The 57,671-nt window shown below is 67.5% G+C and carries 48 protein-coding genes and 6 pseudogenes (1 of these 54 running past the window's edge); 31 read left to right on the top strand and 23 right to left on the bottom strand.

The window, feature by feature from the left end:
• The 3 genes in view from BHU15_RS06240 to BHU15_RS06230 are tightly spaced (at most 3 nt apart) and all read left to right on the top strand, a layout consistent with a single transcriptional unit that may run on beyond the window.
• Positions 1 to 285: the 3' portion of an ABC transporter substrate-binding protein gene (locus BHU15_RS06240; RefSeq protein WP_079127939.1), read on the top strand. Its footprint begins 1,074 nt before the window's first position; 285 of the gene's 1,359 nt are visible here — the last part of the coding sequence; its start codon lies beyond the left edge, outside the window; the stop codon is at positions 283 to 285.
• Between the two features lie 3 nt (positions 286 to 288).
• A complete protein-coding gene (locus BHU15_RS06235) occupies positions 289 to 1,203 on the top strand; it encodes a carbohydrate ABC transporter permease (protein ID WP_069626249.1) in 915 nt (304 codons plus the stop codon).
• Entirely contained in the window at positions 1,200 to 2,108 is a 909-nt protein-coding gene (locus tag BHU15_RS06230; RefSeq protein ID WP_069626248.1) for a carbohydrate ABC transporter permease, read from the top strand. The genes BHU15_RS06235 and BHU15_RS06230 overlap by 4 nt, the downstream gene beginning before the upstream one ends.
• A 13-nt stretch (positions 2,109 to 2,121) precedes the next feature.
• On the opposite strand, the gene BHU15_RS39080 is transcribed toward BHU15_RS06230, so the two are convergent.
• Entirely contained in the window at positions 2,122 to 2,298 is a 177-nt protein-coding gene (locus tag BHU15_RS39080) for a DUF8839 family protein (protein WP_107422795.1), read from the bottom strand.
• A gap of 660 nt (positions 2,299 to 2,958) precedes the next feature.
• Between BHU15_RS39080 and BHU15_RS06225 the strand changes: the two are divergent.
• The 3 genes and pseudogenes from BHU15_RS06225 to BHU15_RS06215 all read left to right on the top strand — a co-directional run.
• A pseudogene (locus BHU15_RS06225) lies at positions 2,959 to 3,375 on the top strand (ATP-binding protein); the annotation flags it as partial.
• A 106-nt stretch (positions 3,376 to 3,481) separates the two neighbouring features.
• Positions 3,482 to 4,216 carry a transposase gene (locus tag BHU15_RS06220; RefSeq protein ID WP_218028046.1) on the top strand — a complete coding sequence of 245 codons (735 nt, stop codon included), beginning with the start codon at positions 3,482 to 3,484 and terminating at the stop codon, positions 4,214 to 4,216.
• Between the two features lie 70 nt (positions 4,217 to 4,286).
• A complete protein-coding gene (locus BHU15_RS06215) occupies positions 4,287 to 5,081 on the top strand; it encodes a carbon-nitrogen hydrolase family protein (RefSeq protein WP_069626247.1) in 795 nt (264 codons plus the stop codon).
• 208 nt (positions 5,082 to 5,289) lie between these two features.
• On the opposite strand, the gene BHU15_RS06210 is transcribed toward BHU15_RS06215, so the two are convergent.
• Complete coding sequence (locus tag BHU15_RS06210) at positions 5,290 to 6,738, bottom strand: hypothetical protein (protein WP_255293038.1); 1,449 nt, start codon at positions 6,736 to 6,738, stop codon at positions 5,290 to 5,292.
• Between the two features lie 350 nt (positions 6,739 to 7,088).
• On the opposite strand from BHU15_RS06210, the gene BHU15_RS06205 reads away from it, so the two are divergent.
• A complete protein-coding gene (locus tag BHU15_RS06205) occupies positions 7,089 to 7,805 on the top strand; it encodes a DUF4839 domain-containing protein (protein WP_069626246.1) in 717 nt (238 codons plus the stop codon).
• A gap of 121 nt (positions 7,806 to 7,926) precedes the next feature.
• On the top strand, positions 7,927 to 8,535 hold the full coding sequence (locus tag BHU15_RS06200; protein ID WP_174566064.1) for a DUF8548 family protein: 609 nt from the start codon (positions 7,927 to 7,929) through the stop codon (positions 8,533 to 8,535).
• Positions 8,536 to 9,285: 750 nt separating this feature from the next.
• Here the strand turns inward: BHU15_RS06200 and BHU15_RS06195 are convergent.
• The gene (locus BHU15_RS06195) at positions 9,286 to 9,987 is read right to left on the bottom strand and encodes a hypothetical protein (RefSeq protein WP_255293037.1); all 702 of its coding nucleotides are present in this window, start codon (positions 9,985 to 9,987) and stop codon (positions 9,286 to 9,288) included.
• Between the two features lie 948 nt (positions 9,988 to 10,935).
• Here BHU15_RS06195 and BHU15_RS06190 point away from each other — a divergent pair.
• Positions 10,936 to 11,601, top strand: coding sequence for an HNH endonuclease family protein (locus tag BHU15_RS06190; RefSeq protein WP_069626295.1), 666 nt, complete (start codon positions 10,936 to 10,938; stop codon positions 11,599 to 11,601).
• Here BHU15_RS06190 and BHU15_RS41125 read toward each other — a convergent pair.
• Positions 11,583 to 11,828: a DUF6207 family protein gene (locus BHU15_RS41125; protein ID WP_069626244.1), complete on the bottom strand. Its 246-nt coding sequence runs from the start codon at positions 11,826 to 11,828 to the stop codon at positions 11,583 to 11,585. The two genes, BHU15_RS06190 and BHU15_RS41125, sit on opposite strands and share 19 nt — an antisense overlap.
• Before the next feature lie 254 nt (positions 11,829 to 12,082).
• Here BHU15_RS41125 and BHU15_RS06180 point away from each other — a divergent pair, with 254 nt between their 5' ends.
• The 3 genes and pseudogenes from BHU15_RS06180 to BHU15_RS42095 form a co-directional block, all read left to right on the top strand.
• Positions 12,083 to 12,724 carry an HNH endonuclease family protein gene (locus tag BHU15_RS06180; RefSeq protein WP_107422794.1) on the top strand — a complete coding sequence of 214 codons (642 nt, stop codon included), beginning with the start codon at positions 12,083 to 12,085 and terminating at the stop codon, positions 12,722 to 12,724.
• Positions 12,725 to 12,982: 258 nt separating this feature from the next.
• Complete coding sequence (locus tag BHU15_RS06175; RefSeq protein ID WP_141726778.1) at positions 12,983 to 13,378, top strand: hypothetical protein; 396 nt, start codon at positions 12,983 to 12,985, stop codon at positions 13,376 to 13,378.
• 389 nt (positions 13,379 to 13,767) lie between these two features.
• Positions 13,768 to 14,205, top strand: a pseudogene (locus BHU15_RS42095) (hypothetical protein); the annotation flags it as partial.
• A gap of 35 nt (positions 14,206 to 14,240) precedes the next feature.
• Here the strand turns inward: BHU15_RS42095 and BHU15_RS41115 are convergent.
• The 3 genes and pseudogenes from BHU15_RS41115 to BHU15_RS06160 form a co-directional block, all read right to left on the bottom strand.
• A complete protein-coding gene (locus BHU15_RS41115) occupies positions 14,241 to 14,906 on the bottom strand; it encodes a hypothetical protein (protein ID WP_069626241.1) in 666 nt (221 codons plus the stop codon).
• A 549-nt stretch (positions 14,907 to 15,455) separates the two neighbouring features.
• Entirely contained in the window at positions 15,456 to 16,277 is an 822-nt protein-coding gene (locus tag BHU15_RS06165; RefSeq protein ID WP_069626240.1) for a DUF6415 family natural product biosynthesis protein, read from the bottom strand.
• A gap of 44 nt (positions 16,278 to 16,321) precedes the next feature.
• Positions 16,322 to 17,115, bottom strand: a pseudogene (locus BHU15_RS06160) (SAM-dependent methyltransferase).
• 377 nt (positions 17,116 to 17,492) lie between these two features.
• Here BHU15_RS06160 and BHU15_RS06155 point away from each other — a divergent pair.
• Complete coding sequence (locus tag BHU15_RS06155; protein WP_069626239.1) at positions 17,493 to 18,788, top strand: tetratricopeptide repeat protein; 1,296 nt, start codon at positions 17,493 to 17,495, stop codon at positions 18,786 to 18,788.
• 1 nt (position 18,789) lies between these two features.
• Here the strand turns inward: BHU15_RS06155 and BHU15_RS06150 are convergent, their stop codons facing one another.
• The 8 genes and pseudogenes from BHU15_RS06150 to BHU15_RS06105 all read right to left on the bottom strand — a co-directional run bounded on the left by BHU15_RS06150 (position 18,790) and on the right by BHU15_RS06105 (position 26,456).
• Complete coding sequence (locus BHU15_RS06150) at positions 18,790 to 19,821, bottom strand: NAD-dependent epimerase/dehydratase family protein (protein ID WP_171908325.1); 1,032 nt, start codon at positions 19,819 to 19,821, stop codon at positions 18,790 to 18,792.
• A gap of 238 nt (positions 19,822 to 20,059) precedes the next feature.
• On the bottom strand, positions 20,060 to 20,722 hold the full coding sequence (locus BHU15_RS06145) for an HAD family hydrolase (RefSeq protein WP_069626238.1): 663 nt from the start codon (positions 20,720 to 20,722) through the stop codon (positions 20,060 to 20,062).
• 310 nt (positions 20,723 to 21,032) lie between these two features.
• A pseudogene (locus BHU15_RS06135) lies at positions 21,033 to 22,196 on the bottom strand (NsdA family TPR-like regulatory protein); the annotation flags it as partial.
• 58 nt (positions 22,197 to 22,254) lie between these two features.
• Positions 22,255 to 22,440, bottom strand: a complete 186-nt coding sequence (locus BHU15_RS06130; RefSeq protein ID WP_069626236.1) for a hypothetical protein — start codon at positions 22,438 to 22,440, stop codon at positions 22,255 to 22,257.
• A gap of 105 nt (positions 22,441 to 22,545) precedes the next feature.
• The gene (locus BHU15_RS06125; RefSeq protein WP_069626235.1) at positions 22,546 to 23,220 is read right to left on the bottom strand and encodes a hypothetical protein; all 675 of its coding nucleotides are present in this window, start codon (positions 23,218 to 23,220) and stop codon (positions 22,546 to 22,548) included.
• A complete protein-coding gene (locus tag BHU15_RS06120) occupies positions 23,217 to 23,840 on the bottom strand; it encodes a sigma-70 family RNA polymerase sigma factor (protein ID WP_255293036.1) in 624 nt (207 codons plus the stop codon). Before BHU15_RS06120 ends, BHU15_RS06125 begins: the two co-directional genes overlap by 4 nt.
• Positions 23,841 to 24,415: 575 nt before the next feature.
• Positions 24,416 to 25,432, bottom strand: coding sequence for an NAD(P)H-dependent glycerol-3-phosphate dehydrogenase (locus BHU15_RS06115; RefSeq protein ID WP_079127937.1), 1,017 nt, complete (start codon positions 25,430 to 25,432; stop codon positions 24,416 to 24,418).
• A 625-nt stretch (positions 25,433 to 26,057) separates the two neighbouring features.
• Positions 26,058 to 26,456 (bottom strand): hypothetical protein, encoded by a 399-nt coding sequence (locus BHU15_RS06105; RefSeq protein WP_141726777.1) that lies wholly within the window; start codon positions 26,454 to 26,456, stop codon positions 26,058 to 26,060.
• A gap of 66 nt (positions 26,457 to 26,522) precedes the next feature.
• Here BHU15_RS06105 and BHU15_RS06100 point away from each other — a divergent pair, with 66 nt between their 5' ends.
• Genes BHU15_RS06100 through BHU15_RS38065 form a run of 4 tightly spaced genes read left to right on the top strand, consistent with a single transcriptional unit; the run spans position 26,523 to position 33,985 of the window.
• Positions 26,523 to 27,740: an RBBP9/YdeN family alpha/beta hydrolase gene (locus BHU15_RS06100; RefSeq protein WP_069626231.1), complete on the top strand. Its 1,218-nt coding sequence runs from the start codon at positions 26,523 to 26,525 to the stop codon at positions 27,738 to 27,740.
• A complete protein-coding gene (locus tag BHU15_RS06095; protein WP_069626230.1) occupies positions 27,737 to 29,698 on the top strand; it encodes a VMAP-C domain-containing protein in 1,962 nt (653 codons plus the stop codon). Before BHU15_RS06100 ends, BHU15_RS06095 begins: the two co-directional genes overlap by 4 nt.
• Complete coding sequence (locus tag BHU15_RS06090) at positions 29,695 to 30,729, top strand: AAA family ATPase (protein WP_069626229.1); 1,035 nt, start codon at positions 29,695 to 29,697, stop codon at positions 30,727 to 30,729. The genes BHU15_RS06095 and BHU15_RS06090 overlap by 4 nt, the downstream gene beginning before the upstream one ends.
• Before the next feature lie 10 nt (positions 30,730 to 30,739).
• On the top strand, positions 30,740 to 33,985 hold the full coding sequence (locus BHU15_RS38065) for an SAV_2336 N-terminal domain-related protein (protein ID WP_079127936.1): 3,246 nt from the start codon (positions 30,740 to 30,742) through the stop codon (positions 33,983 to 33,985).
• Positions 33,986 to 35,150: 1,165 nt separating this feature from the next.
• Here BHU15_RS38065 and BHU15_RS40005 read toward each other — a convergent pair.
• Positions 35,151 to 35,303: a hypothetical protein gene (locus BHU15_RS40005; protein ID WP_171908324.1), complete on the bottom strand. Its 153-nt coding sequence runs from the start codon at positions 35,301 to 35,303 to the stop codon at positions 35,151 to 35,153.
• Between the two features lie 206 nt (positions 35,304 to 35,509).
• Positions 35,510 to 36,202 (bottom strand): HNH endonuclease family protein, encoded by a 693-nt coding sequence (locus tag BHU15_RS06075; RefSeq protein WP_069626226.1) that lies wholly within the window; start codon positions 36,200 to 36,202, stop codon positions 35,510 to 35,512.
• Positions 36,203 to 36,822: 620 nt separating this feature from the next.
• Between BHU15_RS06075 and BHU15_RS40000 the strand changes: the two genes are divergently transcribed.
• From BHU15_RS40000 to BHU15_RS06060, 4 genes are all read left to right on the top strand, one after another.
• Positions 36,823 to 36,984 (top strand): hypothetical protein, encoded by a 162-nt coding sequence (locus BHU15_RS40000; RefSeq protein ID WP_171908323.1) that lies wholly within the window; start codon positions 36,823 to 36,825, stop codon positions 36,982 to 36,984.
• Positions 36,981 to 37,568, top strand: a complete 588-nt coding sequence (locus BHU15_RS06070) for an RNA polymerase sigma factor (protein WP_255293035.1) — start codon at positions 36,981 to 36,983, stop codon at positions 37,566 to 37,568. Before BHU15_RS40000 ends, BHU15_RS06070 begins: the two co-directional genes overlap by 4 nt.
• Positions 37,552 to 38,415 carry a hypothetical protein gene (locus BHU15_RS06065; RefSeq protein WP_069626225.1) on the top strand — a complete coding sequence of 288 codons (864 nt, stop codon included), beginning with the start codon at positions 37,552 to 37,554 and terminating at the stop codon, positions 38,413 to 38,415. Before BHU15_RS06070 ends, BHU15_RS06065 begins: the two co-directional genes overlap by 17 nt.
• 446 nt (positions 38,416 to 38,861) lie before the next feature.
• Entirely contained in the window at positions 38,862 to 42,566 is a 3,705-nt protein-coding gene (locus BHU15_RS06060; RefSeq protein ID WP_255293034.1) for a DNRLRE domain-containing protein, read from the top strand.
• An 86-nt stretch (positions 42,567 to 42,652) separates the two neighbouring features.
• Here BHU15_RS06060 and BHU15_RS06055 read toward each other — a convergent pair whose 3' ends face one another.
• Entirely contained in the window at positions 42,653 to 43,165 is a 513-nt protein-coding gene (locus BHU15_RS06055) for a hypothetical protein (RefSeq protein WP_069626224.1), read from the bottom strand.
• A gap of 446 nt (positions 43,166 to 43,611) precedes the next feature.
• On the opposite strand from BHU15_RS06055, the gene BHU15_RS06050 reads away from it, so the two are divergent.
• From BHU15_RS06050 to BHU15_RS06030, 5 genes are all read left to right on the top strand, one after another.
• Positions 43,612 to 43,869 (top strand): hypothetical protein, encoded by a 258-nt coding sequence (locus BHU15_RS06050; RefSeq protein WP_023543899.1) that lies wholly within the window; start codon positions 43,612 to 43,614, stop codon positions 43,867 to 43,869.
• The gene (locus tag BHU15_RS06045; protein ID WP_171908322.1) at positions 43,866 to 44,246 is read left to right on the top strand and encodes a PIN domain-containing protein; all 381 of its coding nucleotides are present in this window, start codon (positions 43,866 to 43,868) and stop codon (positions 44,244 to 44,246) included. Before BHU15_RS06050 ends, BHU15_RS06045 begins: the two co-directional genes overlap by 4 nt.
• A gap of 811 nt (positions 44,247 to 45,057) precedes the next feature.
• Positions 45,058 to 48,420, top strand: coding sequence for an RHS repeat-associated core domain-containing protein (locus BHU15_RS06035; protein WP_079127935.1), 3,363 nt, complete (start codon positions 45,058 to 45,060; stop codon positions 48,418 to 48,420).
• Between the two features lie 77 nt (positions 48,421 to 48,497).
• On the top strand, positions 48,498 to 48,707 hold the full coding sequence (locus BHU15_RS38055) for a hypothetical protein (protein ID WP_079127934.1): 210 nt from the start codon (positions 48,498 to 48,500) through the stop codon (positions 48,705 to 48,707).
• Positions 48,708 to 49,191: 484 nt separating this feature from the next.
• Positions 49,192 to 49,410, top strand: a complete 219-nt coding sequence (locus tag BHU15_RS06030) for a hypothetical protein (protein ID WP_069626221.1) — start codon at positions 49,192 to 49,194, stop codon at positions 49,408 to 49,410.
• Between the two features lie 16 nt (positions 49,411 to 49,426).
• Here BHU15_RS06030 and BHU15_RS41110 read toward each other — a convergent pair whose 3' ends face one another.
• Both BHU15_RS41110 and BHU15_RS41105 read right to left on the bottom strand, forming a co-directional pair.
• Positions 49,427 to 50,920, bottom strand: coding sequence for a hypothetical protein (locus BHU15_RS41110; RefSeq protein ID WP_255293033.1), 1,494 nt, complete (start codon positions 50,918 to 50,920; stop codon positions 49,427 to 49,429).
• Positions 50,917 to 52,101, bottom strand: a complete 1,185-nt coding sequence (locus tag BHU15_RS41105; protein ID WP_255293032.1) for a hypothetical protein — start codon at positions 52,099 to 52,101, stop codon at positions 50,917 to 50,919. The genes BHU15_RS41110 and BHU15_RS41105 overlap by 4 nt, the downstream gene beginning before the upstream one ends.
• Before the next feature lie 1,146 nt (positions 52,102 to 53,247).
• Here BHU15_RS41105 and BHU15_RS06020 point away from each other — a divergent pair.
• Positions 53,248 to 53,538 carry a hypothetical protein gene (locus BHU15_RS06020; RefSeq protein ID WP_069626220.1) on the top strand — a complete coding sequence of 97 codons (291 nt, stop codon included), beginning with the start codon at positions 53,248 to 53,250 and terminating at the stop codon, positions 53,536 to 53,538.
• On the opposite strand, the gene BHU15_RS06015 is transcribed toward BHU15_RS06020, so the two are convergent.
• From BHU15_RS06015 to BHU15_RS06010, 3 genes and pseudogenes are all read right to left on the bottom strand, one after another.
• Entirely contained in the window at positions 53,499 to 54,797 is a 1,299-nt protein-coding gene (locus BHU15_RS06015; protein ID WP_255293031.1) for a zeta toxin family protein, read from the bottom strand. The two genes, BHU15_RS06020 and BHU15_RS06015, sit on opposite strands and share 40 nt — an antisense overlap.
• Before the next feature lie 34 nt (positions 54,798 to 54,831).
• A pseudogene (locus BHU15_RS41100) lies at positions 54,832 to 55,233 on the bottom strand (zeta toxin family protein); the annotation flags it as partial.
• A gap of 44 nt (positions 55,234 to 55,277) precedes the next feature.
• Positions 55,278 to 55,538: a hypothetical protein gene (locus tag BHU15_RS06010; RefSeq protein ID WP_069626219.1), complete on the bottom strand. Its 261-nt coding sequence runs from the start codon at positions 55,536 to 55,538 to the stop codon at positions 55,278 to 55,280.
• Positions 55,539 to 55,619: 81 nt separating this feature from the next.
• Here BHU15_RS06010 and BHU15_RS06005 point away from each other — a divergent pair, with 81 nt between their 5' ends.
• From BHU15_RS06005 to BHU15_RS05995, 4 genes and pseudogenes are all read left to right on the top strand, one after another.
• On the top strand, positions 55,620 to 56,447 hold the full coding sequence (locus BHU15_RS06005) for a hypothetical protein (RefSeq protein WP_069626218.1): 828 nt from the start codon (positions 55,620 to 55,622) through the stop codon (positions 56,445 to 56,447).
• Between the two features lie 183 nt (positions 56,448 to 56,630).
• Positions 56,631 to 56,861, top strand: a complete 231-nt coding sequence (locus BHU15_RS39675) for a hypothetical protein (RefSeq protein ID WP_141726776.1) — start codon at positions 56,631 to 56,633, stop codon at positions 56,859 to 56,861.
• Positions 56,858 to 57,433, top strand: a complete 576-nt coding sequence (locus BHU15_RS06000) for an RNA polymerase sigma factor (protein WP_141726775.1) — start codon at positions 56,858 to 56,860, stop codon at positions 57,431 to 57,433. The genes BHU15_RS39675 and BHU15_RS06000 overlap by 4 nt, the downstream gene beginning before the upstream one ends.
• A pseudogene (locus BHU15_RS05995) lies at positions 57,433 to 57,671 on the top strand (hypothetical protein); the annotation flags it as partial. The gene BHU15_RS06000 and the pseudogene BHU15_RS05995, both read left to right, overlap by 1 nt.

Raw genomic sequence — 57,671 nt, 5'->3', positions numbered from 1 at the left:
AAGGCCGAGGACGTCTATCTGGCGGGCGACCCCAACAACGTCGCGGTCAGCGAGGACGCCGACACCGCCGCGTACACGCCTCTTCAGAAGAAGGCGGTGGACCTGATCGCGGGCTCGAAGCAGATATCGCAGTTCATGGACCGCGACACGCGGCCCGACTTCGCCTCGACGGTGATGATCCAGGCCATCCAGAGCTTCATCAACGAACCGGACGACATCGACGGACTGGTCAACGGGATCGAACGGCAGAAGAAGACACTCTTCGCCTCCGACGCCGGCAGCTGATCCGTGTCCCTCCTCACGACACGCCGCACCCGGCGGCGCGGCCCGCGGCGTTTCTCCGCACGGGACCGCGCCGTCCTCGGGGTGCTGCTGGGCATCCCCCTGCTGCTCGATCTCGTCATCGTGTGGGGCCCCACCCTCGCCTCGGTCGCGCTGTCCTTCACCGGCTGGGACGGCATCAGCGACATCGAGTGGGTGGGCACGGAGAATTACGCGAACCTGTTCACCAACTACCCGCAGTTCTGGCCCGCCGTCCGGCACAACCTGCTGTGGCTGGGCTTCCTCGGTCTCGTCGCCACCCCGTTCGGGCTGCTGCTCGCCGTACTCATCGACCGCGGGGTGCGCTTCGGCCGCTTCTACCAGTCGACGATCTACCTGCCCGTCGTGCTCTCGCTCGCCGTCGTCGGCTTCATCGCCCAACTCGTCTTCTCCCGCGACCAGGGCGCGCTCAACGCGATCCTCGGCGACACGGAGAGCCCCACCGACTGGCTCGGCGATCCGGACCTCAACATCTGGATGGTGCTGCTGGCCGCGGCCTGGCGGCACACCGGCTATGTGATGATCCTCTATCTGGCGGGCCTCAAGGCCGTCGACGCCTCTCTCAAGGAGGCGGCGGCCATCGACGGGGCAAGCGAGACTCAGACATTCTTCCGCGTCGTCCTTCCCACCCTGCGCCCGGTGAACGTCATCGTCGGCGTCATCACGGTGATCGAGGGCCTGCGCGCCTTCGACATCGTCTACGCCGTCAACAAGGGCAGGAACGGCCTCGAACTGCTCTCGGTGCTCGTCACGGACAACATCATCGGAGAGGCGAGCCGTATCGGCTTCGGATCGGCGATCGCCGTCGTCCTGCTCGTCGTCTCGATGGGCTTCGTCGTGACCTATCTGGTCCAGGAGATCCGAGGGGAGAAGAACCGATGAGCAGCCACGCCGACACCGTCGCGCCCCCGTCCGCGCCCGCCCGCCGACGCCGCGTCACCCCCGGCCGTCTCGGCGTGCACGCCTTCCTGATGGGGGTCTCGCTCGCGTTCCTCGCGCCGCTGCTGCTGGCCGTGTACGCCTCCCTCAGGCCGTACGACGAGACCGCCGAGCGTGGCTACTTCTCGCTGCCCGACACGCTCTCCTTCGACTACTACCGGCAGGCGTTCACCGATTCCGGGATGACGAAGTACTTCGTCAACACCCTGCTCATCGCCGTACCCGGTGTGCTGCTCGCGCTCTTCCTCGCCTCGTTCGTCGCCTTCGCCGTGGCGCGGCTGAGGATGCGCGGATCGATCGTGCTGCTGATGCTGTTCACGGCGGGCAACCTGCTGCCGCAACAGGTCATCATCACGCCGCTGTACGTACTGTTCAACCGCATCCCGCTGCCGTACTGGATGTCCGACTCGATGACGCTGTACGACTCGTACTGGGCCGTCGTCGCCGTCCAGGTCGGCTTCCAGATGGGCTTCTGCGTCTTCGTCCTGGCCAATTTCATGCGCACGCTGCCCATCGAGATCCTGGAGGCGGCGATCGTCGACGGCGCGAGCGTCTGGGCGCAGTACTGGCGGATCACCCTGCCGCTGTGCCGGCCGGCTCTCGCGGCCCTCGGCACACTCCAGTTCACCTGGATGTACAACGACTTCCTGTGGGCGCTGGTCTTCATCTCCGACGGCGACAAACTGCCCGTGACCTCGGCCCTCAACAATCTGCGGGGGCAGTTCTTCACCGACTACAACCTGCTGGCCGCGGGCTCCGTCATCGTGGCCCTGCCGACGATCATCGTGTTCCTGCTGCTCCAGCGGCACTTCATCGCCGGCCTCACCCTGGGATCCAGCAAGGGCTGAGCGCCGTGCTTCGTCAGGAGGCCTGTTCTCTGGACTGCCGCGGCACCACCACCAGGAAGACGTCCGACTCCAGATCCATCACCACCTCGGCGGGGGTGCCCTCCCTGCGCCGCGCCCGTGCGAACTCCTCGGCGCGCCAGCTTCCGCGCGGGTCCCCGGCGGGAAATCTCTCCAGTACGTCCCGGTGCATCGCGTACCCCCTCGTCCCGTCCCGCTCCCGATATCCCGCTCCAACGACCCTCTGTCCGGAAGTGTTACGGCTCCGGCTGAAAACGCCCCATGGGACAGGACGCGCCACCGCCTCCGTAAGAGGTGGCGAACAGGCCACGGACCGGCAACAGCGGGGTGTCGACGGGGCAGCCGGAATCGGCCACGTGTTTCCACTGCCGGGTGTTGCGGGCAATCCACATGGGGCTACGGAAGAGGGGGAAACCGTGATCGTCTGGATTAACGGTGTGACCCAGAAAGTCGCTGGTCAGCGGCTTATCTGCTGAACTCCGCCGTGAGAATCTAGCTCTAGTTAGCGTTAGTTGGCTTTAGTTAGCCCTCATGGGCAAGGTCTTTCTCCCATTCGTCTCCCATGGGGGCAAGGGCCCCGCGCTAACGGACACTGTTGGCGAATATGGGGGGGCAAGCATGCCGTTGGCCTTCGTGACCGTTGGGGTCGTGAAGGCCAACGTTGTGTTTGGAAGGAGGGCGCCGATGTCATTGCGCGCTGGGAAGATCGACGGGCTGTCGGCGAGTACGGGCCCGGGGCCCGGTTTGCCGACCCTGTTAGTAGCGACGGGCGGCGTTGGTGACCCGGCCGGCCGCCGGGTCGGGGTCGAAGGTTCCGGCGAGGGTGAGCCCGGCCATCGCCCTGGCCGTCGCGGCCTGCCGGGCCGGCTACTCGATCTACTTCACCAGCCTCGACGACATGGTCCGCAACCTCAAAACCGCCGAGGCAGCCGGACGGCTGAGCAACAAGCTCGGCACCTACCGACGGCCGAGCGTCCTCGTGGTCGACGAAGTCGGCTACCAACCCCTGGAGCGAGCGGAGGCGAACCTGGTCTTCCAGGTGATCTCCAAGCGCTACGAAAAGGGCTCGATCATCCTCACCTCGAACAAGACCTTCAGCGAGTGGGGCCAAGTCTTCGGCGAGGAAGTCCTCGCCACCGCAATCCTCGACCGCCTTCTCCACCACTGCGATGTCGTCCCCATCAACGGCCCCAGCTACCGGCTGAAGAACCGTCTCAAGGCCATCGAGCGGGAGACCGAAGTCGCCTGACACCTCTGCACGTTCAAGCGTACGCAGCTATGCACTTCAACTCGTACGCCGACAGCAGGCCGCCGAGCACGGTGAGGGCGTCCCCGCAGTCCGCACCGCGGGGCACATGCTGCCCGGCCTGGTCCTGGACCTCGACGCCATGCTGATCACCTGCCACTCCGAGAAACAGCAGGCCGCACCCACCTACAAGGGCGGCTTCGGCTTCCATCCGCTGCTGTGCTTCCTGGCCAATACCGGCGAGGCACTGTCGGGCCGGCTGCGGCCCGGGAACGCCGGCGCCAACACCGCGAGCGACCACGTCACGGTGCTTGACCAGGCACTCGCCCAGATCCCCGATACCCACCGGCACGGCACCAGCATCCTCGTCCGCGCCGACAGCGCCGGATCAGCAAAAACCTTCCTCGGCCACATTCGAGACCTGCGCAAACGAGGAATCCGTACCTTCTTCTCGGTCGGATACGCCGTCACCGAGCCGGTCCGCCGCGCCATCCGGGCCATGCTCGACCGCCTGTGGCATCCCGCCCTGGACCAGGACGGGACACTGCGAGACGGCGCCGACGTCGCCGAGCTGACCGGGATGGTCGACCTGGACGGCTACCCGAGCGGCACCCGCATCATCGTGCGCCGGGAGAGGCCGCACCCCGGAGCCCAGCTGTCCCTGTTCGGCCAGGACGAGGGCCTGCGACATCAGGTGTTCCTCACCGACACCTCATATCCCGGTGGTGGGTCTGCCCAGTTCCTGGCGGTCCGTCACCGCGGCCATGCATGCGTCAGCTCGCCACCGAACTGCCCGCCGCTGTCCTCGCCCGCACTCTCGGCATCGACATCACCGTCGCCGTGAAGTGGCAGCGAGCCGCTGCCGGAGACTGGGCGGCATACGCAGCCGAGATCAGCCGCCGGAAGAAGGATTCATGAAGGCATCGCTCACGGTCGCACAGTTCCCCATCACCTGGGACATCAAGCGGAATGTGGAGTGGATCTCCGAGATCTTGGCCGAAGCCCGGCCCGACGACATCGTCGTCCTGCCCGAGGGCGCACTGTCAGGCTACGGGTCTGACCTCTCCGTCCTTGGCGACCTCGACACTCTGGCCCTGGCGCACGCCACAGACCGTGTCGCCGACCTGGCGCAGCGGAAAGCGGTCCATCTTTTCTGCGGCACGTTGCTCTTTGATCAGGGAGTCTGGAGCAACGCCGCCGTCTGCTTTTCACCCAACGGCGCGAGGTTGATCTACCGGAAGATCAACCTGGCGATGAACGAACGCGGCCGACTGGAAGCGGGGACCGACCTCTCCACCCTTGCCATCCCGATGGCCGGCGGGCATGTCAGCCTCGGTGTCCAGATCTGCCGGGAGATCCGCTTCCCCGAGCAATGGCAGCACCTTGCCAGCAGCGGAGCACAAGCGTTCATTTATCTCACCCACGCCGCAAATACAGCCGAGCCAGCTGGGGTATGGAGAAGCCACCTCATCAGCCGCGCAGCGGAGAACCAGCGGTTCGTCCTTGCGGCGAACGTTGCGGACCCTCACCAGCACTGCCCCAGCATGATCATCTCGCCGCGAGGAGAGGTCCTGGCCGAGGTGACCTCCGGCGACACCGCCGTCATCAGATCCACCATCGATCTTGACCAGTCCGGTAATTGGTACCTCGGCCAGCGGCGGCAAGACCTGCTGAGGCTGTCCTACGAAGGACAGGGCAGATCAATGTAAACGGTGCAAAACACGGCTGCCCACAGGCAGGCATTCGGAGGGTTCCAATACCCGAGCCCACCATTACACCTGCAGCCGGACGTGCACAAGGCCGTCCTCGGGGCCTGGGAGCGTATGGAAACCCCGCTCACGATCGCCGCATAAACGTTCTTTCGCCCCTGTCCTGTTGGCAGGGGCGGAGCCGGTTGCGTGCCGAATGCGGTTGTGATCACGAGTTCGGGTCGGTCGGCTGTTCCTGGGGGAGCACCCAGCGGCCGTCAGCGTCGAACGGCCACGGGTAGGCGTAGGCATCGACCTTTGCAAGCTCGCGAAGAACCTCCCGCCTGGCCGGGGGATTTGGCGGAGTAACAAGCGCGTGGGGCAGCGGGTCGAGCCGTGCGGCATACGCCTCCGCCCACTGCAGCCATTCCGCCTCGCCGGCCGGAAGCGGAGCGTTGCCGGTTCGAGCGCGGGCTGCCTGGCAGAAGGCGCGGATCTCGGCAGCCTGATTCCACGCACTCATCTGTTCGGCGAGTACCTTCGCGCGCTGCTGATCGATCTGCTGCTCACGTGCCTGTGCGATAGCCGCGTACCATCGGCGCCGCCGCTCGGCTTCGAGGAGTTTCTGCTCCCGGTCCCGGCGTTCGCCTTCAGCAGCGAGATGTTCGAGGTCCTGTAGGAGGTGTCCCAGGCGCGACTCCAGCGTCCAGCGGGCCCCGTCGCTGTGCGCATACGAGTGCTGGTACCAGCTCCTGGCGGGTGCACCGAGGGCGAGGCGTCCGTTGAACTCCTCGTCGTACTTGGGGAGCCGGATCCAGGGATTGCGCTCCTTTTGGCGTACCTCCTTCGGAGTCGGCTCGTGAGGGACTTTGGTCGTCCGTTCCGTGAGGACGAGGGGAAAGGCTCGGCCCCGGATCACGATCGCCAGTGTGTGTAGGGCCTCGCCGCGTTGGAGGTCGGTCTGAGGCTCAGCTGTGTAGCCGCGGTTCTCGGCTTCGGTCAGTAGCGCGTGCATGATCCGTAGGGCGCGGTCGGCAAGCGGACGCGACACATGCAATGGGATGGCCTCCGCTCTGCCGCGGGTGTCGACCGTGCCCTGGGAGCGGCCCATGGCTTTACGCGTCACACGGACGAGAGGGTGAGGCCGATCCAGAACTTCCGGCACGTCGATGCTCGGCACCGGAGGAGACTGCCTAGCCTTCTCGGCCTCTTCGTTGACCAAGGTGAAGACACAGTCGCCACGTTGGCGACCGTTCCACCGCACCTTGTGACCTCCCGGAACGTGCCCGTGGTGGAGTGCGTCGTAAAAGGCGGCCCGCCACCGTCCCCGGGTCCGAGGCGCCGGATCAGCAACCGTGATCGTCCCTGATGCCGACTGCAGACGGGAGACCAGTTCAGCCCCGCCGGCCGGGGCGAGCGCAGCTTGAGCACTGTCACCCGCCAGCCGCTCCTTCTCCGCCTGGACCTGCCGGGGATGCTTGCCGTGCTTGAGGTAGTAGCGGCCGTCCGCAGTCACCACGGCGACGTGACCACTGCCGCGCCAGGTCCTCTTAATCAGCCCTCGCTGCTCCAGCGCCCAGGCGACCTGTGTACGGCCGGGTGGAACGTGCACCGCATCGGAGACTGCCGCGAGCTCGCGCAGCAAGTCGGCCTGCGGCGCAGACACTGCGTACTTCACCACTCCGGCTCCACTCGAGGGTGCAGATGGGATTGTCAAGGTAGAGGGAAGGGAGGCGACGGAGGTGTGTTGGCCCCTCATACGGGTGGTGCCAAGGCTGAACTCGACCACGGCCGACGGCACCTGGTGTAAAGCCCTGCCGATCCTCCACAGGACAGATCTGCCCGGAATTTGCTGTTTGACATCGTCTTGGTGCCCTGCATCCGCAACCGAGACGCGCTGCTCAGGCGCGGCAGCGAACGACCGGTCGAGCAGGAGAGCAGGGGCCGAAGGCGACGCTCGTCTCTAGCGGAGTCATCTATGCTCGCGCCCAGTTGGTATGACCGGTTCGCTTCAGGGGGGAGAGCCGCATGGTCGATGAGATCAAGTACGAGTACAAGGTCGTGCAGACGGTTCGGGGCACCGACGGTTTGGTGATCTCGAAGATGCAGAAGGAGGGATGGGAGCTCGTGGAACAGCTCCCAGGCAGACTTCGCACCACCCTCAACTTCCGTCGGGCGAAGAGGCCACTTCCTTGGCGTCTGATCGGGGCGGGGGCTGCCGTCCTCGTGGTCTTGGCCGCCATCATCGGCACGGGCGTTGCGCTCGGCGACGGCGACGAGGAGAAGGGCGCGTCAGTCAGTTCGCCCGCCGCCAGTGAGAAGTCTTCCGCTACGCCGCCCGTAGACGAGCCGACCACCGCTGAGGTGATCACGGCGCAGAACAGTCCCGAGTTCGCCACGTTGTTGAAGGCGGATCCGTGTGGCGAAGCGAACGTGAACTTCGCCACCAAGCACGCGGGGCAGATGGTCGCCTTCGACGGGTCAGTCAGGCACATGGCGGCCCACGCGGATGACCAGACCCGCTACGACTTCCTTCTCGGCCCGGGCGACAAGGGGCCGCAGACGACGGATGGCCCGAACTTCAAGTACGAGGACGTCAACACCGGCAACCTCCACCTGACCGGCAGGGAGGTCCCTGCCACCATTGCAGTTGGCGACAAGTTCCGCTTCATCGCCGAGGTGATCGAGTTCAACACGGTCCAGTGCCTATTCCGCCTCGCCCCGGTCTCGACGGAGACCCGGTAGCCGAGATGCCCAGCCTTCCCATCGTGGATGAGCTTCCCGATGGAACGGCCCCCTGCTCCATCCATTCGAGAGTTTTGAACTTTCCCACCAGCTTGCCAGACGGCAGCGTCATCCTTGACTCATGCTCGCATCCAGCCCTACCCAGCGGCTCGCCGACCACGTTCGACATTCCCTTGGCAGCGGACCGTTTCTCCAGCCCGGCGGATGGATCCACATGGGGGCTGTCATCTGCGACGTCAGCTTCCAGCCTCGGTGCAACTACGAGAGGACTCTCCGACCGCGGCTCCTCCATCTGCAACTGAGCTGGGCTGATGCAAGAACAGTCCGCGGCTTCCAGCGCCGGCTCGTCACGGAAGACCTTGCCGTGGCCATGAAGTTCAACCACGCACAGAAGGTCGCGACGGCTCACGCCATCACCGACCTACTCGCTGCCGACGGGGTCGATACCCGCGAGGACCTTCACACCTGGCTCGATCATCAGGCCAATCGCGCCGCTCTGCGCACGGTGAAGGGAGTGGGGCCGAAGAGCATCGACTACATAGGCAATCTCGTCGGCCGTTCGCACATCGCCGTTGACGTACATGTGCGCGCCTTCGCCGTGGATGCTGGTGTTCCGGACCTCCCATACGACCAGTTGCGCGTCGTGTATGAGGAAGCCGCCGCGCTTCTCGGGCACGACAAAGGCGGGCTGGAGCATGCCGTTTGGCGGCATAAGTCGAAGGCCACGTAGCCATCCAGCGGGCCGGGTCGTTGTGGGTGCGGGTACTGCACGCTGATCGCTAGTCGATGATACGCGGCCGAGATCGCGGACCATGTCTCCGGTCTTCTCCTCCCACCAGCTAGCGAAGATCCTGCGGCGGCACCATCGAGGCCAGGCGGAACCGTCCTGTGGCCGGGGAAAATAACCGTGGTCCCGTGCATCGGGTCACCTGTTCGATTCGTTATGCAGGTGGAGTCGCGACCGACCTGCCCGTTCCCGGCATGCAAGGGCACCAGCGAGTAGTCGAGCCGGACGCCGTGGACGGGCGTTCAGTCGAGTGGACTGGACGCCCGTTCCGGTCATGGGGTCGGGGCGAATGCCAGCAGCGGAATCCGTGGGTCGTGCTCCGAGGCTCGACGTCGGTGTAAGGCTTGAACCACTCATCCCAGAGGTCGTCTTCGGAGAATCTGCTTCCAAGAAGGGTTGCGCCCTGTCGCTGACCTCGATCAACCCGCTTGGATGAGCGAGGAACTCCCAGTCATAGTCGAACCGAGAGGCGGGAAGAGTTTGGTACACCTCGAAAAGCCGTACGAGTTCGACGCCGAACTGGACCTGAAGGCGACCACGGCTCTCCAAGTCGCCCGTACGGCTCGAGGAGATGGATCAGAGACACCCGCAGGCATGCGGGGAGATACGGGCGGCGGACGTGAAGCTGGCCGAAGCGCGTGCCAACCTCTGACCGTCCCTCCCGCTGGGCGCGCACCGCATCGCCTTGCGTGCTCAGCTCTTGAGGGCGTGCTCGATCCGCTCGAAGTTCTCAGGGCTGAAGTTGCCCCGGCTGATCTGCACGCTTCGGTTTTGTTTCGGCGTCACCACATTCGGATACGACGCCAGCTCCGGCACGGCGATCTTCCAGGTGGTCGCGATGCGCCCGAGGACGATCACCGCGTCACGGGACATGGCGCGGCGCACCAGGTAGAAGGCGAAGGACTGGGAGGGCAGTGTGTACGGGATCGGCCGCCACGATTGCGAATGGTAGCCGTGGAACTGCACAGCAAGGATCTGCCGGGCGAGTTCGTCGTGACTGTGCCCTTCCTTCGTCAGGCCGTTCAGGGTCCGGGACCACCACCGGAGTCCTGGATGGTCCTTGTCGGGGTGCGTCAGGAAGTGGTTGGGGGTCCCGCCGGCGGTCGCGATGTGTTGCAGGGTTCGCTCGGTCACGCCGGGCCGGGCGTAGGCGGCCGGGTCTGCGTCGCTCACACCTGGGTTGGCCAGCAGCATGACCAGGGGCGCGTCGTGGAGGCCAATGAACGGTTCCGGCGGGAGTGTCAGGTTGAGCTGGTACGGCGCGTGCGAGGGGTGGACTTGGGTGCCGGCGAGGGCTTGCAAGTGCGGCAGGTCTTCGGGGACCGCGTACGGTGCGTTCCTGGTCGTGCGGGTCCACGGATTGAGCACCTGATCCCCCGCTATCCGCGTCGTCATGGCATGCAAGCCTACGAGCATCCTGCGAGCGGACCGTCACCGTGCCGACCAGCGATCGGTGCAGGGAGCCCTTCCCATCCTGATCAGGTGGCGAGTTCGAGGCCAACGACGGCACGGACAGCGGCTGTGATCCGGGTGGCGCTGCAGCGGAGTTTCCGCAGGAGCCGCAAGGCTTGAGGATGGCCATGGCGTGTTCACCGAGGCTGAAGATCTTGGCGTGATCGGATTGTGGCGTCGGCGCCAGCCGCGCAGGTGCTTGCCGCGCATCGGGACATGGATCGCACGACCGGCGCCCTGGTACGCCTTGTCGGCCCAACACTTAGCGTCGTCTGCGGCGAGGGCGGTCGTGCCAGCCCCGTCTGGCCCGCGTGGCCGGGATGGGCTATCGACCGTGACGCTCGTTTGACGCTCTGGGCGCACTCGCGCTGTGTAGGGAGCAAAGAAAGTGGTTCTGACCTGGTCTTTTCCGTGACTCGCTAAGGCCGACATCTTTCCGATGACGCACCATGTTGAGTGCGTGGCGATTCTTGAACCGGCCGCGAAGGGCTCCTGACCTGCCGGGACCAACCCCGCAGGCGCGGGAAGCGCCCCAGTTCGCACCGGTCGGGTTGTGCTGCGCGGGGCCAACCCCGCAGGCGCGGGGAGTAGCCAAGTCGTGCGTCTGGTCGGATCCGGACCCAGTCTCGCACACGCTGTGGGACGGCCGTTGGCGGCTTTGCGAGCGCCGCAAGAGGGCCGGCGACCCCGTTACGGAGTCGCGGCCCTCACCATCTCTTGGGCGTCACCGACGTTGGAGATGTGACCCTTGGATGCGGAACTAGCGCTCGATGACGGCCCCGTACCGGCGCCTGAGTTGATCGTTTCTGCGGTGAAAGTCTGCGTCCGTACGGGGGAGTGGGTACGGAGATCGGCTCGGCGGGCGGCGGGGAGCCGGTATCACTGCGGGTTGTGATCAAGAACTTGCTGCGCGGCCTCGCGCTCTCCGCCTCCGCTGTCGTCCTCGTTCCTCTTCTCTCCGCGACCCCGGCCCACGCCGAGGTGGTCATGCTCTCGGACGCTGTCGGGCAGCTGCCCGAAGCGGTGGAGAGCCGTGACGGCTACCAGCGCACGTCCTTCCGGCACTGGAACGTCGGCTTGGATCCGGCCGACGGGTGCAACACCCGCAACGAGGTCCTCCTCGCCGAGGCGCTGGACTCCCCCCAGGTCTCCGGGAGTTGCACCCTGTCAGGGGGGCGCTGGTTCAGCTATTACGACGAGCAGACGGTCACCGACGCGGCCAAGTTGGACATCGACCACATGGTCCCGCTGGCCGAGGCGTGGGATTCCGGTGCGTCCGCGTGGACCGCGCAGCGGCGTGAGGCGTACGCGAACGATCAGGGCGCGGAGGGCTCGCTGGTTGCGGTGACGGCGCGTACCAACCGGCAGAAGGCGGACAAGGACGTGACCGACTGGCTGCCGCCGGCCACCGGGCAGCAGTGCCGCTACGTAAGCGAATGGGTCGCCACCAAGCTCCGCTGGAATTTGAGCGTCGACAAGCGCGAACTCGACGCCCTGAAGATCTTCGCCGACGGGCCGTGCGAAACCACCGCCGTCGTCTACACCCCCGCACCGTAAGACGAGTCGAGGGGACCGGGCGGGGTTCCGGGGCGCCGGATGTCCGCATGCACGCGGGCACGGACCCCCGGCACCCCGGGCTCCCTTCGCACGGGGGTGATGCCGGACGTGGCCCACAACCGCTCCAGTACGGCCATCACGGCGCGCGCGGTCGCCTCGTCAGGGGCAGTGACGTCCAACACGACCAGGCCGGGCTCGGGAATCTGCATCGCATCGACAGGGTCCATGCCCTCCCCAACGCACCCCGCGTCCAAGCCGGTTCGCCCCTAGCGCCTGGACCACCCGTACGGGCGGCGCCGGCTCCCACACGCCGCCGACTTTGCCGCTCCGGCGCTGCTCGCGGTCGCGGGCGAGTCGCGCACCGCGGGTGTTGATGTGTCGTCACCCGGATTTCACGCACGCGGTCTACCCGCATAGAACGGAGGCCGTCACGATAGGGGCGCTCCTCGCGATGTCCGTCCCCAAGCCCCGGAGAACCCTCATGCGCATCACCGCCCGCCGTGGCGTACTCGCCACCGGTATCGCCGCCCTCACCACGGTCGCGACGCTCCTGAGCACCACCCCCGCCCAGGCAGCCCTGCCGACCCCGATCGCCGCGTCCACGGCCCGCTCGTACCTGTCGTCCCTGACGGTGACGCCGGAGCACTCGCGCACCGGCTACAACCGTGATCTGTTCCGCCACTGGATCACGATCAGCGGCACGTGCGACACCAGAGAGACGATCCTCAAGCGCGACGGCACGAACGTGGTCACGAACTCGTCCTGTTCGGCCACGAGCGGCAGCTGGTACTCGCCGTACGACGGCGCGACCTGGTCCGCCGCCTCCGACGTCGACATCGACCACCTCGTCCCGCTCGCCGAAGCCTGGGACTCCGGCGCCTACAACTGGTCCGCGTCGAAGCGCGAACAGTTCGCCAACGACCGGACCCGCCCCCAACTGTTGGCGGTCACCGACAACGTGAACCAGTCCAAGAGCGACCAGGACCCCGGCACCTGGTGGCCCTCGCGCACGGCCTACAAGTGCACCTACGCCCGCGCCTGGGTCCAGGTGAAGCACTACTACGGCCTCACCGTCGACTCCACGGAGAAGAGCGCCCTGTCCTCCGTCCTCAACGGCTGCTGACCGGGCCCGTCCGTTGCTACCCCGCCCGCCTGTGACGGAAGTTGCAGGCGGGCGGGGCCAGTTTCGGAAGCGGTTGCAGGGCGAGCGAGGCACACAGCCCGGCCTGGAGGAGAGTGCGGACTCTGGCCGTTCGCCCATGGGCTGTCCCGGGAGCTGATTGCCCCGCAGCCACCAGCGTCATTGACAATGGCCCTAACAAAAGAACGGCGTTCAGCGCTGGGATCAGAATGGGAACAAGACTCACGGAGAGAGTGTCACGTGCTGAATGAAGCAATGGCGGCCGAATGTGCCCGGCTCAATGACTATTTGTCTCGGCGTGAGGGGAACTTCATTGACGGCGTGTCATTCTTTGCCTCTGGGGAGCGGGATGTGCTTGAGGTTCGGCTTCTAGCGGAAGGGAACCTCCCTCCGGTCACTTTGCACTTGGAGAGTGTGCACTTGTTCTCGCTTCAGAAGCCGACCGATTTGGATGGGGCATTCGTCGACAGTCTGTCTGTCACTCACCTGCCCGCCGGAGATCATCCCTGGCCGGCAGACGCAGAAGATCTGCTGAAGAAGCATTCTGGACTACCCGATCTGTATCGGGTCCAGCTGGTGGGACCGTTCGGCCTGGACGCTGCTGGCGACATCCTGACGGTATCGATTGCCATCTAAAGGGCCGTCCCGTAACCGGGAGCGACCTTCCGATGAGGGGCGTCCGTGCTGGCTGCTGAGTGGCCGCCCGCGAACGAGGTGGTGCCGGACCGCTAATGTGCCAGCCCGGCACTGTCAGGTGCTGATTCCTCTCTCCGGTCAGGCGGGAGTGGCCCTCATCCGTTGGTTCTCCTGGGTGCTGCTCAGCGCGTCCAGGAACTCCACGGTGAGGCCGATGGGTATGCAGGAGATGTAGACGCGGGCCGCCGCCGTCCTCGCTGAGTTTGCCCTCGTACTCTCCGCCGGTCATCGCGTCGTCGTAGTTGTAGGTACCAGGCGAGGCGTCCTCCAGCGGGCCGTCGGCACCGTCGAACCGGGCGATCCCGGAGAGGGCATCGACTGCTTCGGCGATGACCGGGTTGGGAACGGTGTGCAGTTCGACGGTGGCCCTGATGTCATCGTCCACGCAGATCCGGCCCTCGCCGACCTCGTTGGGCCGACCGATAGTGAGGGTGACTGGGCAGCAGTACGCGGGAGTCTTGGAGTGTGGTCAAGCGGCGGGCTTTCGGAGGCGGTGGGCCGGGAAGCGTCTGAACGTGGCCCGTTCCGAGGACAGACCGCTCGCAACCGATGACCGTGGCAACACCTTGCTCGCGTTCACGTGGGAAGACGAGGCAACGCCGCCGGGAGATGCGCCACTGCCGGCGGCGCTCGTCGCCCTTTGGTGTGCGGGCCGGGTCCTCATGGTCTTCGATCGGTACCGTCAGTCCTGGGAACTTCCTGGCGGGTGTATCGAGCTGGGTGAATCGCCTCGTCAGGTAGCTCTGCATGAACTGTTTGAGGAGAGCGGGCAGGAGCCTGACGGACCGTTGCGGTTCGTCGGCTACGCAAATTTGTACTGGCACCCGACCAGCGAATCGAATACCTGGCTGTGTTCGCGGGTCACTGTGCCGAAGCGCGCGACTTTCAGGCCAACGAGGAGACCGCAGCCGTCCACTGGTGGGATCTCCTCGAAGCACTCCCAGGGCATGTTCAGCGCCTGGACGCCCATCTCGCCGAACTCACGCGCTCGCCCCACCCGGGCTGAGCGGCCGACGCTATCGGGTCCTGGAAAGTCAACAGGGAATACAGACCGCCTACTCGACGTGCTCGCCATAATCTGCGGCGGGTAGACGCCGGTGCGGATCAGGGTCCGCAGCCACCCGCCCACGTCCAGGCGGCGCGCGTCGTCCGGGCTGGCGGCCCGTACCCGTGCCGGGCCGGATCCGGTCGGGTCGAGCACCTGCTCGGCGCGGAGATCGGCCAGAGCCGCGTCGAGGCTCGATCGCGGGATTCCCACCTCCCTCTCCAGCGCGACCTTCGACAGGGTTGCTCCTGGTGGGTAGGCGGCGGGATCTGCCTTGATCATGGTTTTGATCCGCTCGGCGATGTCCGTCACCGTGGGGCACGGGGGATGGGTGGCGCGCAGGTCCTTGAGCATGTCGCGGACGGTGCCGATCAGCAGGAGCAGCGAGGCGTGATCACGTCCGGCGGCCAGCGCCTGTTCCACCGCTGTCCGGTACGTGGTCCACCGTGCTTGGTCGGACGGTGATCCCCCGGCCGCCCGGCGCCGCTCGTCCACAACCTCCACCAGTGCCGCGGTGTATTCCCGCAGATGGGGGGCAGTCCCGTACCGCCTCGCGCGCGCACTCGCCGTGCACCGGCGGCGTCTGCGTCCGCTCGCCCTCGGAGATCGCTCGCCCGCCGGCCGCGTGCATCAGGAACAGATGCCGTCCGTCACGCCGCTCGGTGGGACAGCCACAGACCTGGCACAGGAAGTGATTGACGCAGCGCCGTTGCCTCAGGGGGTCCACGCCGGGCATGTTCGGCCGCCCCTTCCCCAGCCCGCCGGACATCCGGATCCACAGCACGTCCCTGAACCGGTCGCCGGGGATCTCGTCCGCGTACCCGAGAGCAAGCCCACCGGGCCCCCGGCGGTGTACGAGCTTCCCCGGCAGCGGTTGCTCCCCGGACCAGGGCACGATGTACGGCACCCGTTTGCCGTTCCAGAAGAACTGCTTGGGCGTCCGGCCACCGGTAGCGGTCTCGGCCAAGGCCGTCATGAACGCACCTCCGCCGTACCCTCGCGACGGGCAGGTTGTTTCGTCATCGGTACCGGTGGCGCGACCGGCGCCGTCAGCTCGAACAGCGCCAGCTGATCGCTTTCGGCGAGGCGCAGGAGCCGGTTCGCGTACTCGCCCAGACCGGCCGCGTACGCGACCGCCTCCACCGGGACCGTGGGGACGTCTTTTGCCGCGAGCTCTTCGGCATCCGCCATCAGGTCCTTTGCCGCACGGCGTACGGGACTGGTCAGCGGCAGGCCGGCCCGGTGGTACTCCACTATCAGCACCAGCATGCCGATCGCGCCCCGAAGCCGGCGGACCACGTCACCGACGGAGTCGGGGTGAGGAGCTATCCCCGACTCCTGCCAGGACCGGGCGAGACGGATCGCCACCCGTACGTCCCCGGCGCTCAACTCGTCCGGCTCGTAGAGCACATGAGCGGGGTCCGCGCCATCCAGAACATCGAGCAGCACCTGGACCCCGTGCGCCAGGCGGACCGCGCGGACCTTCGGCGCCATCAGGCCCGGCGGCCCGTCGGCGTCCAGGTCCTTGAGGACGGCGGCCACCACCCGCTCACCCTCGTCCACACCGTTCTCCACCTCGCGGCTCAGCGGCCGGAGACAGCCGCGCAGCCGCAGCGCGTGATCGGAGAGGTCCTGCGAAGTCAGGTTCTTTGCACCGTCGCCGAGGAGCGTCTCAACCTGCTGACGGGCCAGGTCGACCATCACCCGTACGGCGTGCTCGGGCGTCGCGGCGGTCACCGTGGCGCCGGCGTCAACGGCGATGGCCGTCGTGGTGGGCGCGTCGTGTAAGGGCATGGGAACTCCCTGAGGTCGGTGAACGGGCGGGCGGGCACGAGCAGTCACCGGACGCGGGCGACCGCGGCGTAGATGGCGCTGTCCTCGTGCTCCGGTGGGTCCGTGTCCTTGAACCACTCGGGGGCTGTTACGAGGCCCGGTTCGACGAGGTCGAGCCCGTCGAGGAACCGCGCCACCTCGTCGCGAGGGCGCGGCCGGGTCGTGATGTCACCGTTCGCGTACGCCCGGTGATCTGCGCCTCCAGCTCCGGGTGGAAGTCGAAGGTGCCGTGCGAGAGCGTCAGGAAGCTGCCGGGCGCGAGCGCGTCGAGGAACGTACCGACGATGGCGTACGGATCCCGGGGGCCGTCGCCGTTCGGGATGAAGTGCATCAGCGCGATGAGGGAGAGGGCCACGGGCCGGTCGAAGTCCAGGTGCCGGCCCGCACGCCGGAGGATCGTCTTGGGCTCGTGCACGTCCGCGTCGATGTAGTGGGTCGCGCCCTCGGGCGTACTGAGCATCAGCGCCTCGGCGTGCCGCAGCACGATCGGGTCGTTGTCGACGTAGACGATCCCGGCTCGCGGGTTGATCCCTTGGACGATCTGGTGGAGGTTCGGCTCGGTCGGGATGCCCGTGCCGATGTCGAGGAACTGCTCGACGCCCTGCTGCGCCAGCCACGCGGACGCGCGGCGCATGAAGGCACGGTTCTGCCGGGCGCTGCGCTTGGCCAGCTCGGGCAGTTGCTCACCGAGGGCCCGGTCGACCTCGTAGTGGTCCTTGCCACCCAGGAGCCAGTCGTAGACCCGCGCCGGGTGCGGCTTGCTTGTATCCACCTGCCGGTTGGGCGTGCCGGATGACATGGGTGACTCCTCGGGCGCGGGCCTCAGGTGATCAAGAAGCGGAAGACGTGATGTGCGATGCCCGTGCGGCGAAAGCGACAACAGGGGCGCTGCGTCATGGGGGAAGGCTGCCGTCTCGGTACCGGACATCGCCATGTCACGGCCGTGCCATCAGGCAGGAATTCAAATGCCTGCCGGAATGCGCGATATGGCCGAGCGGTCACGGAATGGCAAGGGTGCTTCGGGGACATCCGGTCAAGCGAGCAGGTGATCGCCTGCTTCGGGCGTGTCATCACCGGTCATCACCGTGCCGCCTCTGTATGAGCGTCCTCAACTCGTGTTTCCATGAAGAGGTATGACTTGGTGTTAGGCGCGTACGGAAGGCCTGGGGGTACGGCGTGGCAGAACGGACACTGTTCGGAGAAATCACCTCCGAGCAAGGGACCCCTTACGCGTCGTTCGACCAGATGTACTCGAACGCGGCCGATCAGTTGGGTCTCGGGCCGGCGAGCGTCGGCGAGCGGCAGTTCCGGCGGTGGAAGACGCACGGGGTGCTCTCCAATCCGGGTTATCCGGCTCGGCCAGTGCTGGAGTACCTGTTTCCGGGATACACGGTCGAGGAACTGTTGAAGCCGCCGAATCTGAGGGCGCGCCAACAACCGATAGGCGAGGGTGAGCTAGACATGACAGCGCGCGATGCTGCGGAGCACGCCGAGGAGAATGCCTCCCGGGTGCTGCCGGATATGAGCCTCGATCAGCTGGAGTCCGATGTCCGTCGACTGGCGGGCCAATATCAGGGCACGCCTCCCTCCGATGTTTTCCGGGAGGGGCGTCGGCTGCTGGAACTGGCGCAGGACAAGTTGGAGCGCACTCAGAGGCTGCGGCAGCAGGCGCGCCTCTACCACGCCGCAGGTTGCACCGCCGCTCTGCTCTCAGCCGTCGCTTTCGACCTCGGCTCGACAGCCAACTCCGCTACGTTCGCCCGTACCGCCGTCATCTACGGAGAGAACATTGAGCACGGGGCTCTCCAGGCATACGCGTACGGAGTGCTCGCCTATCTCGCGAACTGGGAAGGCGCACCAGGCGAGGCCATTCGCCACATCGAGAAGGCGAAAGGGCTCACGGGGCTCGGTGCCACGGCCACTACCAGGCTGGCCGTCATCGAAGGACGGGCCCACGCGCATCGCGGCGATCACAAGAGCGTCGAGACGGTGATCCAGAGGTCGCTCGACGTGGACTCCCCGGAACGAGACGACGTCCACGACGACATCGGCGGCGAGTTCGCGTTTCCTCAGGACCGAGTCGCGATGAGCAACGCCACGAGCTACCTCCTCGCCGGAAATGCGGCCGGCGGTGAACAGGCGGCTCAGCAGGCGCTCCGCCTTCTCGCCGGTATGCCGCTCGCCGAGCGGTCTTCCCTCACCTCGGCACAGGCGCAGGTCGATCTCGCGCGTGCGCTGATTCTCCGGGGAGAACTGGACGGTGCGGCGGAAGCCCTCACTCCGGCACTGGACCTGCCCAAGGAGCGCATGGCGGCGGGGCTGCTGGAGCGTCTGGCCGCGGCCAGACGCGAGCTTTCGCACCCGGGCCTGGCCCATGCCCGTCAGGCGGTCGAGCTGGCGGAGCGCATCGCCGATTCCGTCAGCCTGCCGGCAGCCAGAGCATCCGGTGGGCTCGTCGCGATCGAGTCCTGATTCATACCTCCAGAGCCGACAGTATGCGAGCTTCTTTCGTAGGGGCGATTCCGTGTTCGGCGCGACGCGGATGGGCGACCGGCCGTGCGCCGGTCTGGAGCCACTCCCAGGTCGCGGCGACGGTCTCGGCAAGGGGGCGGCAGACGAATCCGGCAGCACTTGCCCGCTGCGACTCGATCCTCCACGTACCCGCGTTCGTGCGCCACAGCGGCAACTCGGTCCACTGCTCGACCTGGTGCTCGACCAGTACCTCATCCGGTGCCCACCGCAGCGTTCCCCTGCGGCCGGTCACGTCGAGGCAGGCGTTCAGGAAACCGCCCATCGTCTCCCGGCCGATCGGCGCGACGATGTTGTACGCGCCGCCGGCCGACGCCGACGCCTGGCCGAGCGCGAACGCCGCCACGTCCCGGACGTCCACCGGCTGAATGCTCGCCGCCGGGTCCCCTGGCGCCAGCACGTTGCCACCGCGTGCCGCACGGTCCAACCACCACGGCAAACGCCCGACATACTCTCCGGGCCCCAGAATCACCCCCGGCCTCAGGAGCGATACCCGCTCGCCCCCGAACGCCGCGACCGCGGCTCTTTCCGCCCCCGCCTTCTGCCGCCCGTAGTACCAGTCAGGCCCGTCCCAGCCGTCCGGCAGCCGCCCATACTCACCATCGGCATCCGCCGGCCCGTCCAGGACCTCCGAGGACTCCGAAAGCGGCTCATTCGGCCAGCCCCGGTAGGCGTTGACCGTGCTCACGTACACATAGCGTCCGGCCGCCGGTTCAAGGACGCGTGCACCGGCCAGGACATCTCGGGGCGGCAGCGCGGACGACGACGTGTCGATCACGGCATCCCACGGCCCCTCCGCAGCCAGCCGCTTGAGATCGTCACCGGACTGACGATCTCCCCGGACCACGTGCACACCCGGTACGTCGACCCCGGAACGTCCCCGGTTGAACGTCGTCACCTCCCAGCCACGGTCAAGAGCCCCACCAACGACACCACGGCCGAGAAACCAAGTGCCACCCATCACAAGAATCCGCATGGGGACATCCTGCCCAGGCCGCCCCCTGCGCCGTCACCAGCCTCCAAGGTCAAGCGTCGACGAGCTGAGGACACCGCAGGGCTCCTCGGCCCTCACGGCGTACATCGAGCTGTACGACCGCCGTTCGTGCCGCGCTTTCTCACCGCCGCCTACGCCCGGCAAGGGGGCTTACGCCGTAGCAGGACCAACCGTGGGTGCTCCAGCCGGAGGATCAGCTCTACGTGCGGGCGGACGGATGTCAGCGCTCTCGCCCGTTGAACTCCCTGATGCACAAGGAGAGTTCGGACAGGCTCTCGATGCGGAAAGTGGGCAGCTTCCCGGCCTTCTCGCTGTTCCACTGGATCGTTGCCCACGGCCCACGACGGACCAGCGCGGTCAGCATCCCCGCAGCCGCCGCCGGTTCGATGTCGTTGTCGACGCGGTCTCCCACATAGAGGATCTCGTGAACCTCGTGGGGGACCGCGTCGGCGATACGGTCGAAGAAGAGGTGGTCCGGCTTGGACGCTCCCCAGTCGTCGCTCGTACCGATCAGGTCCACGTCGTCGCTGAACAGCGCGCGCAGGATCCCCCCTGCGCGAACCGTCTGGTTACCCGCGATACCGAGCCACAGACCGTCCTGGCGCAACTGGGCCAGGGCAGGGCGGACGTCACCGTAGAGTTCATCCTCGTCGAAGTGCTCGGGCCGGCCGGCCGCCGCCCTCGCCGTCCGTTGCTCCGTCAGGTCAAAACCTGGTGCGAACTCCGCGAACACCTCACGGTAGTCGCGTCCTTGGGAGACAACTGCACCGAACATGGCCGCGAAGGTATGGCGCGGTACCCCGAGCCAGTCCGCCCATGTGCCGTACTCACGTGTCTCGTCGACCAGGCACTCGCCAACGTCAAATACCGCCGCACGAATCATGAGCAGATCGTAGGGTGGACTGTCGGCCCCTGCTGTGCCGGGACGAACCGCGATGCGGAGCCCAAGGCCCAGCCGTCCGCCGAGGGTGCCGGGGGGAAACCGGACCTCGGGGGTGCCGGGGCCGTCGGCGGGGACCGGTGGAGAAGGCCGGCGCGCTGGAGGTCGGTCGCCAGTGCGGTGAGGTCGGCCCGGACCTGGTCGGGGCCAGCGCCGTTGCTGTGCCAGTACGCGGTGAGGTCGTCGATGGCCACGGCCGGGCTCGCTCCGTCGGTGATCTGCTGCGGCGCGCCCCGTGAGGTTCTGGTTGGGGTCAGACTGCCGCAAGGGCGATAAGTTCGGGGACACCCGCTGCGGTCAGGTGGGGCTCGAACGCGGGCAGCAGGTCCCGAGCGAGCTGTTCACAGCGCGGTGCACCGATCCGGCGCGAGAGTTGGAGCGCCTCCCGGGCGGCTTCGGCCGCGCGTTCGGGCTCTCCCAGCCTGAGGTAGCTAGCCGCTTCGTACGTGAGAAACACACCCCTGGTTTTCGCGCGGGCCGAGGGCAGGAGAGTCTGCCCTTCGCCGATGAGCTGATGGGCTCGGCGGGCGTCTTTGAGGTCGAGGAGGGCCTGGCCGGAGTCGACGGCGAGGTCGGCCTCTGACATCCACGCGCACCAGGTCGGAAGCGGCTGAGTAGAAGAGGCGCCGAGGTGGTGTTCGGCGGCGGCCAGGGCCCGCAGGGCAGGCCGTTTGTCGCCCTGGGCGGCGAGGGTTCGGGCAAGGCGGAGGTTGAGGAGGGAACGGGCCGCGGGGTGCTGGGTGCGGGTGAGGGCCTGCTGGAGGATGCCAGCGGCGGTGGTGTGGTCCTTGCGCCAGGCAGCTTGGTAGGCGAGATCGCCGAGCATGGCGGCACCGAGGTCGGGATCGTCGGTGGCGCGGGCGCTGTGGAGGCCGGCGGCCCAGAGCTTGCCGGCGGCGGTGTGGTGGCCCTGGTCGAAGCGGTGCCACGCGGCGGTCTGGGCGAGGGATGCGGCCAGTACGTGAAGGCGCTTGCGGGTGGGGCGGTCGTACCGGCCGTGGGCGATGAGGTTGGTGACGGTCTCCAGGTGCGCGTCCAGCAGGGCGGGCACGTGCTGGCGCTGTTCGGTGGGCAGGGTGTTCAGCTCACGGCTGGTCTTCTCCAGCAGCGTGACCGTGTCCTGGCCGACGAGTTTCTCTCCTTCCTGCCGTGCGGCGAGCATGGTCCCTCCTCCGGCGGCCCAGGTCGCGGCCAGCGTGGTGAGGGCGGCGCCAGAGATGGCGAGGACAGTGCGGCGTTGCAGGGGCTCCATGGCGGTGTTGAGTTCCTCTCGCAGGTCGATGACGGTGCTGAACGGCCCCAGCGGGACGACGCCTCCGACGTCGGCGGGCAACCAGTTCGGCCGGAGGGCGGAGTCGACCAGGGCAGCGGGCAGGGCAAGCGCTTTTGCGATGTAGGCCTGCCGCCCGCGGGGATGGTCCGGCCGTACGGACCGGCGCCGCCGGGTGGCGCCGGTCCGTGCCTCGCGTCGTACGTCAAAGGCGGTGCTGTACCCAGACGCCGAGGATGCCGACGGCGGTGGTTCCCGCGCTGTAGCAGGCGCCTTGTAGCGCGAGCGCGAGGGCGGCCCGGCGGCGCTGCTTCATCCAGTGGATGAGGCGCCGTACGGGCCCGGGGCCCGGTTTGGCGTATACGCCAGGCGTGTTGGGGCTATCGTGCATGACAGATGTTCTCCTTCGCGGGGGGCATGGTGAGAGGAGTCCCTCCGACCGGTGGCCTGGAAACCGGGGTCGGAGCCGGGGCTCCTTTCGCATGTGCGGGTCTGGTCAGCGGCCGGTGACGTCGTCGCGGAGCTGGTCGACCAGGCGCCGGTCGGGGTGGCGGACGATGATGCAGGCGGCGCCGTCGGCGAGGCGGTCGATCTCCATCTCCAGCCGCCCGGTGGGCGCACCGCTTCTGGACACGCCGCCGTGGTTGCGGATGTAGCGGGCGAAGACCTCCAGGCCCAGGAAGAAGTCCTCGCCCGGGGGAGCGGCGCCGGTGGCCGGGCTCGATTCGGTGACCTCGTATCCCCAGTGCCTGGCCTCCTTCGTCTCCCCGAGCGACAGGTGGTGCAGGTGCAGGCAGTACGCGGCGAGACGGTTCCCGGCGCCCGCCGCAAGCTGCCACCAGAACTGCGCGGACTCGGGGTGCCCGGTCAGGTGGAGCAGGCAGCCGAAGACCAACGGGCCGTCGATGTCGTCCACGGTCGCGTCGACCGGGCTTTCGTCGGTGAGCTTGGCCATGTGCAGGGCGGCACCGGGCCCGTTGAGGATCCAGCGGGAGACCACCGACAGGCGCTCCCCGGCGGCGGCGAGGCGTTCCATGTCCGGCGTCGGCGGCTGGGTGCGCGCGGCGTCGGCGGCCAGGCGGCGCAGGGCGGCGCCGACGTCGAATTCCCGTGCGGCGGAGACCGGCACGGAGGCGTCGGCCAGAAGTTCGTCGATGGTGGAGCTGCTCACTGCTCTGTCCCCTTTCGGTTCTTGGTGGTGCCGTCCCCGGCGGTCCGTCCCCGCCCGGTGCCCGTCAGCTGGCCGCGGAGCCGCTCGCGGCCTTTGCGACCGTGGTAGTCGACGGTGCGGGGGTCCAGGCCCATGAACCGCGCGATCCGCTTCGTCTCGTAACCCATCAGGTGGCGCAGCACGATCACGTTGAACTGCCGGGTCGGCAGCTCGGTGATCGCCTCGTACAGGCCGCTGGAGTCCTGTGCGATCTCCATCTCGCTGCGGACCGCGCGCAGGGTCCGCGCGATCGGCCCGTTGATGACGAACGCCGGCTCCCGCCCCTCCTGCGCCAGCCGCCGGGTCACGTGGCGGCTGAGGACCGCGAGCGTCCGCTGCTCCAGGTCGCCCTCCTGGAGCAGGGGTTCCCATCCGGCGAGGATCTCCAGGAACACCTCGTGCACCACGGACTCGGCCGTACGGCGGCTGCCGAGGTGGATCTCCGCGAAGGCGTGGAAGAACTCCTGGTGCCCGAGGTAGAAGGCTTCGTAGTCCAGCGGCAGGGCCAGCGGCGCCTCGACCGGCCGGCCGTGGCTGGTGCCCCGGGATGCGAGGCCGTCGTGAACGGCGTCGTCACTCACATGGGCCTCCGGCATGCAGGGTCATCGTGGATCCTCCTCATCGAGGGCGGCGCGCAACACGGCAGCGCCGGGAGCCAGTTGGCTCTCAGGTCTCACGATGTCGAGATCCGGGGCGGATCACTCATCCGGCACGAAGAAAAAAATTACCCGATGATCTCGAATGGCGACGCTACGTAGTTTCCTCGATCGAACGAACATCCATAAACCTCCCTCGATCAGGCCAAACGCGAAGCCCACGGGTGCGTTCCGACGCTCATCCATTCATCAAGTGACACGCATCACAGCGGAGTTGAGAGAAAACGCCCGCATCGCCACCCCTCCTGATCGACGAGGGAACGTTCCTGCCACGCCCTTCCCGAACGGGCGACACCGCCCCGGCCCCCAGGTCGGACCGCAGGGCCACGGCAGAACATCCGCCACCGGAAGCCCAGGCCGGGCCGCCTGGCGGTGAAGCCGAGGATCGATGGCGGCGGTGGCGGCGAGTTGGGCAGCGGACAGCACGGATTGGGGCATGGCGGAGCCTCCGTACGGGAGGTGACGGTGCGGGCGCGCGCCCCGGTGCGGGGCGGCAGGGGTCAGCGCTCGGGCTTCGCGGGGCGCTGCATCAGCGCGTCGACCGCGTCGTCGAGGCCGGTCTTCTCGGTGAGCAGCGCGGACATGACAGCGGTGATCGGCATGTCGATGCCGTGATCGTCGGCGAGGCGCAGGATCGCCTCGGCCGACTTCACGCCTTCGGTCGTCTGCCGGGTTTCGGCGACGGCTTCGGCGACGCTGAGACCGCGCCCGAGGTGCTGACCGAAGGTGCGATTACGAGAAAGCGGCGACGAGCAGGTGGCGGTGAGGTCGCCCATCCCGGCCAGGCCGGCGAGGGTGGCCGGGTCGCCGCCCAGGGCCTCGGCGAGCCGGGTCGTCTCGGCCAGGCCGCGGGTGATGAGCATCGCCGCGGTGTTCTTGCCCAGGCCCATGCCGGCGGCGATACCGACGGCCAGCGCGACGACGTTCTTCACCGCGCCACCGAGTTCGCAGCCGATGACATCGGTACTGGTGTAGGGGCGGAAGTACGGGGTGAGACAGGCGTCTTGGACGCGGCGCGCGGTGTGCTCGTCGGGGCAGGCGACGGTGGCGGCGGCGGGGTGGGCGTCGACGACCTCGCGGGCCAGGTTCGGCCCGGACAGCACCGCGATCCGGTCAGCGGGCATCCCGGTCACCTCGGCGATGACCTCGCTGGCCCGCAGGCCGGTGCCGGTCTCGATGCCCTTCATCAGCGACACCACGACGGTGCAGTCGGCGATGTGCGGCGCCCACCCGGTGAGGCTGGCGCGCAGAGCCTGCGCGGGGACGGACAGCACGAGGAAGTCCGCGCCGTGGAGAGCGGCGGGCGGATCGGTCGTGGCCCGCAGTGAGGCGGGCAGTTCGACGTCGCCGAAGTAGTCCGGGTTGCGGTGACGGGTGTTGATGCCGTCGGCGATCTCGTCGCGGCGGGCGTGGACGAGGACGCTGGTGCCGGCGTCGGCCAGGACCTTGGCCATGGCCGTACCCCAGGATCCGGCTGAGAAGACCGCCGCGCGAGCCGGGGGGTGCTGCTGGCTCACCGCGGGGTCCTCTCATCGGCTGGAACGCTCTGGCCGGGGCGGGAGCCAGGCCCGGACATCGTATCGGTGCGGGCCAGTGGCGGCCGGTGCGGCGAGCGGGCGGCGCAGAGTCAGCAGGACGGCGCGGCGGCCGGGAAGGGTGGGCAGCCTCACGCAGCGTCTTCTCCGCCTGGACGTCGCCGAGTTCGGCCCGGAGTTCCTGCTCGTGGCCGATCCACAGCCGGTACAGCCGTTCCCACCAGCGGTTCGTGGAGGCGTTCGTCTCCGTGCTCCAGGACGAGACCGGCGGCGTGGGCCTCGGTCTCCCAGACGGGTTCGGCGCCGTGCCGAAGGGCCCGGGTGAGGATCAGCCGACCGCCGGGGTCAAGGCACGGCCGTGGGCGATGCGGCAGTTCAGGCCGGTGGACTCCAGTGCATCGGTGCGGAATCCGGCTCGGTCGTAGAGAAGACCGCGACGGGGGAGAGGTCGAGGCCAAGCAGGCGGGCGTGGCGGGCGCGGTCTGCTCATCATGGCTGCGCGCGGTGGACAGGGTGGACCCCGGCGACCGTCGGGTCGCCGGGGTCGGGGGAGCTGTCGACCTCGTGCGGGCAGGGCCGTGGCCGCCAGCGTTGCGGAGGGCGAATGTCAGGCGGCGGCGTTCAGGTCCGGGCGGGCGGCGAGGTAGAGCCGGCTGATGGGCGAGGCGGTGTCGTAGAGGCTCCGCATGTAGTCCCAGGTGGTGGTAAGGGAGGCCCGTACGGCGGGCGGCAGTTCGGGGTCGGAGCTGATGTTCTCGCGGCTCTGTGCGTGGAGGCGGGTGATCAGCGTGGTGCAGTGTGCGGCGGCGCCGGAGGCGTCGATGAGGTTGATGACGGTGGGGAGAGGGGTGTGAGTGCCGGTCCTGTAGGCGGTGAGCCGCTGATGGTCCCCGGCGGGCAGGCGGGTGAGTGCGGCGCGGACGAGGACGGTCCGTCGCCGCCGGGCGAGATCGGAGGTGTTGGCGAGGGTCAGGCCCTGCGGCACATGCGCAGCGCTGATTTCCACCTGCTCGTGCGGCTCAGCAGATATTGTCCTTCCTGCAGACTGCGCGATGGGGGAGGGCTGGTCCGCATGCGGTTCATCTTCGTTCACGGGACTGGCGTGCGCCGTAAGCGCTACGACCAGTTGGCCAGCTTTGTCACCTCGGGTCTGACCGCACGGTTCCCTGATGCAGAACTGGTGCCTTGTTACTGGGGCGACGCCTTCGGTGCGAAATTCAGCGCGGGTGGAGCCTCGATCCCAGGGTTTGACGGTACTCGTGGCACGTTGGCTGCGAGCCCGCTCGACCAGGAGACTGCGGAGTGGCTCCTGCTGCTGATAGACCCACTTTGTGAGTTGCGGGTGCTGGCTGAGTTCGCTGCGGAGGACGACGGCCTGCGCATGCCGGGTGTCCGAGCCGCAGGTGAGGAGATCGCCGATCGGCTCGCCAAGCTGCAAGGCGACGTGACGTCCAGTGAACTGACGTCGTTGCTCGAGTCCATGGGCATCGAGGCCAGTTACTCGGAAGCGCTGGTTACCGTTGCTGGCACCGGCGAGTTTGCTGGCGCGTGCGAAACGGTGCACGAGGCCCCCGCCGTCCGGGAACTGGCAGTTGCCGTGGCCCGCTCGGTTGTTGCCCAGGCTCTGAACGCAGCCGGGGACGAGGCTCTGTGTACCGGTGACGAGCGCGACCGGCTAGTGGACCTGGTCGGCGCCATGCTGGGTGGCGCTGGGCGTTTCCCGGGCGGCCGGGCTGCCGCCGCACTCGGCACGCTTGCCCTTCGGTTGGCCACCCAGCCCGCACTCGATCACTGGCGCGCGCCGCTGACTACAGGATCCGTACCAGCGCTCGGCGACATTTTGCGGTACCAGGCCCGTGGCCGCCCCCTCCGCGACTACTTAGAGGGCCTAATCGCAGCGAGTCCCGAGCCAACTGTCGTGATCGGTCACAGCTTGGGTGGCATCGCACTCGTGGATCTCTTCGCCCTCGCAGCCGTCGACCAGAGACCGCTGCCAGAGGCGCGATTGCTGGTGACCGTCGGCTCGCAGGCGCCATTTCTGCACGAGCTGGGTGCCCTCACCGGACTGCCGCCGACCGCCAGTCTGCCGCCCGGCTTCCCTCGCTGGCTCAATGTCTTCGACCGCAAGGACCTCCTCGCATATCGAGCCGAGCCAGTTTTCCCCGGCGACCCCCGCGTCATCGACCACGAGGTGAGCAGCAGGCAGCCATTTCCCCTTTGTCACAGCGCGTACTGGAAGCTCGATGCGGTGTACGACCGGATCGCAGAGGAGGTCGAGGCGCTACGGTGACCACCGACGGGCATGAACAGATCGACCCGCACCGTGTGTTCGCGCTCGTGGTAGGCATCGAGTCGTACGGCATCAGCCACCGGTGGGACCTACCCGGCGCGGCCCGCGACGCCGTGAGGTTCGCCGACTGGCTTACTGGCCCCGCCGGCGTCCCGGACCACCAGGTGAACCTGCTGCTCTCGCCTCTTGACCGGACTCGGCGGGAAGTATCGCGACACATCTACCTCCCGCCCACCCAGGACAACGTCGAGCGGATCCTCTTCAAGGAGCTTCCTGCGTGTGACGGCGATCTGCTGTGGATTTACTGGGCCGGACACGGCTACCTCGACCAGACCCACCAGATGCTCCTCCCTTATGCGGACGCTACCCGTGACTGGACTGCGCATCTCAACCTGGAGGCAGCGATGCGGTGGTGGAAAGGCGCTGGATCGGCTGACGGCCGCTTCCGCAGACAGATAGCTATCGGTGACGCCTGCCGGGTCGATGCCCGTGGAGCAAGTAAGTTAGCCTTCGGCGAGATGGACTATGGAGCACGCCCGGCAGACCCAGGGCGCCGCCAATTCACGCTTTACGCCTCACACGCTGGCGAGGTCGCACAAAACCTCGCTGACCGGGGCGCTGGCCAGTTCACGGACACTCTGATGCGTCGGCTTAACGAGAACACCCTGGACCAGAGTGTGCACGGACTCGTCGGCATTGCCCGTTCCTTGCAGGCTGACTTTCAGCTGCTGCGGACCAAGGGGCTTGCCTGGCAGTTCCCGCAGTTCGTCATTGACCGCGATTGGAGCGGCTCTACCATCTTCGGCGATCGCTGGACCGATCCCGAATTCGCGGGACCTGGAGCTCCGCGTCTAGACCAAATTGGCTGGAAGGAACTCGGAGCGCTATTGCACGGGCGAGATACGCCTGCTCATACCTACGATGGCTATCGCTGGGCCTTCGACATCACCGGCTGTGTGCTCCCCGCGCACCGGGGCCTGCCGCCCGGCGGGCTGATGGCTATCATTCACGACCTTGATGCCCGACAGGGTAGGCAGCGGAACATGCCTCTGACGCTGCCCTTCATTCGCTATCTCGCCGCATGTTCTCCCGAGCTGCCATGGGCTGAAGCGGCTGACGCTTGGGTCGACGATACCCGTGAACGCTTGGGTTCATCTCCCATCCCTGCCCCACCCCAGCCAGATCCCGAACCCGCAGGTCTACATGTACGGCTCACGGAAGACACTGAAAGCGACGGCGCCCACTGGGTAAGGATTTGGCTCTACCGAGAAGGCGTTTTTGAAGCGGTCTGTGAGTCGGACCGTCCGCTGGCCATGTCGGAGGTGCAAGACCGGTTGGCTAGACAGTTGCTCGCGGATCAGTCGGGCGGAGCGACGCGCATCGAGTTCCATGTGCCTTACGGTCTGTTAGAGGAGGAGTTCGAGTGCTGGCGGCTGTCCATTGGAAGGCGAGGAAAGGAGATCGAGCTTGGCTGCCACTACGAGGTCCTCGTGCGCTGTCCCGGCGAACGCGATGGCGTGGCAGGGGAGCACTGGCGGCGCAAGTGGCAGTGGTTCAAGGCTCACGGAGGGACTGACCCGAAGGCCGTGCGCGAGCTGCGCGACGGCGACGTCGGTGACGCTCTCGGCGTCTTTCTACAGGCCACTGAGCCACCCGTGTGCGTGCTGGCCGAGGTATCCCAGCAGCGCCTGTTGGACACGCTGGACGCCGTGCTGGACGCCGGCGTACCAATTGCCGTCTGGCCACGCCGCGGTCATGCGGTGCTGGACCGTGGCGGGCTGGTGGCCACGCTTGCGGGAGCAAACGGAATGGATGTTGGTCGGCTCCCTGCGTTGCTGAGGACACTGCGGATTCCCTTGCCCGGAGCTCCCGCCGACGGGGTGCAGCGGTCCTCGTTCCCCTTGGCATTGATGTGGGACGACCCCGAACGCGTACCTGAAAGGCGGCCGCTGTCATGACGGCAAAGGAATGGTGGATTTACCAGGGCCCGGGAACTATCCAGCAGCGGCATATGCGGCTGGCTGAACAGCGGCCGCCGTGGCGTGACTTCACGGGCGTGCAAGATCCGGAGTACACGCCCCCGGGAGCCGATGGTTCGGCCTGGCGGGAGACGCACCGCCGGGGCACTGGATACGTGCCGGATATGGCGGAGAAGGACGCAGTCAACACAGCCCTGTACTTGCGCCGACCGCTGCTTGTCACAGGAAAGCCGGGCCTCGGCAAGTCCACGCTCGCGTATAGCATCGCAACCGACCTGGAACTCGGTCCCGTACTGCATTGGCCGATCACCAGTCGCACCGCCTTGCGTGATGGCCTGTACCAATACGACGCAATCGGCAGGCTCCACGATGCCAATCTGCGCAACCTCCAACAGGCACCAACCACATCCTTGGACCCGTCCATCGCACCGTATCTACGCCTCGGGCCGCTTGGGACTGCGCTGCTGGCGCAAGACCGGCCCCGTGTGCTGCTCGTCGACGAGATCGACAAGAGTGACATCGATCTGCCCGGAGATCTGCTCACAGTCTTCGAGGAGGGGGCCTTCGAAATCCCTGAGCTGGTCCGGGTGGCGGCGCAACAGCCGGAGGTGAGGATCGGTACGCAGGACGATCCGCAGGCGCGGGTACGGGTGGAACGCGGGTGGGTGCAGTGCCGATCCTTCCCCATCGTCGTCCTCACCAGCAACGGTGAGCGTGACTTTCCTCCGCCCTTCTTGCGACGCTGTATCAGACTGCACATGGAGCCGCCAGGAAAGGAGAAGTTGACGCAGATCGTGCGGCAGCGGCTGGGACTGGACTGCACATCGGACGAGCGTTACAGGGAACTCCTCGAAGCGTTCATCCACCGACGGATGGATGGTGACCTCGCCACTGATCAACTACTAAATGCCGTTCAACTGCGCCTGAAGGGGGCATGGGTCGACCCAAACGAGCGCACACAGTTCCTGGAGACGGTGCTGCACCGGCTCAGCGGCCCCTCGTCCGTGTGAGGATTCTTCCGTGATCGAGGAATTGCTCGCAGCGCTGGTCGAAGCGGGTGCCGACGCCGGACATGAGGAACTGGCCGACATCCTGTGGTTAGCAACGCACATCAGTGCCGAGGGGCATCCGGCCCGCACTAGCGACGGACGAGAGCCGGATGCCGAACACGGGACCGTGTCGCCGAGCATGCCAGACCGAGACGACGGTGATCCTCAGGCCAACGAACGGTACTACAGCGCCACGCCCGCAGAAGACACGAGTGGCGACAATTCGGATGCTCGGCGAGGCGAAGCCGTCCAGGTTCGGCGCGCTCTGGCCCTCGAGAACCCCCTCGGCGTTATGAGAGCGCTGCGTCCACTTGGCCGCCGGACCGCACCTGGCGTCACCACGACTGAGTTGGACGAGGAGCTCAGCGTCAACAGCACTGCCGAGCAGGGCATGGTGGTGCCGATACTGAAGCCACAGCGCGGTCGTTGGCTCGACCTTGCTCTGGTCATCGACACGCATCACTCGATGCTTCTCTGGCACGACCTGGTCAGCGAGCTGTCACGCACCATCGCACAGACTGGCATCTTCCGCGACGTACGAGTGTGGTTCCTGAGCGGTACTGAGGCAGGCAGCGTACCGACTGTCGCACGGGTGAACGGCGGCGACTCGCGCCGCCCTCAAGAAGTTGCCGATCCGTCCGGACACCGGCTGGTACTGGTAGTCACGGACACGGTAGCGGAGGGCTGGAACGCTGGCAGCCTTGAGGGAGTCTTGCGCCAGTGGGCAACACACAGCCCGCTGGCTCTCCTTAACGTGCTTCCGCGCCGACTGTGGGCCCGAGGCGCGGTGACCCCAGCGGGTGCGACTGTACGGGCCGCGCGGCCGGCGGCGCCTAACGTGTCGTGGCGCCTGGCCGAGGCATCTCCACGCGGTGGGCGTTCCAGGCCGAGCTCTAGGAGCCGTGTCCAGAAGGAGCTCGTGGACAGCATTGCGATTCCCATAGTGGAGGCGTCGGCGCTGGGGCTGGGTGCGCTGGCGTCGCTGGTAGCGGGCGAGGGCCGGTGGAACAGACTCTCGTGCCTGACGATTGGCCGGACGGGCAGGGATAGTGTGTCAGCCCCGACTCTGGCGTTTGTTGCTACCCCAGAGCCCGGTGGGATGGCCCTGCGTCGTTTCCAGGAGAACGCGTCACCCGCAGCTCAGGAGTTGGCGGGCTATCTGTCCGCAGTACCACTGACCCTTCCCGTGATGACACTCGTACGCCGGGCCATGCTGCCGTACTCGGACCACGGCCATATAGCGGAGGTCGCGCTGGGCGGCCTCTTTGAAGAGTGGCAGGAAGGACAGGGCACGCTTGACATGGCGCGCTTCGAGTTTCACTTCCTGCCCGGTGTGCGCGAGGCGCTGTTGGGTGCCCAACTACGCCATGACATCACCGCCGTTCAGGAACTGGTCCGGCGGGAGGTAGCGCACTACGTCGAACGCCTCGCAGGAGGATTAGGTGGTGAATTCCCAGCGACGCGTACGACAGCCGGGGGAACGGGAGAGCGAAGCATTGGACCACGAGCGATGCCCTTCGCAGAGTCCGCCTTGCCGCGGGCGGCGTCGATTGCGGAGCGGCCGCTACAGCTAGGCGTACACGCGGTAATGCCGGTGGGCGACCTGTCGGATCAAGTCCCAGCCTACATAGAGCGTGAGTACGACGCTCAGTTGCGGGACATCGTCAGTCGATCCGATGCAGGAGAAGTCACGTTAGTCGTTCTCGTGGGGGACGAGCGGGCAGGAAAGACACGCTCGGCATGGGAGGCCGTGCGCACGATGCCGGACGGGTGGGTTGTGTGGGCACCTACTACGGCTGAGGACCTTCGAGAAGGCATAGCACTAATCGGCCCACGTACCGTGGTGTGGTTGGACGACCTGGAGCAGTTTGGGGACGTCGGCCCTGCCGCTCAGTACGCCCGACGGCGGGGGCCAGTCTTCATGGTGGCCACCGCGCGGTCGGCTTTCTGGGAGCGTGGTTTGCCGGCCAACATCAAGAGCCTTGCGACGGTCGTGCATGTACGGGACAGCTTCGCTGGGAGCGACCTTGAACGGCAAGCGACCAATACCAATTCGCGGGCGTTTCCGGGCGCAGGGGAGCAGCAGGAAAAGGAACGCTTCTCATTTCCGGTCCCCAGCGGTGTCGTGGCAATGGCTTCGGTTCCTACCAGTAATGGGCGGATGCACCTTGTCACTTACAGCCGACCGGATGGAGAAGTGCGAACGTGGGACCCGGCGACGGGCTCCACGGTCAGCGAGCCATTTACGGTGCAGACACCTGGGATCGTGGCAATCGCCGCAGTCCCAAGGCATGCGAAAACTCCACTACTCGCGACGATTAACTATGGCGGGGAAGTGCGCCTTTGGGAATCAACCGACGGAAGATTTACCGGAGTTCGATACTCCATCCGTCGAAAAGAAGTGCTGTCTATGACGGAATATTTGGAAGTGAACGAGCCCCCGCGTCTTGTGGTTACGGGGTATAGCGGAGAATTTCACATCCGGGACGCTATGAAGGGGACTCCAGTCGGAGAGCCTCAACGGACCGGCACTTACCCCGGACGGGCCGTGACTGCCCTCGTGGATTCTACCGGTCGGCGCTGCCTAGCAACGGCTGACTATAGTGGCGCTGTGCGGCTTTGGAATCTTCGAGCCAAATCCACTGATGGCCGCAAACTAATCACCATCCATCCGCGAAAGATTCTGGCCATGGCTGCCATCGATAGGAATGGGAATCATAGCCTTCTCGCTACCATCGGGTACGACAGCACTGTTCGCGTATGGGATCCCTTTGCGGATTCGGAAATTTCCGAATCCTACCTAATTCCTGATCTTGACGCGATGGACCCAATCCGATTCGAGAGATTGGTTCTCCGCCTTCTTGAGGCGATGGGTGAAGGGTCGGCGTCTATTGATGCGAGACATGATGCAGGAATCGACGCGGTGCTTACGCACCAAGGTGCTGGTGTAACCAGTATGGTTCAGGTTAAGCATGTCCGAAGGGTCGTTGATGGCGAGGTCATCCGCCGGCTTGCCCAGTCCATGCGCGAAGGGGATGTCGGCAAGGGAATAGTCATCACGAACGGGGAATTCTCAAGATCCAGCATCCAATTTGCCCAAGATTTCGACCGTATTCAGCTAATCGGTGGCCGCGCGCTGCGGGAATTGATCCGGAAGCATATTGAAAGCGGCTTCTTGCTCGAATCGCCGCCGAATATGCCGACGCCCGGCGAGTGACAGTAACCACGAGGAAGCCGCTCGGGGACAGGCCAGGTAGCGGCGTAGTGGCAGTGCTGCTACCTCGGTTTGGGCGTTACGGGTCATGTTTTTGCGCTGAAATGGTGCTCGTGACGCTCATTTGATGCTCGTTCTGATGGGGCGTCGAGGGCAGGCGACGCTCTGCGTGGAGCTGTCGGCCCCCGGTGGTCAGTTGTCGCGGAAGAGACCAGCCAGCGCGGTGGCCTGCAGCGATGAGGGACCTTTGCCCGCTGACCTGCCTAAACGGTCGTTCCGTTGTTTCATGCTCGTGCCGGTTGATGAAGCCCGAAGTCCCAGAAAAGTCCCAGAGAGTTCCCGCGGCTGACGGACGCCCTTTCGGTTCTACTCGTAAGGCAGCGCGGCGGGGTCGGGGCTCTGCGCTGAAGACGAGCTTGTTCCTCTGCGGCAATGGGCGGCGCTCTCAGCTGGCGCGGATGGCAGCCACCTTGGGTAGGTGGACGACTCCCCCCCCGGCCGCGCGGGACCACGTTCCCCTCAAGGCCCGCGCGGTTCGGCACCACGTTTCACCCCCGCCCGCGCGGGGATGGTTCGGCCACTGATCTCCCTCGTCGCGCCGATGTGCTCGATCTCAGTCGAAGACGTTCCTGAGGCCGGCTCGTAGGATCGGCTGGCCCCGATCGGCACCGTCCCTTCGGAGCGGCGCTGTGCTGCAACTGCCACCCGGGCCGTCGCCCTTCGGCGCGTAGCGCCCGCATCGCCCACCAACCGTTGTCTCGTGCGGTTCGCGGGGGCGGTCGATCAGCAGACGGGTGTTGCGCGCCGAGTACCGCAAAGAGCCGGCGGCCGTCTTCCGCAGTGTCGGCACCGCAGCTCGTTGCGCCGAGCGCGGCGACCGCGGGCAGGACCCGCTCATCCGTCACCGCGAGGCCCACTTGTGTGACAGCACCACCATCAGGGCCTGACGGTTCTGGTCGCCCAAGTGCAGGCTGACTCGCTTGCCACCGTTGTTCACGGCCGTCGACACCAGTAGCAGCAGATGAGGGCGAGCGGCGAGTCAGGCGGAGGCAAGGAAGTGGTCGGCCTTGCGCTCGTATCGGCGGTGCTGGCGCTTGCACCGCCGATACGAGCGTCGTTCGCCTATCGACCGGACCACATGTCTCGAGGCGGGTTCGTCCACAGAACGTCAGGCGTGTGCGACTGCCAGGGCTTGGTCGTAGAGAGCGTCTTGCGTGGAGTCGTCGTCCGGGGCGCCTGCCGTCTCGTACTCCTTGACGAGCTGGGCCGGTGAGATGTCCAGCAGGTCGGCCAGAAGGTACAGCTTGCGGCCGGGGCACACTGGCTCCCCTGTAGCGACGCCGAGGAGAAACGCCGCGCGCCGGTCGTCTTACCGTAGTGCGGTCGTGACGCGCTCGGACAACTGGGCCTCGGGTGAGGGGGATGAACTCATGGTGTCCTGGTGTCTTCGGGGTGCCGCTCGATCCGGTACGGCCGGGGACGGCCGGCGATCGTCGTGTCGGTGGGCGGTGGTTCGGTGCGGCGTGGTTACGCGGCGGGTTCGTATTCCACGGTCTGGTGTCCGCACCCTGAGGCGATGCTGCGCAGGGCGTTGATCTCGCGGGCGTCTGCGGTGAGGTCCCAGCGGAGTTTGGTGGCGACCCAGTCGGCGGCGTACTGGCAGTGGGCGTCGGCGAGCGGGGGCAGCCAGTCGGCGGGGTCTTGGTCGCTCTTGGACCGGTTGGTCTTCGCGGTGACGGCCACCAGCGAGCGTTCGACGCTGATGTCGTTGGCGTACGCCTCGCGCCGCTTGGCAGCCCAGTTCTTGGCGCCTTCGTCCCACGCTTCGGCGAGCGGCACCATGTGGTCGACGTCCAGTTGGCCTGGGACGGTGACGATGACGCCGTCGTAGTAGCTGTACCACTGGCCGGCCGTGACCTTGCAGCCGGCCTCGACGGTCGGTGCGACACGGGACTCGGCGATCAGAACTTCGGCGCGGGTCGAGCACCCGTCCTTGTCGGCGTCGACCCAGTGCCGGAACTTGGTCCGCTCGTACCCGGTCCGGTCCTCCACACCGACAGGGAGGAGATCGATGCTCTGCGCCAGGGACATCGGAGCCACCGCACGTGACGCGGCGGTGGTGCTGTCGGCCGCCGTGGCGCTCTGCGGCAGGAGCATGAAGGCCGCCGCCGCCACGGCGGCCACGCGGGCGGTGAATCTGCTGAATCTTGTTGTACGCATGAGCTGTTGATACCGACCGGCAGCGGCACAACTGAAGGCCGGCGCCCGAGATTCACTCCCTGGGGCACAACAGTCATACCGGCTCGTGTGGGTACCGCGCCGTACGTCACCGCCCGGCGCGCTTTTCCATGCTCGCTCTGCACCTGCTCCAGATCATCCTGGTGCACCGAGCCCGCTGAGGCGGCAGCCGCTGGCTGAACCGGAGTAGCTCGGGACCCGCTGCCCCGGGCTTGCTCAGCTCGGGGCAGTCTGCCCGACAGGCCATGATGCGCCACCGCTTGGGGCGGCGTGTGACGTGAACCACATCGCGTTGAATGTGATCGTTTGCGTTCTTCCCGCAAATTTTGCGAAGAGGACTGGACCAATTCGGGGTGTATGCAGGTCACCGAGGGACTGAACGAGTGACCCGCGAGGGGTGTTGATGCTGGATAGCGGGCGCGAACAGGTGTCCTTCACCATGAAATTGCACGGGGTAGTCCTTTCTTGAGTTGCCTGTGCACACATCGTGCCGCCTGGCAGTCATCTGGGTGGAGGGCGCACAACGGCGCTCTCCCGGGCCTTCATCCCGGGGGGAATGTGCACCGGGCCTGTCTCACTTCAGGAGGGGAATCCACCAGCCGATGACCATCGAACTCGCCGGGGACGTGACCATGCTGGCTGTCGCGGTCCGGGTCTTCGGGCGTGACGCCGTCGTCCTGCTGCGCAGGATGGCCGCCGCGGGCGTACGCGCCGGCGTCATGGAGCTGAACCGCCATCACCACGAGGAGGGCGGCGGCCGGTGACAGAAGAGACCACTCCGCGGCTCCCCGGCGCCAAGCCGATGGACCGTCACCCCCACGCTCTGCCGCTGGACTTCGCCGCGTTCCACCAGATGCACCGGACCGGTTACGTCCGCTACGCCAAGTCGTTCCTGCACAACTGGGCCGACGCGGAAGAGGCGACCGACGCGGCCTTCGAGCGGATCTACCGCCAATGGTCCCGGGTCCTGGCCAGTGAGAACCACGAGGCGTACGCGTGGCAGATCCTCCGCAACCAGGTCCACGACCACGAAAGGGCCCGTCGGCGACGGCCCCTGCTTGACGCGGCGGCCTTCGACACCGCCGCCCTGCGCGAGACGACCGACCCCATCGGCCAGCTGACGGAGTCCCTGACCCTGCTGAGGGCCTTCAGGGAGCTGACCGACCGCCAGCAGGACGTCATGGTCCTGCTCCACCTCCACGACCTGACCCCCGCCGAGATCGCCGACGAACTCGGCATCGCCGCCGCCACCGTCCGTTCGACCGCCCGCTACGCCCGGCTGCGCCTGGCGGCGATCCTCGACCCGGGCCATACCTCGAAGGGACACACCGATGACCTCGCACGTTGAGGACCTGCTCTCTCGTGCCCGTCTCGTTCACGAGCCCTACACCCAGGCCGACATCGACGCCGCCGAACGGCGTCTGGCCGCGCGTATCGCCGACCCGCCCCCGGCCCCCGCGCCCTTCGAGCCTGCCGCGCGGGACGAGCGCGCCGCCGCGCGCGACCTGCGCACGCTGTGCGAGACGATCGTCGCCTCCACCGCCCTGGACGTCCTGGGCGACGCGTTCGTCCTCGCCCAGCCCCTGCCCGACCCGGAAGGGGCCCGCGTGCTGGGCTGCATCCTGCAGCTCACCCGCTCCAACGAAGCCGCCCGCGACTGGTGGCAATACGCCGCCGGCGCCGGCGACGCCGCCGCCGCCTACTGCCTCCATCTCCACCACCTCGCCCGCGGCGAACTCACCGAAGCACGCTGGTGGCACGCCCAGACCGAGCGCACCGTCACACCGACACCCGCACTGAAGGAACCGGCGCCCGCCGACCCCACACCGGCCAAGCCCGACGTGCCCTTCGTCATCACCACCGTGCTCGACCAGGCGGCGCTCACCGACTTCAGCATCCTGCCCACGACGCTGCGGCTCATCGACGCGCTGAGGAAACGACGCGGCGTCAGCGCCGAGTGGCCGACGGCCCTGCGCGCTCTTCTCGACTACGTGCCCGCCGCCGTCGGGTACGTCGACGAAGACCTCGACCTGCCCCTGCCCGACCCGGGATTCACCGACCGGATCCGCGCCCTGACCGCCCGCCGGCCGAAGCCTCCCAGGCCCAGACGTCACGGCAAGAGCACGCTGCCCGAACGGCCGCCGCCATCGGTGGAGCACTCCCCGTGCCGGCGACAGGAGAAGACCTGCACCTGACACGTGAGCCTGGTCCTGTGTCGGCGTGCCCTGATCACGCGCGCGTCTCGCAGCGCACCTGGCGCGGGTCGCGGCCGCGGGCAGGCTCTGGCTCGGCGACGCGATCGGCATGGTCAAGACCGAACGCGGGCCGACCGCCCTGGCCGCCGGCGGCTTCATCCTCGCGGAGTGGAGGCCGTCCCTGCCGCAGCCGCGCGGGTGCCTGTCTTCAGCGGACTCCGTGGGCTTTGCGGCACGGCGTTCCGGCTGAGCGTGTGGGTCGGCCGATGTGATCATTGCCGCGTTTGACGGCAGGGTTCGGCTTCAACTCGCGGGCCTGCTGGAACGGTTGTGAGCCACGGCCGATAACCGCCTGTGCCTGAATGCTGCTTCTGCGTAATGTCCTGCCCTCGTGACACGCATTCGTACACGTGTCGCATTTCTCTACAGGGAAGGACACACGCTTCGTGTCTTCACACAGACAACAGGCGTCACGTCGCAGGGCGCGCTTCGCGGCTGGGGCGGCGCTGCTCCTGGTGGCCGAGGCCGCGCTCGTCGCGGGCGGCAGCGCGTCGGCAGCACCGGTTGCCGAACCGCGAACCGAGCAGGCCGAGCCGGTCGGTCCCTCCGAGCAGGAGATCTGGGAGTCGGACCTGGCCTGGGCGGCCAAGCACACGAAGGGCTCGATCGCCTGGGCCCTCACCCGGGCGAAGAAGACCGGGAAGAAGACCGTCGCCACCGACGAGACGACTCCCACCACGTACACCGTCGCCAACCCGGACGGCACCCTGACCACCGAACTCACCGCCGGCCCCGAGCGGGTCTGGAAGAACGGCGCGTGGAAGAAGGCCGACGCCACCCTCACCGAGGCCGCCGACGGAAGCATCGCCTCGCGGGCACACCCCAACGGCCTTCGTCTGGGCGGCAAGAGCGGCACCCTGCCGAAGTCGCTGCGCGCCGGGCAGGCGGACACCGCCCGTGATCTGGTCACCCTGGGCAGCGGCGACAGCGCGGTGACGCTCCAGTGGAAGGGCGGTCTGCCGAAGCCCGAACTGGACGGCACCCACGCCCGCTACAAGAACGCCGTGCCCGGCGCCGATGTGATCGTCGAGGCCACCCGTACCGGCTTCGAGCAGTTCGTGGAGATCGGCGAGCGGCCCACCGGCGCCTACGCCTACACCCTCCCCGTCAAGGCCAAGGGGCTGAAGGCGAAGGCGAACAAGGACGGTTCGGTCACCTTCACCGATGCCAGGACCGGCGCCGCCCGCGCCACCATGCCGGCGCCCGTCATGTGGGACTCCGCAGTCGACAAGCGCTCCGGCGAGCACACCAACCGCGCCCGCGTCGACATGAAGGTCATCGACAAGGGCGCCGGCCAGGTCAACCTGGTCGTCACCCCCGACGCCGGCTTCCTCGCCGACCCGGACACGAAGTTCCCGGTCACGGTCGACCCCTCCACCTCCGCCCTGGCGAGCACCTTCGACACCTACGTCCAGCAGGGCGAGACCGTCGACTGGTCGAACGACGTCGAACTCGACCTCGGCAACCCCGGCACCAAGAACCCCGACGGCACCCCGCGCAGCGCACGCTCGTTCATCCACTGGAACACCACCCCGATCCAGGACGCGCTGATCGTCGACACCAACCTGGCGCTGTGGAACTTCCACTCCGGCAACACCGACTGCACCGCACAGGAGTGGACCGTCTGGGACACCACCGCGGCATCCACCTCGTCCAGGTGGACGAACCAGCCCACCTGGAACCAGCAGTACCACTCCTCCACGCAGACCAAGGGCAGCCCGGACTGCGCCGCCCAGCCCGACGGGTGGATCAACGCCGACGTCGACGCCCTCGTCCAGTCCTGGGCGTCCGCCAAGGCGACGCGCGGCTTCATGGGCCTGCGCGCGGTCACCGACGACACCAGGGCGTGGAAGCGCGTCAACTCCGCCAACAACACGGCCAACCAGCCCAAGCTGTCCGTCACCTACAACTACCGCCCGTCCGACGGCACGGACCGGCAGGCCGGCGCGCCGTTCAAGTCGTACGCGGGCGTGTGGGCGGTCAACACGACGGCCCCGACCCTGCGGGACACCTTCGCCGACGCCGACGGGGACACCGTCAACGGCACATTCCAGGTCTACGACGCCGCCACCGACACCCCCATCACCACCCCGGCCGGTGAGGGCCTGCTCGTGTCGGGCTTCGTCGCCGCGGGCAAGCCCGCCTCCGTCACCGTCCCGGCCGGACAGCTCAAGGACGGCAAGACGTACAAGTTCCGCACCAACGCCTACGACGGCACCCACTACAACCTCAACTGGTCACCGTGGACGCAGTTCGTCGTCGACACCACCGCACCGGCGACAGCTACGAAGGTCTCCTCCTCCACCTATCCCGAGGGCTGGGTCGGCGGCGGAGCCAACACCGCCGGCACGTTCAACGTCGACCTGCCGTCCGGTGGCGACCACAACACGGTGCAGTGGCGTCTGAACCCAGAGGACACCAACGACGACGGCACCGGTGACTCCGGAACGTGGAACAACGTTGCCACCGCCATCGGCGCTGCCACCGCAGCGTTCAACGCCACCCCGGCAGAGGGCGGAGCGCAAGATGTGCAGGTGCGCACCGTCGACACCTCGGACAACGTCTCCGCGATCACCGAGTACGGATTCATCGCTGGTGGTGCCGATACGGGGCGGGCGAACAAGGTCGACATCACCCTGCCTGCCCCGAACGAGGCAGCGCCCGACCCCGCGCACGTGAGCGAGCCCATCGCGATCCCCAACTACCTGGGCACCGTTGACCTCGGCGACCCAGAACCCGCGGGATTCGGTGTGAACACCGACGAGAAGAAGAAGCCTTCGGACTTCAAGGACTGCAAGACCAGTGGTGAGACCACCACCTGCATCGCTACCACGAGCGTGAGGGAGAAGGACACCAAGGGCACCACGCGCGGGATCGCCGGGAAGACCCCAGCCACGACATTCGCCGACGGGCAGTTGGTGTCCTGGTGCAAGAACGAGAACGGGCAGGATCAGGGACTGGGCCTGTACAACCGCTTCGAAGCGTGCCTCGGCACCGACCTCATCCAACGCGTATGGAAGAACAACGCCTACATCGGGTACACCGAGTTCCGCATCATCCGGCAGGTGAAGGCGATGCCCGACAAGGGAGAGATCCAGCAGCGCCTCTCGGTCACCAAGGGCTTCCAGTCCCCGGCGGTCGGCACCGTCACCTTGAAGATCACCGCGAACTGTGCGGTGGGTTGCACCAACGGTGACATCGACTGGGACGGGCCGCTCGCCTGGACCGGGCCTGCCGATGTGCACGAGCAGACCGGCACCGTCACCCTCCCCTGGGACGGCATCGCCTCTCCGGCGTCGGGCAAGGACAAGGACAACACCGAGCCGCTGAACCTGAACTGGTACGTCAACGCCAAGTCCTCCGCGGTCCCCGATACAGACCTCGGGGACTACATGATGGAAACCGACCTGCACGCGCGCTGCGACAAGGTGCGCTCCCCGGACGGCTGCGTGTTCCCCGAGTATGCCGCCGGCTACTCGATGAACGTGAAGAAGTACCCCGGTGCGGCAGCCCACGCATGGCTGATCATGCAAAAACTGCCCAATCTGGACGGCGACTCCTATCTCAACCCGCTCAAGCATCTGCCTGAGACGGCGCGCAACGTGCACGGACGCAACCCCGACTCCAACCGGACAGTGGTATGCGGCAAGCGGAAGATCACCGGATTCGTTGCGCACAAGGACACCGCACCGGCCCCCAGCGACAACACGGCCAAGTCCTGGATCAACTGTGACGAGTTCGCTTTCGCCTCCACCTACGAATCCGCAGGGATGCCCGCCTCCATGGACGGCGTCTACCCCGCCGGCGCGGGCAAGGGAGGCGAGTGCGTCAACACCGTCGTTCTGAAGGACGGCGCCACCTGGAAACTCCAGGACGACCGCCGGTACGCCGCCCCTACCTGGCGCGAGACCTGCGGGCGCTCCTCGATGTCGGGCTGGATGAACCAGGGCTCCATGAGTCCGTTCGGGCTCGGGTTCGCCAAGACCTACCGGCTCGTGGACAAGGACCCGTTCTGGATCAACCTGGGCGAAGGCTTCTACGACGCCTGCGACGGTACTGCCGACGTGATCAAGTGCGCCCCGACTCTGTAAGCGTGGACTCGTCGCGGACCCGCTGAGTGACGACAACGCCCCCGGAAATCATCCGCATCCGGGGGCGTTGTCGTGTGCGCGCGGGATCACTCAGGACTTCGCCCGGGCCACGGCAGACCGAAGTGCTCCACGATGACAGGGATGGCGGCCCGACCGCCCAGGTTGAACTCCTCGTCCTCCTCGAAGCGCGACTCCGCGCCAGGCCCGACGACATCAGCAGCCAACAGCTTGTCCCACAGCTCGGGCAGCATGGCACGATCCACTTCGTCCTCCTGCTCACCGAGCAGCCAGCCGATCACCAGGGAACCGTTGCGGTAGTAGTCGAAATTGGTGACAGGAGGAATCTCGCGCCGGTCGACGCAGATCAACTCACTGGCCCCATCGAGCGCTATCGCCGCGATCTCGCCGGGGCCGGCGTACTTCATATGCTCACCAACCAACTGGGCCTCGGCATACACCCAGCCGTTCCCCTCGCCGGTACCGCGCAGCCGCTCCCGGCCGATCAACCCGGTCAGACGGTCCAGCGTCATGCCACGGACAAAGAGAAAGTACGCCTGCGGCGTTCCGTCGCCCTCGGGAGACCTGTAGTGCGTGCTCATGCGAGCAGCGTATGCGGCACGGTCTGCTTGGCGTGCTGACATCGCGCATAACGGCCCGCGCCTGACCACCCGGTGAACAGCGCAGCGCCGGCCGCGTCCTGGTAGACGGCGAGGAGGCAGATCTTCGGACGGTGGGCCAACGTCCAGCAGGCGTATTCAAACTGGTGAGTATCAAGCTACTCACCGAGAGCGCTCGTCCTCGGACGGAACAGCTGGGGGCGAGCGTCCGAGCAGTCCAGACGAGGCGGGAGACCGTGTCCTTCCGGCTTCTGGGGGCCTGGCTCGCCCAAAGCAGGACACTGGCGTACGCCTCGCGCCGTGACAGCCGATCTTCAGCGAGAGGAGGGGGCCGCCTCCGAGCTCACCGGGGTCCTGACCGAAAGACAGGTATGGCTATGGGTACGGGTGCGTACCCGTATTCTTCGGGGTGGGAAGGAGTACGAACCATGTCTGATGCCAACGTCCGTATCCCCGAGGAAGCCAAGGACCGGCTGGCCGCGATCGCGGCGGCGGAAGGTCTGTCGCTGCGCGCCTATCTGGCCCGTCTCGCGGAGACGCTGCTGACCCCGGGAGAGCGCGCAGAGCGGGCCGAGCGGGCCCGGGCCGCGCTCAAGGAGTGGACCGGCTACGCGCCCACGGCGGAGCAGGAACGGGATCTCGACGGTGAGCTGGACCGGCGCCTGGCGCAGGCGGCCGGCCGGTGAGCGACGCCGTTCACATCGTTCTCGACGACACCGCGATGTCCGCGGCCGGGCAGGGCAACGTCCTCGCCTCCCGCCTGATCCACCGGGCCCATGTGGAACCGGGGTGGTTCCTGTACGCCCCGGCATGTGCGCTGGTGGAGGCCGACCGTGCCCGGCCCGGCACGGCGGAGCACCTCGCGGCACTGCCGGGGATCACCGTGGTCGATCTGGATCTGTCCGCGGCGCTCGCGCTCGCACGGCGCGAGACCTGGGCGGCGGCGCACAGCCAGTACGCGGCCCAGCCCACGCCGGACCGCCCCGACGGGGCGGTCATCGCGACCGCCGCCCCGCAGCGGTGGGCCGGCGAGGCCGTACGCGTGCTGGACCTCACCCCCTGAGTACGAGGTGATCGTCATCTGGTCCATCCCGACCGGTTGCGGCGTCCCGCGGAGGCCGGGCAGCTGCTGTCGGGGGCATCGCGGTCAGGCGGCCCGGTCGTAGGAGGTGTGGGAAGTACCGGCCTCGTGACCGGGGTCGGCGTCGTCTTCGTCGGTGGCTGGGAAGTGTCTGCGCCTTTCGGCTACGCGGCAGGCGAGCCACGCGGCGAGGCCAGCGGCAGGGAGGGGCCAGACAAGGGGCCAGAGGTCCGGCCACCAGGTGATGGTGGGACGGATGAGAGCCTCCGTCGCGGTGACCAGCATGGCGAAGGTGTGCGTCCAGCAAAGAAGTCGGCCTGCCCGCGAGGCGGCGCTGGACTGGGGTGACGGGACGTGGCGAGTCATGACTGTTTCCCCTGGGCAGCGCGCCGCAGTGGTCGGCGTCGACCGTGGTGCGGGTGTAGATGGCTGGGTGTGGAGCGGGGGATGACCGTGCCCTCGGAACGGTCTCCGGAGGTCGGCCCGTTGTCGACTTGGGCAGGTCTTTGATCGACCTTGACCGTTGGGCGGCGATAAGGCGAGTGAACGAGCGTTTGCCGCGTTCTCTTTCAGCCACATTGGGCGCCAGGCCCCAATGGCCGCCCATCGGGGGATATTTGCCGCGCGGCAAATATTACTCCTGGGCAAAAGCCGCATAAGTTCGGCTTGTTTGCGGGGGTCTTTGTGTTTTCGGTGCCGAAAGGGGTCGTGTCGCGTGATGGGACTGTGACAGCTTGTGGTGGCCCGGTGACCGTTGGGGTTGCCGGTTCTGGCTTTCCGTGGGGGGAAGTTGATGCATTCACGTGCCTTCGGCACGCCGTTTCGGCGTGCCCGCAGATCCACCCGATATGCCGTGACGGCGGCTGTCGCCGCCGTGTCCCTGGCCGCCGCGTCGTTGCCGGCGTTCGCCGCGCCTGAGCCGCGGTTGCTTGATCCCGCCTCGCCGTGGACGACGCCCAACAAGGTGACCGCTCCTACGGTTCAGGCGGGTTCGACGAAGGCCCCCGATTCCCGGCCGGCGGCGGAACCGTCGCAGGAACGTTCCGCCTGGTACGCGGCGCAGGACAAAGCACGTGCTCTGCCCGACCGTGGCGCTTCGGGCGCTCCGGCCGCGCGGGGCGTCCGGTCCGCCGTGGAGTCTGAAGTGCCGCAGGGGCAGGGGCAGGTGCCGTGGCATCAGTTCGCCGATACACGGTTGTCGGATTCGCTGGTGGCGCGGGTGAATCTGTCGAACGGGAACCTGATGCTCGCAGCCACGGACTTCGATGTCGCCGGCGTGGGGCAGAATCTTCAGCTGGCGCGTACGTACAACTCGCTGGACGCCCCCTGGGGCAAGGTGTCCCAGCGGTGGTGGCAGGGGTGGGAGCGGTACGCGCAGATCACCGCCACCGAGGTGGTGGTGTATGACGCGACGGGCGACGCGGTGCGGTTCGTGAAGAAGGCGGACGGGACGTTCACCACGCCGGCCGGGTACTCGAAGGATCTGAAGAAGAACACGGACGGCACGTACACCCTGACGAGCCGTAAGTCCGGTTCGAAGGACACGTACAGCGAGCACGGCACGCTGACGAAGGTCACCGACCGCAACAACGGCACGATCACCGTCACCCAGCACGACGAGGGCGGTGAGCACAAGGGTTTCAGGCTCACTGAGACCCGCTCCGGACGCTGGGTCGACCTGCTCAAGACCAACGCCTCGCAGTGGCAGGCCAAGGATCACACCGGCCGCACCGCGGTCTTCGACCTCAACCCGGCCGGCGATCTCGTCAAGACCACGGACACGGCGGGCAAGGCCACGCACTTCGCGTACGACTCCTCGCGGCGCCTGACGAAGGTCACCACCCCTGAGAACAAGGTCACCGAGTTCACGTACGACGCACAGAACCGCGTCACCTCCGTAAGGCGCGGGGGCGGCCCGACCTGGGCGTACGCCCACTCCGCCGGCACCCCGTCGGCGGCCGGGACGACGACGGTCACCGACCCGGACGGGGACAAGACCGTCCACACCCACAACGCGGACGGTGAGATCACCAAGGTCACCGACCCGCGGGGGAAGAGCCGCTCACGCACCTATCAGAACCGGAACCTCCAGACGGCGACCGACGCCCTGGGGACCGGGACCGGCGGTACGGGCGGGAACGTCACCACCTACGGCTACGACACCCGCAACAACCCCTCCTCGGCCAAGCTCCCCACCGGCGCCACCGCCGCCGTCTCCGCGTACCAGACGATCGCGGGCACCGATCTGCCGAAGGATTTCAGCGCGGCGGACGGCAAGAAGGACACCTTCAGCTACGACACGTCCGGCAACACGCTCTCCGTGACCACCTCGGGGGCGGCGGGCGGCAGCCGCGACTACACGTACAACAAGGCGACCCCGACGTGCGGCGGGTTCGAGGGCCAGCGCTGCACAGCGAAAGACCTCAACGGCAAGACGACGTCGTTCACCTACGACACCAAGGGCAACCTGTGGAAGGCGAAGCCGCCGTCGCCGCTGGGCGAAGTCACCTACACGTACGACGCGTTGGGCCGTCCCGAGACCGTCACTGACGGCCGGGGTGTCAAGTCGGTGTACGTCTACGACTCCCGCGACCGCGTCACGAAGATCTCCTCGCCGAGTTCCACCGTCATCTACACGTGGGACGGTGACGGAAACCAGACCTCCCGCACGGACGCCTCGGGCACCACGCGCTGGGACTTCGACGCGCTGAACCGTGAAAGCGTGCGCACCCTCCAGAACGGCGCCCAGACCGCCCTCGCGTACACGCCGGGCGGCGAGGTCGACTACTACACCGACCCCAACGGGAAGACGGACTACACCTGGGACATCGCCGGGCGCCTCACCGAGCTGAAGGACCCCGCCAACAAGACCACCCTCTACGAGTACAACGACAACGACAAACGCACCAAGACCACCTATCCCGGCGGCACCACGCAGAGCGTGACCCTGGACAACTCCGGCCGCCCCACCGCGATCAAGGCGGCCTCCGGCTCCGCCACGCTCATCGACCTGGCGTACACGTACGGGTACGGCGCCGGCGGCGCGACGGACGGCACGAAGATCCGCACGCGCACCGACAAGGCCGCCGTTCGGACCACCGCGTACACCTACGACGCGCAGGAACGCCTCACCTACGCCAAGGAGACGGACACCGCCGGGACCCGCACCGCGTCGTGGCTGTACTGCTTCGACAAGGCCGGCAACATGACCAGCACCACCAGCGGGACCGCCACCACCTGCCCCACCACCCCGACCTACACCTACAACGACGCCTCCCAGCTCACCGCCCGGGACGGCTCCACGACCGGCTGGTCCTACGACCTGGCGGGCAACGAGACCGCCGCCGACCCCGCCTCGGGCACCGCCCGCACCGGTGAAACCTTCTCCGACCACGGCCAGTTGACGAACATCACCACTGCGGCCACCGCACGCGACCTGGTCCACGCGGGCACCACGAACGACGAGCGCACCAAGCTTGCCGGTACGTGGTTCCACTCCACGGCGCTGGGCCTGTCCGGTACGACAACGGGAAGTACCGACACGGGATTCATCCGGGAACCGGCGGGCACCCTGAACTCCGTGAGGACCGGGGGCGCGAGCTACTACTACCTCACCGACGCGACCGGCAACATCCTCGGCCTCGTCAACGACACCGGCACCCGCACCCACACCTACGACTACAGCCCCACCGGAGTCCCCCGCCCGGGACTGGCCGAGACGGTCGTCCAGCCCTACCGCTTCGCCGGCGCCTACGCCGACCCCACGGGCCTCTACAAGATGGGCGCCCGCTACTACGACCGCAACCTCGGCCGCTTCACCCAGCCCGACCCCTCCGGCCAGGACACCAACGCCTACCTCTACGCGGGCGGCGACCCCGTCAACAACACTGACCCGAGCGGTTTGGCTTTCCTTGACGCGCTCGGTCCCGTCGGCGATGTGGTAACGGGAATACAGAACCTCGCGGAAGGAGATACTCAGGCCCTTTGGGGAGATGTAGCAGGGGTCGTGGTCGGGGGGCTTGCTGCCGCAGCCTGCGGAGCGGCGGTTGCGGCATCAGCGCCGGTAACTCTCGGTGGTTCGCTGGGCGCGACGGCGGGGTGCTACGCAATTTCATGGAGTTCAGGCCAAATAGCATCCAACGCGGTTTCCGGTTAGCTCGGTCAGAATGAGGAGTTTGCGGGTTGGAGAGACATAAGTCTCTCCAACCCGCAGACAGATGCTTAGGAGGAAGAATGTCCAATCTCGGGTGGTCAACCGGACAGCGCGCAGCGGTCAAGCGCTGGATGCTGTTCGCTTCACTGTTTGCCATTGCCGGAGTTATACTCGCCGCATTTCTTATCATTTCGGGGAACTCTGGCGGCTGGGTGATCTTGGGCATGGTCGTTTGTATTTCACTTGCCACTTTCCTGTTCGTAGGAAACCAGAAAAAGGGCAAGCCGTAGGGCCAGTCCTGCGCAGTGAGTTCAAAGAGCCGCCCGAATGAACAGAGATAAGTGACACCCTGGCCCCGTCTCCATCGGTTAAGGGCCACACCGGGACCCGGTGAAACCGTAAGTCCAAATTAGTTGCGGTGGGTGAGAAGCTACATCTTCTCACCCACCGAGACATGACTGTGAAGATATTTCTTTTCACTTGCTTTAATATCGTGGCCACCGCCGCGCCGACCCGGTGGGCGGGCGAGCCGTACTCGTCCTGGACCTCACAACCAGGCCCCTTCTGCAGCGCCCGTGCGGCATCGCCGCTTCCCTGCCCGCCCGGCCAACCGCCTGTTCGGCCTGCGCGAGTCCGCTTGCCGATCAGCGGACGGTACCCGCGAGGAGTTCTGATGCCTGATACCTGGAACGGCCGTCTCCTGACCGACGCGAGTCCTGTCCGCGAGCAGGAGCCGATCCACTACCGCGTCCACGACGCGACAACGGCCGGCTGGTGGGAATCGGCACCGCCCGCGGCGGCGACTACGCGGCCGTTGCCGATCACTACCGGCAGATCCAGATGGCCAACTCCGGCCGGCCGCTGATCCTTCGCCGCTACGACCGTCCGGCAGGCGACGAGTTCAGCCGTACGGAAGGACCTCAAGCGCAGAAAAAGGACCTCCCGGGCTTCCCGGAGACCACCCTTGAACGTTCAGGTGTGGTCGGCTCCTGATCCTTGGGCCGCAAGCTCAGTGTCCGGAGCTGAGCTGGTCGCGCCTGGTGGTGACCAGGGTGCGCCAGCGTGCGCGGGTTTCCTGTTCGCCGTCGAGCCATTGGGCGGGGGAGGGCGCGGGCAGAGGGAGTCCGGCCATGTAGTGGGTGATGTCGGGGTAGTAGGCGTAGTCGCCGGTGTGGGCGCGTTCGCGCAGTCGGGCGATGATGGCGGCGAGGGCGGGCCGGTTGTCCCGTACGGCGTGGTGGAAGCACAGGGCGAGGTCGAGGACCGTGTCGGCGGAGGTGAGTCCGGCGACGTCGATGTCGGTGCGCAGGAGCCGTGCGCGGTCTTCGACGTCGCGGTCGGTTCCGGCGTCGCGTACGAGGGTGGCGATGCGGGTGGTGAGGGTGGTGGCGCGCAGGTCGAGTCCGGTCAGCAGCTGCTGGGCGAGGTCGAGTTCGTCGTCGGCCCGGCCGGGGTCGGTGAAGGCGAGGACGAACGCGCGCTGCGCCTGGGCGGTGGCGCGCTCGCCCGCGATTGCGTGCTGTTCGGCTTCGGTACGGGCGGCTTCGTACGCGGCGGCCGCGCGGGTCATGTCGCCCTGGACCCACCACAGATCACCCAGGACACGGTTCTGGCGGCCCGGCCAGCCGAGCGTTTCGGCGGCGGCCAGGGCGGCGGGGAAGTCTCCGGCGAGGCGGGCCAGGTGCGCGAGGCCGCGCCGTGCCGCCGGAGCGAGCCTGCCACCGCCGTCGGCAACCCGCTGCATGCCCCGGCGGGAGTCGTCGCTGCGGCCGAGGTCGCGCTGCGCCTTGGCGAGGTAGTAGAGGGCCATCTCGTGCAGGTCGGCGGGCAGGGCACCGGTGGCGACGACGGCGGTGAGGCGTTCGGCGGTGCGCTCGCGGTGCTCGTGCTGGCGGCGGGCGAGCGCGCTGAGCAGTTCCACCAGGGCGTTGGCGGCCGTCTCCATCCCAGTGGCGGGGTTGTTGCGGGCGGGCGGGGTGATGGGTTCCCACACCGAGTCGCTGACGTACGCCCAGGCGGCGTCGGTCAGCCAGCCCAGGTCGAGGCGGAAATCGCGGGCGAGGGCGAGGCCTTGGCGCAGACAGCCGGCCAGCAGCACCCGGTCCCGGCCGTCGCGCGCGCCGAACTGCTCACCGAGGGCGGCCAGCGTCCGGCGGGCGGCCTGCTCCCAGTCGCGTACGGACCAGCGGTCGTCCGTCTGGTCGTCGGCGTCGCGGACGGTGGAGCGGATCAGCCCGTGCAGGTGGTAGGGCCACAGTCCGAAGGCGTTCTCGCGCACGAAGGGCCGCTCGATCAGCCGCAGGGCCGGCGCCTGGTGCTGGAGTCCGGCGGCCGCGGTGGCCAGGCTCAGGTCGAAGGCGTCCAGCAGGGCAACGGAACGCAGGACGTGCCGCTCGTCCGGGGTGAGGTCGGACAGGGTGCGGGCGATCAGCGCCGGGAAGTCGTGGTCGAAGTCGGCCGGCCGCGGCGTGCGGGTGCGGCGGATCTCCAGGAACCGCATCACCGACAGATCGAGGTACAGCGGCAGGCCGTGGGAGCGGCCGGTGACGACCCGTCGGATGTCCTCGCCGATGAGCGGTGCGCCGTCGCGGGTGAGCCGGCGGGCGAGGTGGTCGTCGCAGTCCTCGGGGGAGAAGTCGCCGACGAGGGCCTGCCGCCCGTGGCCGTGCGGCGTACGGGCGGTGCGAGGTTCCGGGAGAGCCGCCGTGGGGTCAGGCCCGGCCAGGCGGCCGGGCCGGTGTAGTCGAGCTGCCCTTGGATGGCGGCGTCGGCCCACTGGAGGCGTGAGCGGCCGGTGATGACGAAGAAGCAGTTCGGCATCAGCCACACCACCCGCTGGATGAGCCGCTCCAGATCGCGGTGCGTACGGTCGCCGACGTCCTCGAAGGTGTCCAGCAGGATCACCGGCGTCACGGCCTTGTCCGCGGGCAGCTGGCCGAGCTCCCAGGCCAGCAGGTGCGGGTAGAAGGAGAGCGCCTCCACGTCCGGTTCGGCCTCCAGCAGGTCCGCCAGATGCGCGCATCCGGCGAGCGCCCGTACGGTCTGCCGCCGCTCCCGCAGCGCCCTGGTGAGGGAGCCGGCCACCTGTCCGACCACCGTGCCGACGGTGCCCGGCAGAAGGAGCGCCTGGGCGACGTCCGAGAGGGCGGACTGCATCTGCTGCGGCATCGCCCGGCCGAACCGGCCCGCGAGGCCGCCGCGCCGCAGGTACTCCTCGAGGCTCTCGCCGGGGTGCTGGGTCTCCCAGTAGCGGCGCAGGGCGATGTCGAACGCCGGGAGCGGGCGGCCCAGTTCGGCGAGCGCGGCACGGATCGTGAGCACCAGGTCCTCGAACGACGTGCCAGCGGAACGGGCCATGTCGATGCGTACGGGCAGGATCCGCCCCTTCGGCCAGGCTGGTTCGCCCCACTGGACAGGCCGCTGATCGGCCCCGGTGAGCGCGGCCTCCAGCTTGCGGGACAGGGTCGTCTTGCCGATTCCCCCGACGCCGTGGAACACCATCACGTTGTGACGCGGGCGCTCCAGGTCCTCTATGTCGAACCCGGGCTCGATGATCAGCCGCAGATGCCCGGTCAGCGCGCCCGCGACCAGCTCCCACTGGGACTGCCGGTTCGTGAACGCCTCTGTCGCCTCCAGGCCCCGGTCGTTCGTACTGAACAGCGCCCTCAGATCCCGATCTGCCACGCCAACCCCCGAATGATGATCACCTGTTGTCAACCTACGCCCGCCATCGTCCTGTTGGGGAACAGCAGCGGGAAGCAGCAGGACTCAGCGGCTCAAATGGCAGGACCCGGAGGCCGGTTGCGACACGCCTCGTCCCGGCGCAGGTGCGGCGTCTTGCCGGACGGCCGCGCCGTACGGCAGACTTCTGGCCGTCTCCGGCGTGCCCGGAAACAGTCACCACAAAGAATTCAGAGCAATAGGGGAATTCGCTTGACTCGCCTACGGAAAAGGCTGAGCCACCTGCGTTTTATTTTGCAGTGATTACTTAGGGCTGCCAAAAAAGCCTCCGAACCACCCCTCTCTGAATAGCATTTCCGGCTTCTATCGAAGCCGTCAGTCACCGAAAGAACACCCGCTCCCTGAGGAACGATCTCAGCCGGAGCCGCTTCGTGCTGGCCTGACCCACACCGCTGCGCACCGTCGGATCCCGACCTGCCGCAGCACCTGCTTCATCCGGCAGACGCACCCCACCCCTCGCCCCCCGGCCACGGCCGGCTTGTCAGGACGGGGGGCGCCTGTGCTGCTCCCTGCCGGAAAGGCACGGCTGTGAGCATGAATGTGGCCGCCATCCCCTCTTCCCTTGCCACCGGAGCCGGAGCCTTGCTCGCGGGGGCCCCGTGGTGGGCGGTTCTGCTCAGTGCGGCAGTGATCATCGTTGCACCTCCCCTCGCGACCCAGGCCCGGCTCTGGGCCAAGGACAGAGCAGACGGGAAACTCCGGGCGGCCGGAGACAGAAGAGCCGGACAGCTCCAGGAAGAATTGATAACAGCGGTAAAGGAACTGCCTCCGGAAAAGAAAGCCGAAGCACTCATCGAATACCGTAAGGCCGACGCATTCCAAAGCGGCGTAGCAGAACCCGGGGCGCAAGTTCCTGCGCCAGATCCGCGGAACACCCCTGCGGATCCGCAGGGTCCGTAACCTCTGGGCGGCTGCGTGATCCTGCCGTCGACCTCGAGGATCACGCGGCGGTGACGGCGCAAAGCCCCCGCCCGACGGCAAGGCTGTCCGCGCTCCCTGGACGGTAAGCGCGGCCCGGGTCTGCCATGAGGGGCGGGGAGGGAAAGATGACCAGTTCCATTGGAACCGGCATCAAGGTGGTCGTTTACCGTGTCCGACTCTCACTCCGCAGCGGGATCTCCCGACTTCTCCGGCCTGGACGGCGGTAACGAACACCAGGCGATGGATGCCGTCCAGAAGGTCCTGGCCTGGTACAACAAGCGGATCGCCGCCGCGTACCGGGCTCCGGTGCCCGAGGAGAGCCAGATCGCGGAGCTGAAGGCGGCCCGGGAGATCGCGACCGGCGACCTGGCTCGGCTGGAGAGCGCGGGCCCGGAAGAGACGGCGCGGATCGCGGCCGCCTACGCGGCCCTGCTGAAAGAAGCCGGCCCGGAAGCGTAGGAGCGGCGGGGGAGCGGCAGCGGCCACGCCCCCGGGGTCGGCCGGCCGAGGCGGGGCGGCTGCATCATGGCGGGCATCAGTGGGCGTGCGAGGGCCGCGATGGCGTCCAGCTCCCGGCGGTGACGGGGCAGCGCCCGCCCTAGCGCCTGGTGCAGGGAGAGGAAGGCGGTGGCCTCCTGTTCGGTGTACGGGCGGGCGCGTTCCGCCTCCAGTGCCCAGGAGGCCGCTCCCGCCGCGCCGACTTTGTGGCGGGCAAGGGCCTGGCCGTCCCGGCGGATCACGGTGATCGCGGTGATGGCCGGGTGCCGCTGCGCGAGGGCGACGACGTCGGCCAGGGCGCGGAAGCACTGGTCGTGTCCGGCCTCGGAGGTGAACCGGCCGTTGACTCCGATCTGTTGGGCGCGGGCGTACCGCAGGGCGGTGGCGAGCCGGCTGTCGGCCGCGCGCACGGCCAGGACCACGAGCTCGACCGGGTAGCCGGCTCCCGCGAATGGCAGCGCGCTGCCCATGAACTCCTGGGCGCTGCCGGGTGCGGCCTCGATGAGGACGTCACCGCGCCGGTCCCGTACGTACGCCTCGGCGCGTGCGAACCAGGCCCGGTAGTCCGTCCGGATCGACGCCCCGGCGTTGCGCGGATCATCGTTGAGCAGTTGGAAGTAGTCCGGGTGCGAGGCCTTGAAGTCGTCGCCTTCCAGGCGGGTGGTGCCCGGTCGCATCGCTCGCTTGACCATGCGGGAGGACATCAGCTTGCCCGCACCCGGCTGCCCCAGCACGTACACCGCCTGCGGATCGGGGCGGGTGACGATCCGGTTCAGGTAGGACGGTGCGATCAGTTCGTCGAAGACCCACTGGTGTTCGTCGGCCGACAGCCGGTGGTAGTCCACGCCCGGTGCCTGCCTGCGCGGCTGCGCGATGCGGCGGACCGGCTCGGCCAGTGCGGCAGCGCGCTCGACGTCCCGTTGGACCGCCAAGCGGCGGTCCTCGCAGTTGAGGTCGCGGTGCAGGCGCTGGTCGGTCCGTGCCAGATCACGGCGGAAGGCGGCTGTCTCCCGCGCTGTCCAGGGCCGCGAGCGCTCGTACATCACTGCCCGCTCCGCCGCTGGCCGACGGCGCCAGGAGCCGTCGACGAGTTTGTTGTCGTAGAGCACCCTGCCGTCCCGGCGTACGACGGTGATGCGGTCGGCCAGCTGCTCGGCCTCGATGACCGCCAGCGTCCCGAGCATCGCCTTGGCGCAGGTGTCGTGGTTCTTCCACGACACGTACCTGCCGCCGCCGTCGATCGCCTCGGACAGGAATCCGGTCCAGGGTCCCGAGCTGGCTCAGTGCTTCGGGGGTCGCGAGCGCGACCACTTCGATCCGGTGTCCGGCCTGCCGGTACGCGGCCATCGAGGCACGGAAGTCATCCGGATCGGCGAGCGCGGACTCGACCACCGCGTCGAACCGGTGGGTGCGGACGTGGTCTTCGACTGCGGCCTGCCAGCGGCGGGTGTCCGTCCGGACACCCGCCCCGGCCGTGCGGACGTCGACGGCCAGGAGCTTCCCGTACTCGCGGTGCGCGGCCTTGTACCGGTCACTGCACACCCGTACAGCGCCGCCACGGCGATCCAGCGCTGCCTGGACCAGGTCCGCGACTGCGGTCTTCCCGGCACCGGGCTGGCCACCGACGATCGCGGTGACCGGCTGGTCCTGGCGCACAGCCCCCTTCGTGGCGGTCGGCAGGATCACCTGCTCCACGATGCTCACGCGCTCCCCGCGCCGCGGTCCGAGCTGGCCCCTGGGGGTGTGGCGGTTTTCCGCGGCCGGCCGCGAGGCGTTTCCGGGGGCCAGTGGCCGTCGAGGCGTCCGAGGAAGCTGTCCGGGTCGTCGACCAGCGCGCTCAGGCAGGCGACCACGAACGCCTGCATCTCACAGTCGTGGTCGCCGAGGGCTTTCGTCGCCTGCTTTTTCAGGTCGGCGGGAGGGCGGACGGTGAGTGCGGGGTTCCGGTGCTGACTGGCCATACGATCACCTTCCCATAAGTGGCTTGCCATTTTCAACGCCAGACCCATCTTGTAAGTGGCAAGCCACTTATGGGAGGTCTGATGCACGCACGCACCGCACCCGGCTCCACCAACGGCGGGGACGTCAAGCTCCCCGCCCCCGGGGACCTGGTCTTCATCTACGACGGCGGCCCGGGGCTGGTCACCCGCCTCGAAGGCTGGGCACTGGGCATGGTCGAACTGCTCTTCGGTGACGGCGTCGAAGCCACCCGCCGGCGCATGGTCGGCGTCTACCGGAACCCGGCGGGCGAGCTGGACATCGCCGCCTTCGTGACGCCGCTCGCCGTAGCGGAGGCGGCCTGGCACCTCGTCAGCCCCGCCGGCGACATCGTCAACGGCGGCCCCCGAGGCAACGGCACGCGACCCTCTCAGTCGCAGGCCGAACTCGAAGCCGTCCGCGACTCGGGCCGCTACCCCTCGCGCATCGGGGCCACTGCGGTCTTCGGGATTCCCGGCACGTCGCAGCGCGCCCCGTCCGTCGACACCGAGGCCGACGACACGCAGGCTCCCGTGGACGGAGGCTTCACCGCCGCCCGCGGCGGCCAGTACCGCTGGTACGACCCGGAGCCCGCAGCAGCCGAAGAATCCGTACAGAAGTCCGCCCAGACCTCGCTGCGCCTGATTGAGGGCCACGCACCCAGGACTGCGCCGATCGAGATGGCGGTGCAAATCGCACTTGGTCGGGAGTGTATGGGGGCTCCCCTTCCACACGCTCCGGGAGGCGGTGTGCGCCGGAACGTGCAGTCCGGAGATGGTCAGGTGGGGGTCATTTCGGGCAGTCGTCAGAGGGGTGGTGCGCCGGACCGCGTGAAGGTGACCGGAAGTAACGGGTACGTCGTCGTGCATGTACATGCCGTTTCAAACATGTGATTAGCGTCACGTCACTTCTGGAGGGCGCAGGTCAACGCACAGTGACCGCCGCGTTGATCACTTAAAGCAAAGAAAACGTGTCTCACAGTTAACCCAGACGGGTGCCCTGATCGGTGTAGGGGTGAGAACCACCTCGGTCCGCAACGACGCGGCCCGGGGCCGATCTGGAACGAAGGAGGGTCCGTGGGGCTTCAAAAGGCCTGGTACACGCTGGCACAAGCCGGCGTCTACCGGATGACCGAAGCGGGCTTCGGTCCCACCGCTCACCGAACCGTCCCCAGCGCCTCGCCGATCCGCGCGACGCGCCCCACCACGCCGCACACGGTGATCGCGTGCCTCACGCAGAACACCCCCGGGACAGGGCCGTGCCGGGCGACACCGCTCACCCGGCCTCCGATCGGGGTGGCCCGTTGAGCGACTCCCCCGAACAAGAACGCGAACTGGCGTCGGCCGAGCTGGACCGCGAGTTCGCCGACTTCTTCGCCGAACACAAGGACAACTTCCTGCGTATCGCCGCAGGCCGGCTCCGGAATCTGCACGACGCCGACGAAGCCCTCATGGACGCCGCCGTGCAGATGCACCGCAAGTGGCCCCGGATCAAGGCACACGCCAACTCCATCGCACTCGCCCACACGATCCTCGGAGCCGCCGTCACGGACTTCTACCGCCGCCGCGCACGTCACACCGACCGCGAGGTCCCAGTGCCCGGCCCCTCCTACTCCGCGTACGCGGACACACCCACCGTCGACGACATCCTCGCGCTGCGCGGCTACGACGGACTCGACAGAGCCCTCGCCACCCTCGCGGAACGAGCACCCATGCAGGCCGAATGCGTCAGGCTGCGCTACCTCGGCGACAAGGAGTTCGAAGAGATCGCAGCCTGCCTCAACATCACGAAGGGAGCCGCCAAAACCAACGTTCACCTCGGACTGAAGAAAATGCACGCTCTCATGGATCTCCCCGACCCGGGGAAAGGGGATTCCTGATGCTCGAAGAGACCCTGCGCGCAGAAGCGCAGGTCCTGCACGACATGCTCGGCACCCACGACACAGCGGACTTCATGCGCAGACTCGCCGTCCGCATCGCCCAGGACGCGGCCCGCCCGCCCCGGGTACAAACCGCGACCGCGGGCACCACACCGGCCGCCGAACCCGCCGAGGCCGACGAAGCGCCCGGCCCGGCCGCGCCGCCACCGTCCTTCAGCCCTCAGCCCCACCGCTCCAC

It is taken from the genome of Streptomyces niveus (assembly GCF_001723055.1).
Classification (GTDB): domain Bacteria; phylum Actinomycetota; class Actinomycetes; order Streptomycetales; family Streptomycetaceae; genus Streptomyces; species Streptomyces niveus.
Note: the sequence above shows the minus strand (reverse complement) of the source record. Positions and strands in the feature narration are given on the sequence as shown.

Excerpts from the sequence above, each read along its gene's own strand:
- BHU15_RS06230 (WP_069626248.1), top strand. The coding sequence starts at position 1,200 with ATGAGCAGCCACGCCGACACCGTCGCGCCCCCGTCCGCGCCCGCCCGC.
- BHU15_RS39080 (WP_107422795.1), bottom strand. The coding sequence starts at position 2,298 with ATGCACCGGGACGTACTGGAGAGATTTCCCGCCGGGGACCCGCGCGGA.
- BHU15_RS06220 (WP_218028046.1), top strand. The coding sequence starts at position 3,482 with ATGCTGCCCGGCCTGGTCCTGGACCTCGACGCCATGCTGATCACCTGC.
- BHU15_RS06215 (WP_069626247.1), top strand. The coding sequence starts at position 4,287 with ATGAAGGCATCGCTCACGGTCGCACAGTTCCCCATCACCTGGGACATC.
- BHU15_RS06205 (WP_069626246.1), top strand. The coding sequence starts at position 7,089 with ATGGTCGATGAGATCAAGTACGAGTACAAGGTCGTGCAGACGGTTCGG.
- BHU15_RS06200 (WP_174566064.1), top strand. The coding sequence starts at position 7,927 with ATGCTCGCATCCAGCCCTACCCAGCGGCTCGCCGACCACGTTCGACAT.
- BHU15_RS06195 (WP_255293037.1), bottom strand. The coding sequence starts at position 9,987 with ATGACGACGCGGATAGCGGGGGATCAGGTGCTCAATCCGTGGACCCGC.
- BHU15_RS41125 (WP_069626244.1), bottom strand. The coding sequence starts at position 11,828 with ATGGACCCTGTCGATGCGATGCAGATTCCCGAGCCCGGCCTGGTCGTG.
- BHU15_RS06180 (WP_107422794.1), top strand. The coding sequence starts at position 12,083 with ATGCGCATCACCGCCCGCCGTGGCGTACTCGCCACCGGTATCGCCGCC.
- BHU15_RS06165 (WP_069626240.1), bottom strand. The coding sequence starts at position 16,277 with ATGCCCTTACACGACGCGCCCACCACGACGGCCATCGCCGTTGACGCC.
- BHU15_RS06150 (WP_171908325.1), bottom strand. The coding sequence starts at position 19,821 with ATGCGGATTCTTGTGATGGGTGGCACTTGGTTTCTCGGCCGTGGTGTC.
- BHU15_RS06145 (WP_069626238.1), bottom strand. The coding sequence starts at position 20,722 with ATGATTCGTGCGGCGGTATTTGACGTTGGCGAGTGCCTGGTCGACGAG.
- BHU15_RS06130 (WP_069626236.1), bottom strand. The coding sequence starts at position 22,440 with ATGCACGATAGCCCCAACACGCCTGGCGTATACGCCAAACCGGGCCCC.
- BHU15_RS06100 (WP_069626231.1), top strand. The coding sequence starts at position 26,523 with ATGCGGTTCATCTTCGTTCACGGGACTGGCGTGCGCCGTAAGCGCTAC.
- BHU15_RS06090 (WP_069626229.1), top strand. The coding sequence starts at position 29,695 with ATGACGGCAAAGGAATGGTGGATTTACCAGGGCCCGGGAACTATCCAG.
- BHU15_RS06075 (WP_069626226.1), bottom strand. The coding sequence starts at position 36,202 with ATGCGTACAACAAGATTCAGCAGATTCACCGCCCGCGTGGCCGCCGTG.
- BHU15_RS40000 (WP_171908323.1), top strand. The coding sequence starts at position 36,823 with ATGACCATCGAACTCGCCGGGGACGTGACCATGCTGGCTGTCGCGGTC.
- BHU15_RS06065 (WP_069626225.1), top strand. The coding sequence starts at position 37,552 with ATGACCTCGCACGTTGAGGACCTGCTCTCTCGTGCCCGTCTCGTTCAC.
- BHU15_RS06055 (WP_069626224.1), bottom strand. The coding sequence starts at position 43,165 with ATGAGCACGCACTACAGGTCTCCCGAGGGCGACGGAACGCCGCAGGCG.
- BHU15_RS06050 (WP_023543899.1), top strand. The coding sequence starts at position 43,612 with ATGTCTGATGCCAACGTCCGTATCCCCGAGGAAGCCAAGGACCGGCTG.
- BHU15_RS06035 (WP_079127935.1), top strand. The coding sequence starts at position 45,058 with ATGCATTCACGTGCCTTCGGCACGCCGTTTCGGCGTGCCCGCAGATCC.
- BHU15_RS38055 (WP_079127934.1), top strand. The coding sequence starts at position 48,498 with ATGTCCAATCTCGGGTGGTCAACCGGACAGCGCGCAGCGGTCAAGCGC.
- BHU15_RS06010 (WP_069626219.1), bottom strand. The coding sequence starts at position 55,538 with ATGGCCAGTCAGCACCGGAACCCCGCACTCACCGTCCGCCCTCCCGCC.
- BHU15_RS06005 (WP_069626218.1), top strand. The coding sequence starts at position 55,620 with ATGCACGCACGCACCGCACCCGGCTCCACCAACGGCGGGGACGTCAAG.